General features: G+C 64.0%; 59 protein-coding genes and 1 pseudogene (2 of these 60 cut by a window edge). 15 read left to right on the top strand and 45 right to left on the bottom strand.

The features are described 5' to 3' along the window. The 4 genes from XI05_RS39250 to XI05_RS39235 form a co-directional block, all read left to right on the top strand. On the top strand, positions 1–50 hold the final stretch of the coding sequence (locus tag XI05_RS39250) for a hypothetical protein (protein ID WP_271511874.1). It extends 166 nt beyond the left edge of the window; only the last 50 of its 216 coding nucleotides appear in the window; its start codon lies off the left edge, out of view; the stop codon is at positions 48–50. A 101-nt stretch (positions 51–151) separates the two neighbouring features. Further along, entirely contained in the window at positions 152–799 is a 648-nt protein-coding gene (locus XI05_RS39245; protein ID WP_035999395.1) for a CoA transferase subunit A, read from the top strand. Between the two features lie 4 nt (positions 800–803). Continuing rightward, positions 804–1,454 carry a 3-oxoacid CoA-transferase subunit B gene (locus XI05_RS39240; protein WP_271511872.1) on the top strand — a complete coding sequence of 217 codons (651 nt, stop codon included), beginning with the start codon at positions 804–806 and terminating at the stop codon, positions 1,452–1,454. 12 nt (positions 1,455–1,466) lie between these two features. After that, positions 1,467–1,925: a MaoC family dehydratase gene (locus XI05_RS39235; protein ID WP_036028008.1), complete on the top strand. Its 459-nt coding sequence runs from the start codon at positions 1,467–1,469 to the stop codon at positions 1,923–1,925. Positions 1,926–2,101: 176 nt separating this feature from the next. On the opposite strand, the gene fabI is transcribed toward XI05_RS39235, so the two are convergent. Genes fabI through XI05_RS39215 form a run of 4 tightly spaced genes read right to left on the bottom strand, consistent with a single transcriptional unit; the run spans position 2,102 to position 7,321 of the window. Next, on the bottom strand, positions 2,102–2,890 hold the full coding sequence (fabI, locus tag XI05_RS39230; protein WP_271511870.1) for an enoyl-ACP reductase FabI: 789 nt from the start codon (positions 2,888–2,890) through the stop codon (positions 2,102–2,104). Then, a complete protein-coding gene (locus XI05_RS39225) occupies positions 2,887–4,101 on the bottom strand; it encodes an acetate/propionate family kinase (RefSeq protein ID WP_271511867.1) in 1,215 nt (404 codons plus the stop codon). Before XI05_RS39225 ends, fabI begins: the two co-directional genes overlap by 4 nt. A 5-nt stretch (positions 4,102–4,106) precedes the next feature. Next, positions 4,107–5,069: a phosphate acetyltransferase gene (locus tag XI05_RS39220; protein WP_271511866.1), complete on the bottom strand. Its 963-nt coding sequence runs from the start codon at positions 5,067–5,069 to the stop codon at positions 4,107–4,109. A 29-nt stretch (positions 5,070–5,098) separates the two neighbouring features. Then, positions 5,099–7,321 (bottom strand): DUF3141 domain-containing protein, encoded by a 2,223-nt coding sequence (locus XI05_RS39215; RefSeq protein ID WP_442869355.1) that lies wholly within the window; start codon positions 7,319–7,321, stop codon positions 5,099–5,101. A gap of 157 nt (positions 7,322–7,478) precedes the next feature. Between XI05_RS39215 and XI05_RS39210 the strand changes: the two genes are divergently transcribed. Then, the gene (locus XI05_RS39210) at positions 7,479–8,015 is read left to right on the top strand and encodes a GNAT family N-acetyltransferase (RefSeq protein ID WP_271511862.1); all 537 of its coding nucleotides are present in this window, start codon (positions 7,479–7,481) and stop codon (positions 8,013–8,015) included. Positions 8,016–8,019: 4 nt separating this feature from the next. On the opposite strand, the gene XI05_RS39205 is transcribed toward XI05_RS39210, so the two are convergent. From XI05_RS39205 to XI05_RS39180, 6 genes are all read right to left on the bottom strand, one after another. Then, the gene (locus XI05_RS39205) at positions 8,020–8,484 is read right to left on the bottom strand and encodes a hypothetical protein (RefSeq protein WP_271511860.1); all 465 of its coding nucleotides are present in this window, start codon (positions 8,482–8,484) and stop codon (positions 8,020–8,022) included. After that, positions 8,468–9,385, bottom strand: a complete 918-nt coding sequence (locus XI05_RS39200; RefSeq protein WP_271511858.1) for a DUF2950 domain-containing protein — start codon at positions 9,383–9,385, stop codon at positions 8,468–8,470. The genes XI05_RS39205 and XI05_RS39200 overlap by 17 nt, the downstream gene beginning before the upstream one ends. Further along, the gene (locus tag XI05_RS39195; protein WP_271511857.1) at positions 9,382–11,043 is read right to left on the bottom strand and encodes a DUF3300 domain-containing protein; all 1,662 of its coding nucleotides are present in this window, start codon (positions 11,041–11,043) and stop codon (positions 9,382–9,384) included. Before XI05_RS39195 ends, XI05_RS39200 begins: the two co-directional genes overlap by 4 nt. 171 nt (positions 11,044–11,214) lie before the next feature. After that, positions 11,215–13,095: a sensor histidine kinase gene (locus XI05_RS39190; RefSeq protein WP_271511855.1), complete on the bottom strand. Its 1,881-nt coding sequence runs from the start codon at positions 13,093–13,095 to the stop codon at positions 11,215–11,217. Between the two features lie 147 nt (positions 13,096–13,242). Further along, positions 13,243–14,478, bottom strand: a complete 1,236-nt coding sequence (locus XI05_RS39185) for an HlyD family secretion protein (protein ID WP_271511852.1) — start codon at positions 14,476–14,478, stop codon at positions 13,243–13,245. Beyond that, entirely contained in the window at positions 14,471–14,896 is a 426-nt protein-coding gene (locus XI05_RS39180) for a hypothetical protein (protein ID WP_271511987.1), read from the bottom strand. Before XI05_RS39180 ends, XI05_RS39185 begins: the two co-directional genes overlap by 8 nt. Positions 14,897–15,059: 163 nt before the next feature. On the opposite strand from XI05_RS39180, the gene XI05_RS39175 reads away from it, so the two are divergent. Continuing rightward, positions 15,060–15,512 (top strand): hypothetical protein, encoded by a 453-nt coding sequence (locus tag XI05_RS39175; RefSeq protein ID WP_172784567.1) that lies wholly within the window; start codon positions 15,060–15,062, stop codon positions 15,510–15,512. An 11-nt stretch (positions 15,513–15,523) separates the two neighbouring features. Continuing rightward, the gene (gene ppk2, locus XI05_RS39170; RefSeq protein ID WP_172784566.1) at positions 15,524–16,324 is read left to right on the top strand and encodes a polyphosphate kinase 2; all 801 of its coding nucleotides are present in this window, start codon (positions 15,524–15,526) and stop codon (positions 16,322–16,324) included. Positions 16,325–16,391: 67 nt separating this feature from the next. On the opposite strand, the gene XI05_RS39165 is transcribed toward ppk2, so the two are convergent. From XI05_RS39165 to XI05_RS39140, 6 genes and pseudogenes are all read right to left on the bottom strand, one after another. Next, on the bottom strand, positions 16,392–16,844 hold the full coding sequence (locus XI05_RS39165; RefSeq protein WP_271511850.1) for a hypothetical protein: 453 nt from the start codon (positions 16,842–16,844) through the stop codon (positions 16,392–16,394). 188 nt (positions 16,845–17,032) lie between these two features. Beyond that, a complete protein-coding gene (locus XI05_RS39160; protein ID WP_271511848.1) occupies positions 17,033–17,473 on the bottom strand; it encodes a hypothetical protein in 441 nt (146 codons plus the stop codon). Between the two features lie 14 nt (positions 17,474–17,487). Beyond that, positions 17,488–19,188: an aspartate:alanine exchanger family transporter gene (locus XI05_RS39155; protein ID WP_271511846.1), complete on the bottom strand. Its 1,701-nt coding sequence runs from the start codon at positions 19,186–19,188 to the stop codon at positions 17,488–17,490. A 17-nt stretch (positions 19,189–19,205) separates the two neighbouring features. Next, positions 19,206–21,959 (bottom strand): decarboxylase, encoded by a 2,754-nt coding sequence (locus tag XI05_RS39150; RefSeq protein WP_271511844.1) that lies wholly within the window; start codon positions 21,957–21,959, stop codon positions 19,206–19,208. Between the two features lie 96 nt (positions 21,960–22,055). After that, positions 22,056–22,197, bottom strand: a pseudogene (locus XI05_RS39145) (SulP family inorganic anion transporter); the annotation flags it as partial. 4 nt (positions 22,198–22,201) lie between these two features. Continuing rightward, entirely contained in the window at positions 22,202–22,882 is a 681-nt protein-coding gene (locus tag XI05_RS39140) for a YoaK family protein (protein WP_172784561.1), read from the bottom strand. Positions 22,883–23,015: 133 nt separating this feature from the next. Between XI05_RS39140 and XI05_RS39135 the strand changes: the two genes are divergently transcribed. The 3 genes from XI05_RS39135 (at position 23,016) to XI05_RS39125 (ending at position 26,208) form a co-directional block, all read left to right on the top strand. Next, positions 23,016–24,704 (top strand): aspartate:alanine exchanger family transporter, encoded by a 1,689-nt coding sequence (locus XI05_RS39135; protein WP_271511842.1) that lies wholly within the window; start codon positions 23,016–23,018, stop codon positions 24,702–24,704. Between the two features lie 68 nt (positions 24,705–24,772). Continuing rightward, complete coding sequence (locus tag XI05_RS39130; protein WP_271511985.1) at positions 24,773–25,600, top strand: alpha/beta hydrolase family protein; 828 nt, start codon at positions 24,773–24,775, stop codon at positions 25,598–25,600. 23 nt (positions 25,601–25,623) lie between these two features. Continuing rightward, positions 25,624–26,208, top strand: coding sequence for an invasion associated locus B family protein (locus XI05_RS39125; RefSeq protein ID WP_271511840.1), 585 nt, complete (start codon positions 25,624–25,626; stop codon positions 26,206–26,208). A 13-nt stretch (positions 26,209–26,221) separates the two neighbouring features. Here the strand turns inward: XI05_RS39125 and XI05_RS39120 are convergent, their stop codons facing one another. Then, complete coding sequence (locus XI05_RS39120) at positions 26,222–26,590, bottom strand: response regulator transcription factor (RefSeq protein ID WP_271511838.1); 369 nt, start codon at positions 26,588–26,590, stop codon at positions 26,222–26,224. Positions 26,591–26,762: 172 nt separating this feature from the next. Then, positions 26,763–27,386 carry a response regulator transcription factor gene (locus XI05_RS39115; protein WP_260383158.1) on the bottom strand — a complete coding sequence of 208 codons (624 nt, stop codon included), beginning with the start codon at positions 27,384–27,386 and terminating at the stop codon, positions 26,763–26,765. Between the two features lie 302 nt (positions 27,387–27,688). Between XI05_RS39115 and XI05_RS39110 the strand changes: the two genes are divergently transcribed. Continuing rightward, entirely contained in the window at positions 27,689–28,372 is a 684-nt protein-coding gene (locus XI05_RS39110) for a helix-turn-helix domain-containing protein (protein WP_172784554.1), read from the top strand. A 55-nt stretch (positions 28,373–28,427) separates the two neighbouring features. Here the strand turns inward: XI05_RS39110 and XI05_RS39105 are convergent, their stop codons facing one another. The 4 genes from XI05_RS39105 to XI05_RS39090 all read right to left on the bottom strand — a co-directional run bounded on the left by XI05_RS39105 (position 28,428) and on the right by XI05_RS39090 (position 32,163). Then, positions 28,428–28,883, bottom strand: a complete 456-nt coding sequence (locus tag XI05_RS39105) for a potassium channel family protein (RefSeq protein ID WP_271511836.1) — start codon at positions 28,881–28,883, stop codon at positions 28,428–28,430. A 23-nt stretch (positions 28,884–28,906) separates the two neighbouring features. Beyond that, entirely contained in the window at positions 28,907–30,031 is a 1,125-nt protein-coding gene (locus XI05_RS39100) for an AI-2E family transporter (protein ID WP_271511834.1), read from the bottom strand. A 152-nt stretch (positions 30,032–30,183) separates the two neighbouring features. Continuing rightward, a complete protein-coding gene (locus XI05_RS39095; protein ID WP_271511833.1) occupies positions 30,184–31,428 on the bottom strand; it encodes a glycosyltransferase in 1,245 nt (414 codons plus the stop codon). 51 nt (positions 31,429–31,479) lie between these two features. Continuing rightward, the gene (locus tag XI05_RS39090) at positions 31,480–32,163 is read right to left on the bottom strand and encodes a molybdopterin-dependent oxidoreductase (RefSeq protein ID WP_271511831.1); all 684 of its coding nucleotides are present in this window, start codon (positions 32,161–32,163) and stop codon (positions 31,480–31,482) included. A gap of 227 nt (positions 32,164–32,390) precedes the next feature. Between XI05_RS39090 and XI05_RS39085 the strand changes: the two genes are divergently transcribed. Beyond that, on the top strand, positions 32,391–33,029 hold the full coding sequence (locus XI05_RS39085; protein ID WP_271511828.1) for a TetR/AcrR family transcriptional regulator: 639 nt from the start codon (positions 32,391–32,393) through the stop codon (positions 33,027–33,029). A 323-nt stretch (positions 33,030–33,352) separates the two neighbouring features. On the opposite strand, the gene dhaK is transcribed toward XI05_RS39085, so the two are convergent. The 23 genes from dhaK to dapA form a co-directional block, all read right to left on the bottom strand. Further along, on the bottom strand, positions 33,353–34,336 hold the full coding sequence (gene dhaK / locus XI05_RS39080) for a dihydroxyacetone kinase subunit DhaK (RefSeq protein ID WP_271511826.1): 984 nt from the start codon (positions 34,334–34,336) through the stop codon (positions 33,353–33,355). A gap of 36 nt (positions 34,337–34,372) precedes the next feature. After that, the gene (locus tag XI05_RS39075) at positions 34,373–34,786 is read right to left on the bottom strand and encodes a hypothetical protein (protein WP_172784643.1); all 414 of its coding nucleotides are present in this window, start codon (positions 34,784–34,786) and stop codon (positions 34,373–34,375) included. A gap of 1 nt (position 34,787) precedes the next feature. Beyond that, positions 34,788–36,407: a phosphoenolpyruvate--protein phosphotransferase gene (gene ptsP / locus XI05_RS39070; RefSeq protein WP_271511825.1), complete on the bottom strand. Its 1,620-nt coding sequence runs from the start codon at positions 36,405–36,407 to the stop codon at positions 34,788–34,790. 1 nt (position 36,408) lies between these two features. Beyond that, positions 36,409–36,711, bottom strand: a complete 303-nt coding sequence (locus tag XI05_RS39065) for an HPr family phosphocarrier protein (RefSeq protein WP_271511823.1) — start codon at positions 36,709–36,711, stop codon at positions 36,409–36,411. 31 nt (positions 36,712–36,742) lie between these two features. Continuing rightward, complete coding sequence (dhaM, locus tag XI05_RS39060) at positions 36,743–37,135, bottom strand: dihydroxyacetone kinase phosphoryl donor subunit DhaM (protein WP_036041954.1); 393 nt, start codon at positions 37,133–37,135, stop codon at positions 36,743–36,745. Continuing rightward, positions 37,132–37,755: a dihydroxyacetone kinase subunit DhaL gene (gene dhaL / locus XI05_RS39055; protein ID WP_271511982.1), complete on the bottom strand. Its 624-nt coding sequence runs from the start codon at positions 37,753–37,755 to the stop codon at positions 37,132–37,134. The genes dhaM and dhaL overlap by 4 nt, the downstream gene beginning before the upstream one ends. 13 nt (positions 37,756–37,768) lie before the next feature. Further along, a complete protein-coding gene (locus XI05_RS39050; protein ID WP_271511821.1) occupies positions 37,769–38,791 on the bottom strand; it encodes an ABC transporter ATP-binding protein in 1,023 nt (340 codons plus the stop codon). Further along, positions 38,784–39,881: an ABC transporter ATP-binding protein gene (locus tag XI05_RS39045; RefSeq protein WP_271511819.1), complete on the bottom strand. Its 1,098-nt coding sequence runs from the start codon at positions 39,879–39,881 to the stop codon at positions 38,784–38,786. The genes XI05_RS39050 and XI05_RS39045 overlap by 8 nt, the downstream gene beginning before the upstream one ends. A 10-nt stretch (positions 39,882–39,891) precedes the next feature. Beyond that, entirely contained in the window at positions 39,892–40,020 is a 129-nt protein-coding gene (locus XI05_RS39845) for a hypothetical protein (protein WP_442869354.1), read from the bottom strand. Between the two features lie 71 nt (positions 40,021–40,091). Then, complete coding sequence (locus XI05_RS39035) at positions 40,092–41,054, bottom strand: carbohydrate ABC transporter permease (RefSeq protein ID WP_271511815.1); 963 nt, start codon at positions 41,052–41,054, stop codon at positions 40,092–40,094. Continuing rightward, complete coding sequence (locus XI05_RS39030) at positions 41,051–41,974, bottom strand: carbohydrate ABC transporter permease (RefSeq protein ID WP_271511981.1); 924 nt, start codon at positions 41,972–41,974, stop codon at positions 41,051–41,053. The genes XI05_RS39035 and XI05_RS39030 overlap by 4 nt, the downstream gene beginning before the upstream one ends. Positions 41,975–42,098: 124 nt before the next feature. Continuing rightward, complete coding sequence (locus XI05_RS39025) at positions 42,099–43,457, bottom strand: ABC transporter substrate-binding protein (protein ID WP_271511813.1); 1,359 nt, start codon at positions 43,455–43,457, stop codon at positions 42,099–42,101. Between the two features lie 497 nt (positions 43,458–43,954). Then, positions 43,955–44,884 carry a dihydrodipicolinate synthase family protein gene (locus XI05_RS39020; RefSeq protein WP_271511812.1) on the bottom strand — a complete coding sequence of 310 codons (930 nt, stop codon included), beginning with the start codon at positions 44,882–44,884 and terminating at the stop codon, positions 43,955–43,957. Positions 44,885–44,892: 8 nt separating this feature from the next. Beyond that, positions 44,893–45,684: an amino acid ABC transporter ATP-binding protein gene (locus tag XI05_RS39015; protein ID WP_442869353.1), complete on the bottom strand. Its 792-nt coding sequence runs from the start codon at positions 45,682–45,684 to the stop codon at positions 44,893–44,895. Next, positions 45,681–46,412: an amino acid ABC transporter permease gene (locus XI05_RS39010; RefSeq protein WP_172784534.1), complete on the bottom strand. Its 732-nt coding sequence runs from the start codon at positions 46,410–46,412 to the stop codon at positions 45,681–45,683. Before XI05_RS39010 ends, XI05_RS39015 begins: the two co-directional genes overlap by 4 nt. A 19-nt stretch (positions 46,413–46,431) precedes the next feature. Continuing rightward, positions 46,432–47,268: an ABC transporter substrate-binding protein gene (locus XI05_RS39005; RefSeq protein WP_271511810.1), complete on the bottom strand. Its 837-nt coding sequence runs from the start codon at positions 47,266–47,268 to the stop codon at positions 46,432–46,434. A 120-nt stretch (positions 47,269–47,388) separates the two neighbouring features. Next, the gene (locus tag XI05_RS39000) at positions 47,389–47,691 is read right to left on the bottom strand and encodes a DUF4286 family protein (protein ID WP_172784532.1); all 303 of its coding nucleotides are present in this window, start codon (positions 47,689–47,691) and stop codon (positions 47,389–47,391) included. Positions 47,692–47,707: 16 nt separating this feature from the next. After that, positions 47,708–48,658: a dihydrodipicolinate synthase family protein gene (locus tag XI05_RS38995; protein WP_271511807.1), complete on the bottom strand. Its 951-nt coding sequence runs from the start codon at positions 48,656–48,658 to the stop codon at positions 47,708–47,710. Then, complete coding sequence (locus XI05_RS38990) at positions 48,655–49,086, bottom strand: MaoC family dehydratase (RefSeq protein ID WP_011086090.1); 432 nt, start codon at positions 49,084–49,086, stop codon at positions 48,655–48,657. The genes XI05_RS38995 and XI05_RS38990 overlap by 4 nt, the downstream gene beginning before the upstream one ends. A gap of 3 nt (positions 49,087–49,089) precedes the next feature. Further along, positions 49,090–49,497 (bottom strand): MaoC/PaaZ C-terminal domain-containing protein, encoded by a 408-nt coding sequence (locus XI05_RS38985; RefSeq protein ID WP_271511805.1) that lies wholly within the window; start codon positions 49,495–49,497, stop codon positions 49,090–49,092. A gap of 11 nt (positions 49,498–49,508) precedes the next feature. After that, positions 49,509–50,672, bottom strand: a complete 1,164-nt coding sequence (locus XI05_RS38980; protein ID WP_271511804.1) for an acyl-CoA dehydrogenase family protein — start codon at positions 50,670–50,672, stop codon at positions 49,509–49,511. After that, positions 50,669–51,859, bottom strand: a complete 1,191-nt coding sequence (locus tag XI05_RS38975; protein ID WP_271511803.1) for a CaiB/BaiF CoA transferase family protein — start codon at positions 51,857–51,859, stop codon at positions 50,669–50,671. The genes XI05_RS38980 and XI05_RS38975 overlap by 4 nt, the downstream gene beginning before the upstream one ends. Positions 51,860–51,870: 11 nt before the next feature. Continuing rightward, positions 51,871–52,776, bottom strand: coding sequence for a 4-hydroxy-tetrahydrodipicolinate synthase (dapA, locus tag XI05_RS38970; protein WP_271511802.1), 906 nt, complete (start codon positions 52,774–52,776; stop codon positions 51,871–51,873). 187 nt (positions 52,777–52,963) lie between these two features. Between dapA and XI05_RS38965 the strand changes: the two genes are divergently transcribed. The 3 genes in view from XI05_RS38965 to XI05_RS38955 are tightly spaced (at most 13 nt apart) and all read left to right on the top strand, a layout consistent with a single transcriptional unit that may run on beyond the window. After that, the gene (locus XI05_RS38965) at positions 52,964–54,061 is read left to right on the top strand and encodes a LacI family DNA-binding transcriptional regulator (protein ID WP_271511801.1); all 1,098 of its coding nucleotides are present in this window, start codon (positions 52,964–52,966) and stop codon (positions 54,059–54,061) included. Positions 54,062–54,064: 3 nt separating this feature from the next. Beyond that, a complete protein-coding gene (locus XI05_RS38960; protein ID WP_172784524.1) occupies positions 54,065–54,433 on the top strand; it encodes a tautomerase family protein in 369 nt (122 codons plus the stop codon). A 13-nt stretch (positions 54,434–54,446) separates the two neighbouring features. After that, positions 54,447–55,010: the beginning of an acyl-CoA dehydrogenase family protein gene (locus XI05_RS38955; RefSeq protein ID WP_271511800.1), read on the top strand. The gene runs 579 nt beyond the window's last position; the window shows 564 of its 1,143 coding nt (coding positions 1–564); the start codon lies at positions 54,447–54,449; its stop codon lies off the right edge, out of view.

The raw sequence follows: 55,010 nt of genomic DNA, 5'->3' as shown, positions 1-55,010 counted from the left end.
GGCGCGAGATACTCGAAAGCATCGGCATCGACGCAGCCGGAGCGGAATGATCCGGAAGCCTTGACCCAGATCAAGGGAGCCCGCCCCCCGCCCGCCAACATCCGCACTTTACCGCCCTTCAGCCATCGTCGGCCGACCGGGAGTTTCGATCATGAAGGCCGTATCCGTCGAAGAAGCCGTTGCGATGATCCCGGCGGGCGCCAGCGTCATGGTTGGCGGATTCATGGGAGTCGGAACACCGGAGCGGCTGCTCGACGAGGTCGTGCGCCAGAGGAAGACAGGTCTGACCTTGATCTCGAATGACGCGGCCACGCCCGGCAAGGGCGTCGGCAAGCTGTTCGATCAGGCCCTGGTGTCGAAGCTGACGGCAACGCATATCGGCCTCAATCCCAAGGCGCAGCAGCAGATGCTGGCGAACCAGATCGCCGTCGATCTCGTGCCGCAAGGCACCTTCGTCGAGCGCATTCGCGCCGGCGGATGCGGTCTCGGGGGCGTGCTGACGCCGACCGGCGTCGGAACGCTGGTGGCCGAAGGCAAGCGTCAGATCGAAGTCGACGGCAAGCCGTTCCTGCTGGAAACGGCGCTGCGGGCACAATTCGCATTGGTGCACGCCTTCCTCGCCGACTACCTCGGCAACCTCGCCTACGCGCTCACGTCCCGCAATTTCAACCCGGTCATGGCGATGGCGGCCGACACCGTCATCGTGACGGCGGAGCATATCGTCCCGGTCGGCGTGATTGCACCCGATCACGTCGTCACCCCCGCGCCGCTCGTCGACTATCTCATCACCAATGGGTGACACCATGGATCCCCAGATCATCATCGCCCGGCGCGTCGCCAAGGAGCTGAGGAACGGCAACCTCGTCAATCTCGGTATCGGCATTCCGACGCTGGTCGCCAATTACGTGCCGTCGGACCTGAAGGTCTTCTTCCAGTCGGAGAATGGACTGATCGGCACCGGGCCGATCCCCGAGCAGGGTATGGCGCATCCGACCCTCACCGATGCCGGCGGACGTCCGATCAGCGCGCTGCCGGGCGCCTCCACCTTCGACAGCGCGATGTCGTTCGGACTGATCCGCGGCGGCCACGTCGATGTCACCGTGCTCGGCGGCCTCCAGGTCGATGCGCATGGCCATCTCGCCAACTGGATGATCCCGGGCAAGATGGTTCCCGGCATGGGCGGCGCAATGGACCTCGTCACCGGCGCCAAGCGCGTGATCGTCGCCATGCAGCACGCGGCCAAGGGCAAGTCGAAGATCGTGGCGAAATGCTCGCTGCCGCTGACCTCGGCACGCCCGGTCAACCTCGTCGTGACGGACATGGCCGTGATCGGTTTTCCCGACGGCAAGGCGACGTTGCTGGAAACAGCGCCTGGCCTGAGCGTCGGCGAGGTCCTGGCGCTGACGGAGGCCGAGCTCGCCATTCCCGACAATGTTCCGGAGATGAGGATCTAAACGGGTCAACTCATGCGAATATTCAGCGACTTCAACGAGATCAAATCCGCAATCGGCACCGAGATCGGCGCCAGCGACTGGATCGAGATCACGCAGGACCGCATCAACCAGTTCGCCGAGGCGACCTGCGACGAGCAATGGATCCATGTCGACCAGGAGCGCGCCAAGCAGGAGATGCCGGGCGGCAAGACCATCGCCCATGGCCTGCTCTCGCTTGCCCTTGCCCCGCTGTTCATCCGCTCGGTCATCGGCCTGAAGGGCCTGCGCAACACGCTGAACTACGGTGCTGACCGCATCCGATATCTCGCGCCGGTGCCGGCGGGCTCGAAGCTGCGCGGCCGGGTCACGATTGCGGAAGCAGAGGACGTGCCGCCGGACGGGCTGCGCGTCAACTACCACCTCGTGATCGAGATCGAGGGTGGCAAGAAGCCGGCCTGTGTCGCCGAATTGATCGCACTGCACTATCGGTGAATCAAAAAGTCGAAAAACAACCCCATGCACAGTAGACATGTGGCTGATTTGACTGAGGTTTCGTGTTCGCCCCGCTGTTCACCCAGAGCCGGGTTGCGTCGTCGGGCAAAACACCGGCAATATGTCACCATCGGCCCATGGGTCGCCGGACTGCTCAGCGCGGCGGCAACCCGCGCTCAATCGATGATGTGATAGCCGCCGTCGATGTACAGCACGCCACCGGTGATCAGCTTGGCGCCGTCGAGCGCCAGAAACGCGGTGGCATTGCCGACGTCATCGATGCTGACGAGGCTGCGCGACGGCGCCTTGGATTGCGCCTTGTCCATCAGCTCGTCGAACTCCGGAATGCCCGAGGCCGCGCGGGTCGCAAGCGGTCCGGGCGAGATCGCATGCACACGGATGCCCTTCGGACCGAGCTCCGCCGCGGCATAGCGAACCGCGGCCTCGAGCGCCGCCTTGGCGACGCCCATGATGTTGTAGTTCTCCACCACCATCTGGCTGCCGTAATAGGTCATGGTGAACATCGTGCCGCCGTTCTTCATCAGGGGTTCGGCAAGATGTGCCATCCGCAGGAACGACCAGCAGGAGACGTCCATGGTCGTCAGAAAGCCGTCGCGGCCGACATCGACCACGCGACCATGCAGTGCTTCCTTCGGCGAGAAGGCGATGGAATGAAGCAGGAAATCGAGTTGCCCCCACTCCGACTTGATCCGCTCGAAGACCGCTTCCGTCTGGCCTTCGACCATGACGTCGAGCGGCAGGAAGATCGGCGCTTCGAGCGCCTGCGCCAGCGGCTCGACGTGCTTCTTGGCGCGGTCGTTCAGATAGGTGACGGCGAGATCGGCGCCCAGTGCGCGAAACGCCCTGGCGCAGCCCCAGGCGATCGACTGGTCGTTGGCGATGCCGACGACGAGGCCCTTTTTCCCCTTCAGGGCGACCTTGCTGTCCGGAAATACTGGAATCATGACACCCTCTCTTGTCTGGAATCGGGCGAATGGCCGCTCATCAACAGCGTCAGCGTGTGCTGCGCGATCATGAGCTCCTCGTCCGTCGGGACGACGTAGACCGGAACGAGACTCGTCCTTGTCGATATCAGCCGCGAATGGCGCGTGTTCTCGGCAGGGTCGAGTGCCACGCCGAGCCAGCCGAGCTGCTCCGCCACACGCGCGCGGATGCCACTCGAGTTTTCGCCGATGCCGGCGGTGAAGACGAAGGCATCGATCCCCTGCAGAGCCGCGGCCAGCATGCCGGCATTGAGACCGATGCGATAGACGAAATAGTCCACCGCCAGCTTCGCTTTTGGATCAAGGCTCGTCTCCAGCTCGCGCATGTCGTTGCTGACCCCGGAAAGCCCCTTCAATCCGCAATCGCGATAGAGAAAATCCTGCACCTTCGATGCCGTCATTCCCTTCTCCGACAGCAGATACAGCACGACGCCCGGATCGAGCTGGCCCGGGCGCGTGCCCATCGGCAGCCCGTCGAGCGCGGTGAATCCCATCGTGCTCTCGACGCTCAGCCCATTTTTCATCGCGCACATCGACGCGCCACTGCCGAGATGGGCGACGATCACCCGGCGCTTTGCGATGTCTGGCGCGATCTGCGGCAGGGTCCTGGAGATGTACTCATAGGAGAGCCCGTGAAAGCCGTAGCGCCGCACACCTTCAGCGTGGAGCTGGTGGGGGATGGCGTAGTGATCGGCCAGCGGACCGTGCGTGCGGTGAAACGCGGTATCGAAGCAAGCGACCTGCGGGATCGCCGGGAAATTGGCCAGGATCGAGCGGATCGGCGCCAGATTGTGCGGCTGATGCAGCGGCGCCAGCGTGACGAAACGCTCCAGCCGCGCCACCACGCCGTGGTCGATCAGAACCGGCCGCTCATAATCAGGCCCGCCATGGACGACGCGATGCCCGACCGCCAACGGATGGATACGCGCTTCGTTCCGGAGCCATGTCCCCGCGATGTCCATCGCCGCCGGCACGTCCGGAATGGCCTCGATGGGATAGGCCCGATCCGCCATGGGATCGTTGCCTGGCCTACTTGCCCGCAAGCGCGGCCGGCTGCCGATGCCGTCCACCTGCCCCTTGATCAGGCGGCGCAGAATGCCCTCTCCCTCGATCGCAAAGACCTGGAACTTGACGCTGGATGAGCCGGCGTTGACGACGAGGATGCTGTCCATGGCGGTCACGCCGCGATAGTCGGCGCCTTCTGGCGCCGCGCGTGAGCATAAAGTGCAGCAACCGCGCAGGACGCCATCCGCGCTCTTGGGCTGTCCGCACGCGAGGTCAGGACCACGGGTACACGCGCGCCGAGCACGATGCCGGCGCCGTCGGCCTTGGCGAAATAGGCGAGGTTCTTGGCCAGCATGTTGCCCGCTTCGAGGTCGGGCACGACCAGGATCTGAGCGCGGCCGGCCACCTCGGACTTGATGCTCTTGATCCGCGCCGATTCGAGGTCGATCGCATTGTCGAAGGCCAGCGGCCCGTCGAGCACGCCGCCCGTGATCTGGCCGCGATCCGCCATCTTGCAGAGCGCCGCGGCCTCGATGGTGGAGGGAATTTTCGACGTGACGGTTTCGACCGCGGAAAGGATGGCCACCCGCGGCGACTTGCCGAAGCCCGCCTGATTGTAGAGGTCGATCGCGTTCTGAATGATGTCCCGCTTGGCGTCCAGATCGGGGAAGATGTTGATCGCGGCGTCAGTGACGAAGATCGTCTCGGCGTAGGCCGGCACATCCATGACGAAAACGTGGCTGATGCGCCGGTCGGTCCGCAATCCCCCGACCTTGGCCGTGACGGCCCGCATCAGCTCGTCGGTGTGGAGGCTGCCCTTCATGAGCAATTCGCCGCGCGCGGCATGGATCAATTCGACACCCTTCGCGGCGGCATCGTCGCTGTGTGCGGCATCCACGATCTCATAACCCGCGATGTCCAGACCGAACCTGGCAGCCGTATCCCTGATCTTGCGCTCCGACCCGACCAGGAGCGGCCGGATGATGCCGGCAGACGCGCTGTCGACGGCGCCCCGCAAGGATGTCTCGTCGCAGGGATGCACGACGACGGTCGGCGTCGGCGGGATCGCCTTGGCCGCGGCGATCAGGCGGTCATACTTGCTGGGAGACTGCGTGGCCGTCGCATCTGCTGACATGATGTCGCTCCCGATCCTCACAACCCGCGTTACGATGCCTTCGCCTTGGGATCGAAAGGGGCAACGTTCGACGCCCTTTCGGAACCGTCCGCGGTCTCGAGGCCAAACAGGCCAGCGATCTGCCGCAGCCGGTTTGCGCGCTCGCCCGTGACGTCCGCACTGGCCGACAGCACCCGCTCGATCGCTTCAAATGCTGCGCGACGAGCGTTGACGTCGTCAGGCAGCAATTTCGGTATTGCGGCGAGCGCCCATTCTCGATCGAGCAACAGCATGAAGAACTGCTCCCGTACCAGCATCTTGAACTCGGCAAGCGACATGCGTGCGCCGCCATGATCCCTGCGAACCTGGCGCAGAGCCTCGATGCTGCGTTCGTCCACCATCCCCCGTGCCGAGCCGACATAGAGCAAAGCGCGCAGCGCCGCTTCACGGAGGCCGCCCTCACCGATCCGCGACTTCAGATCGGCGATGCGCTTTTCGAGCATGGCGCGATGCTCGGCGGACATCTCACGCCGACGCGACGGTGTGGACGTCGGGTCGATCCCGACCGCCGCCTGGAGCGCCGGGGATCCGTAAACGCTGAGGAACATCGCTTCGCTGAGCGCCTCCTGTGAATCGCGCCAGCTGTCGAGGGCGTGAACGACCTGCTTCGAGATCTGCTCCTGGAACGCCAGGAACGGATTGTCCGCAGCGACCGGCTTGCGCTCCTCGGCGGCCTTCTCAGCCAATGATTTCACCGCCGCCATATAGGGATTCTGGCTGCTGAACAGCTCGTATTGCAGCCGCAGCGGATGCATGTTGTGAGCCCATTCCGCCATCCGTGGTGTCACCATGCGCTTGACCCACGGCTGGACGAATTTCTGATAGGCCGCCAGGTTGATTTCCGAAATCCGCTTGGCGGTGGCAAAGCGTCGCTCGTCCTCGGGCGAATTGCCGCCCATGGCGCGGATGTCGTCGAGCGTCCGTGCCTCGCATCGCATCACCCACTGGCCGACGACCAGATCCGAACTTGCGGTTTCCTCGTCCTTCGCCTCGAATGTTGCTTCATAGAGCCCGGGCGGCAGAACGTCGATGAGGTCGATGTTGCTGGAAAATTCCGCGTGCTCCTTCTTGGCAACGCCGCCGGAGACGAAGATGCCGAGATGGCCGATGCTCTGGTGCACGGTGTAGACGATGGTCTGGCCGTAGGCTCTGATCTCATCGACATCGGCATAGCAATCGAGGATCCAATGCAGCGCCTGCTGCGGCGGCGTGATGTTGTCGCCCTCCGAGCAGAACACCACGATCGGGGATCTGATGTTGCGAAGATCAACCTTCCGGCCATCGGACATTTCGATGTTGCCGGCGGCGAGGTTATTGCCGACGAACAGCTCATCGACGATGAACTGAATCTCCTCGGCGTTCAAATTGACGTGGCCGCCCCACCAACGCTCGAATTCGAGGTAACGATCCGCCTCGCTGTCGACCTTGGAATAGACGTTGTACTGCTTGGTCCAGAGCGTATTCGACGGGTTCTGGTTCTCGAAGTTCTGCACCAGCCATGCGCCGTCGAACTTGCCGGCGCCGAGATCAGACGTCAGGGCCGTCAACCAGCTTCCGCCAAGTAGCCCGCCCGAGTAGCGCATCGGATACTTTCCGTGCACGCCGGCCCAATAGGCCAGCGGCGCGCCGGCGATGATCAGCGGGCCGAACAGCTCGGGACGCAGCGAGGCCAGGATCATGACGGCCCATCCGGCCTGGCAATTGCCGATCACGCAGGGCTTGCCGTCGGCATCCGGGTGAAGGCTCATGACCTTTTCGATGAAGATGGCTTCGGCACGCGCGATGCGCTCGATGGTCTGACCGGGCATCGGGTCCGGCAGGAATCCGATGAAGTAGCAGGGATGGCCTGCCTTCATCGCCACCCCGATCTCGCTGTCGGCCTTGAAGCCGCCGATGCCGGGGCCGTGGCCCGCACGCGGGTCGACCACGACGAACGGCCGCCGGCTCATGTCGATCTCGACGTTGGCAGGCGGAACGATGCGTACCAGCGCGTAATTGACAGGTTCGGCGAGCTGGCGCCCGTCCATGATCAATTCGGCCGCATATTGCAGAACATGCGGGGCGGTTTGCGCGACATGCTGCCTGTACTGATCCCCGCGCCGGCGCATGATATCCAGGAACAGGACACTGCGCTGTCCCGCATCGACCAGGTATTCGACTGCCGAGGCGACCAGCCCCGACATGGGGCCGCCCGGAATTTGTACGCTGTCCATGGCCATGCTCTCGACCTCTCCGTCGCCCTCGCGCATTGACGGCCCTGGGCGAGGACGAACGTTGATCTAGGTCAAGATGATCTGCACGCTTGGGAGGCGTTATCCTGCATTATAAGGCATGAGACCCGGCTGGACGGTTTGGACGAGCAACATCGTCATGTCACAAGCTGCAACTTACAGCGTGCAAACCGTCCTGAAGGACGGCACTCCGATCCAGATCCGCGCGCTTCGCGCCAGCGACGAGGCGGATATGCTCGCTGCCATCGCGCGTACCGGCCCGCAGTCGCTGCAGAGCCGGTTCTTCGTTTTGAAACGGCACTTCTCGGAGAAGGAGCGCGCCTACTTCATGGACGTGGATTTCAGCAATCACGTTGCGCTGGCCGCTCTCGCCGAAGAACAGGGTCGATACGCCATCATCGGCGGGGGCCGGTACGTTGTCGTCGAGCCCGGTCAGGCCGAGATGGCCTTCGTCGTGGTGGATGCCTGGCAAGGCCGTGGCGTAGGCTCGCTGCTGCTGAGGCACCTGACGGACATCGCGCGCGCGCAAGGCGTACGAGAGCTCACGGCCGAGGTTCTGTCCGACAACACGCCCATGCGCAGCGTGTTCGCGAAGGCGGGATTCAGGCCTGGACGGAGTGAAGATCCGAGAACGGTGCGGCTGTGGCTCTCGCTTGGGTCCGCGCGGCCGGCCTGAGCTTTCACCTCAAAACGATCGTGATCTGACTGATATTGGCCGCCAGCTCGAGCCCGGCCTTCGGGCCTTGCAGCACCATCGTTACGCCCTTTTCGTTGCGGAGGTGCACACCGTTGGCACCGCCGACCAGCGCAAAGCCGCCGCCGACGGAACTGTAGGTGCCGGCGAAATCACCGACCTCCCGGATGCCGGATGCCCAGCCGTCGAGACGGCCGAGAGTTGCACCGACCGTGATGCCGAAACTCAGGCCGCTGACCTTGAAGGGATAGGTCTTGCCCCGGTACGTCAACACGCCGCTGCCGGCGCCACCGCCGACCAGGAGGCCTGCCTTGACGATCTTCACTCTGACCTGACCGGCCGCCTGCGCGAAGGACGGCGTCGCCGGCAGGCTCAGCCCGAGTGCAAGCAGAAGCAGCGCGATCAGGCGAAATGCGCGTCGGCGCGCTCGCCACTTAGGGTTTTGCTGCATCGACCTTCTTCCAGGTCTGGTCGGGATCGAACAGCGTGATGCGCTGCGCGATGAACTCGGTGCGCTGGCCGAGATCCTTCTGATAGACGACGCCGTCATGATTGACGAGGAAGGTCATGACGCCCGAATTGCCGTATTCCGCCGGCCAGGCGATCAGGCCGAAGCCGCCAATCATCTTGCCCTTGACGACGTAGTTGAGTGCGCCGCCGGGCGCGTCCCGCCCCTGGCCTTTGAGAATCCGGAAGTAATAGCCGTGATAAGGTTCAGGTCCGACGTCCCCGCCGCGATAGCCCTCCTTCGAGGCTTCGGCCGCGAGCGCACCGAGCGGGCTCGGGTCACTGTCGTCGCGCCAGAACAGACCATCCTTCTTGCCGGGCGAGGAGACGATGCGCTGCGCGTAGACGCCGACGCCCTCGCCGCGGTCCTTTTCGGCATATTCGTTTTGCGCGTCGACGAAGGCGAGCGCGGTCTGGATCGCGTCGAGCTCGTTGCGGCCGATGCGACGGCGCAGCACCTCGATGCGTCCCGCGTCGGTGTCGAACGCCCAGCCCGTCCTGCTGTTGACCAGCGGAATCGGGAACGGGAAATCGTCGGGCCCGAGGATCAAGGTAGCAGTCTTGTTGCCCTCCGCCTTGATGCCGTGCTTGGCGTCATACATGGAGGTGAAGCGCTGACGGATGTCGTTGTCGGCGACCTCGTCACCGGATGAGACGATGTCCTCCGCGTTCCTGCCGAGCACCTTCAGAATGTCCCTCGGGCCGCTCTTGACCGCGGCAGCAAGGGCAGAGGCGGCCTCTTCCGGTGTCTTGTAGGATTCCTGCGCGAGAGACGCCGATCCGAGCAGCGCGAGCGCGAGGACGCCGGGCACCAGCGCACGGTTAAACGATTTCAGACCAGTCATGGCATAATCTCCGCAGGAATCTTCGCGCCGCCGGCGAGCCAGTCGCGATAGGTGCGGAACGTCAGCCCGAGTTTCTCGTAATGGACGCGCAGATAGCCATCGCTGCCGCGCGTCACGGCATCGGGCATCACCTGCTCGACCTCCTGCGCCATCACGCCGACATAGGCCTTGCCGCTGCCGATATAGCTGAAGCGATAATAGCCAAGGCCGTTCGAGAGATGACCGAGCAGGACGATATCATGCTTCAGCGCGATGTCGGAACGCCGGCCACCGCCGCCACCGCCGCGGAAGCCGCCTCCGCCGCCGCCACGCATCGCCATTCCACCACCGCCGCCGCGTCCGGCAAAGCTCGGTCCGCCGCCACCGCGCGGCATACTCGCCATGCTGGCGCGGCCGCGCGCGGATGCCGCGGCAGCCGAGCGGCCGGAGGAAACGTTCATGGCGCCGCCGCGATTGCCGCCGCCGCCACGATTGGCCGCACCGCCGCCGGCGCGGTTCGCCGCCTTGGCGCGATCGCCGCCGCCTTTGCTCGCGCCCTTGGCACGATCACCCGCACCGGCACGATCGCCGCCGCCGGGCCGGTCGCGCGTACCTGCGCTGGGGCGATCGCCCGCGCCCGGACGGTCGCCACGATTGCCGGCGCGATCACCTGGACCGCCGCGATCACCCGCACGATCTCCCGCCCGGTCCCCGGCACCCTGGTTGGGGCGCAGCACCTGGTTGCCGTCGCGGCCACGGAAATCCATCCGGTCGGACACACCGGCCTTCAGATTGTTGTTGCCGAAGCGCTGCTGAACATTGCTGTTGTTGTAGCGGACACCACCGCGATGCGCCGGATTGTGCTGCCAGCCATTGCCGATGTTCGTGGTGCGATGGTTGACATAGACGTTGCGGTTGCCCCAGTTGCAGCCGCCGCCCCAGTAATTGCCCCAGCGTCCGATCGCCCAGGCCGTGCCGAAGGCGATGCCGGCCGCGACCATGCCGGCGCCGATATAGGATGGGTAGCCCCAATAATACGGCGGATATTCCGCATAGGGCCAGCTGCCGTAGACCGTCGACGGGTCGTAATACGGCACGTACATCGCCGCGGGATCGGCCTGCTGGATCACGACGACCTGCTTGCCTTCCTGAGATTGGACGCTGACCTTCTGCTGCTTGGTGGTGACGAGCTTCTTGTTGTCATAGGCCTTGTTGCGCAGACGCTGGATCGCGTCCATCACGTCGGGCTGCTGCGCGAGGAAGGCATCGCCCAGCTTCTTGGTCCAGTCGAGCTGCTCGCTCATCATCGCGAGGACATCGGCGGTGCTGGCCAGCGCCTTGACGCTGTCGTCCCAGCCCTGCTTATCCACTTCCGTCTTCAGCGCATCGCCCTTCAGGCTCTTGCGCTCCTTCAGCCAGCGGTCGGCCTGCACCACTTCCAGCGGATAGGTCGAGGCGGCCAGTACATTGGCAAGCAACTCGTCGGGATAAAGCGCGATCGGCGCGACGAGGGCCTCGAGCTGCTCGGGCTTCAAGAGCTCGGCCGTCGGCGCAGGCGTACTGGCAGGCTGCGCCTGCGGCGCCGGCGCTGCAGGTGTCGTTGTGGTCTGCGCCGTTGCAGCGACCGAAGTCGCCATCAAGAGCGCCAGTGCCATCAGGGTCGTGCCGCAACGAAACATCACATCCTCCGTCTGACTTCCAGTGCGGGAGGATCAAGCCGGGGCGCAGGCATTTGTTGATCGAGATCAACGAAACGAGGCCGTCGCGGCTGCTGCAGCGCAAGGACGCACGAGCATTCGACAAGGATTTTCGGTCGAGACAGCCCGACCCTGAACGACGCGCATCATCTCTCAGCGCGCGATCGGAAGCCGGATCGTGAACAGCGCGCCGCCCGCAGGCTGGTTCGCAGCAGCGATCGTGCCGTGATGGGCCTCGACGATGGTCCTGGCGATCGCCAGTCCCACGCCCATGCCATGCGGTTTCGTCGTAAAGAAAGGATCGAAGACGTTCGCGACGTCGGAGGCGGCCATTCCAGGCCCGGTATCGCTGATCCTGATTTCGGCCTGATTGCCGGCACGCAGGGTCGCGACGCTGACCTCCCGCTTTCCGGTGTCCGCATCGGAGATCGCATCCAACGCGTTGATGATCAGGTTGAGGAGGACCTGTTGAAGCTGGACCGGATCGCCCTTGACGTGAAGGTCGACCATGACCGGCAGATAGCTCAACGTGATCCGGCGCCCTTGGGCGAGCGCCTTCACGAGACCAATTGCTTCGCGCACCGTATCGTTGAGCTCGATGTCCTTGACCTCGAAGGGGGTCTTTTTCAGAACGCTGCGCAGCCTGCGGATCACCTCGCTCGCCCGTTGGTCGTCCCTTCTGATGTCGGCGAGGATCTGCTGGAGCTCGACCAGATCGGGCTGGGCAGCCCTCAGCATGAGCTCTGCCGTTTCGGCATTGGTCAGAATCGACCCGAGGGGCTGGTTCAGTTCATGCGCGATCGAGGTCGTCAGCTCGCCAACGGCCGAGTAGCGGTTGACGTGGGCGAGTTCCGTCAGCCGCTGACGCGATTCGACTTCGGCGACCCGCCGGCGGCGACGCTCGTGCAGGAGGCCGCTGATGAGTCCGGCCTGGACCAGGAATACGGCCGAGATCATCAACATCTGCCAGTGATAGCGCTGCCAGATATTCGGCTCGCGAAACAGGATGGTGCTTCCCGGCGGCAGGCGACTCTCGCTGATGCCCCAGCGCTGCAACTCCCGCCAATCGTATTTAGGAGCGGCATATGCGATCGGTTCAATTCTGACGTTTGCAGGCTCTTCCCCGCCCAGAATTCGCAGTGCCGCATCGGCGGTCTTTTGGCCGAGTTCAGGAATTGAATGCATCGGACCGCCGACAATGTCGCGTCCGAAAAACGACTCCTCAAAGCAGAAAATTGGGGCGTTCGCGACGGCCTGAAGGCGATGCAGGGCGAGATTTCCATCATGAACGACACCCGCCGCGTCGACCGACATCAACCCCCAGAACAGAACCGTGTGCGGGGGAAGCGTCGATGCCCGTTTCAGGATGTCCTCGAACGAGAGATCGCCGTACCAGACGAACGAAATTCGGCCTTCGAGTGGCTTGACGTCCCTCTTGACCTCTTCGAGCCAGAATTTCTCCAACGCAGACGCGCCAATGACGAGGGCTATCGTCTGAGTGTCCGGCAGCACCTGCAGAACGTTGCGGAAGGCCGTGACAAATTCGTTACGGACTGACACTACCGCGTCGTTCCGGGTCAGGCGTGAGCGGTCGATCAATCGTTCCTCGACTGTCGTGAGGACCATTGGCGCCTTCGGAAACAGCTTCTCGCGATGCCTTTGCACGAATCCGGCCGCTGGCCCGCCAATGCTCATCACGATGTCAGGTGGCCGCCCTTCGTACAGCGAGCCAAGATATTCGACGAAGGGCCCCTCAGGACCTGGCGCGATGAACCGGGCGGTAAGAAGTGTATGTTCCTGGATATCGAGCGGCCAAGGAGAGCGCTCCTCGAGATTGGTCTTGATGCTGCGTGCGTACTCGCTCCAGGGCAAGAAATCGCGCCCGAAGGAATGCAGCATCAGCACACGCTTGGGCTCGCTGCGCGGTGCCGGGGCCGGTTGCGCGCGCGCAGGACCGCATAGCGTGCACGCGGCGAGCAAGAGGCCGAGACAAAGCCACGCAGCCGCAACCGGCCTGACCGCATCCCTGGACATGCGCCCGCTCAGCTCCACTCCCCGCAGCTTTCGCCGGCTGCGATCTCCGGCAATTTTAGCGCGGATTGCAGCGCACGGACAGCCCCGAGGCGGGCCTCAGCAGCGCGTGACGACCCGCCCATAGTCTGGTCCGTCCGCTTCTCTCGTTCAATGGCCGCCGCTCAGCACGAGTGTCTGGATCGGCAGCAACAGCGCCTGAATGCGCAGCAGCAGCGCATGCACGAGGCCGACGCCATCCACGACGTGCAGCGCGATCCTCCGGCTGGTCGGAGTGTCCTTGGCCGAGATCTCCTCGTGGTTGCTGGTGTAGGCATTGACGACGCAGCTCGAGCCCGGCGTGACACCGTCGAGGCCGCCTTTGTAGAGCGGCTCCAGGAACACCAGGATCGTACCGGGGCGGACGGCGTTCTGCGGATCGATGAGCTGCTCGCCGGAGCGAAACTGTCCTGCCGCAATGTAGTCCTGCACGGCCGTGATCACCATCGGGATGATCACCCATGGCTTGGAGATGCAGGTCGCTTCCGCGACCATGCCCTCCTTCATGACCTGCGCCTCGATCTGGCCGAAACCGGCCTGGAGCGCCTTGCGGCCCGCGCCCTCCGGAACGAGAACGCCGGCCGGACGCATCAGCTGGTTGACAACGTCGCCGGGGCGAACCAGGAACTGCTCGACGCGGCCGTCGACGCCGGCGCGCACAGAGGTCTTGTCGAGATCGACTTGGGCTTGGTCGAGCGCGGCTTCGGCGGTGGCCTTTTGGGCCGGCAGCAAAACCGAGAGCTGCAAGGACGCCGACTGCCTCGCCGCGGTCGCAGCGTCGATGCCGGACTGGCGCTGATCGACCAGCACCTGGAGCTTGTCGATGTCACGCTGCGGAACGATGCCGGGGTTGCGGCGCTGGAGCTCGGTCTTGACCTCGAGCTCGTCCTTGGCCTGCTGATAGTTGGCCTTCGCCTCGCCGAGCTGCGCTTCGGCCTTGGCCACTTCGGCCTGCGCCGTCTGCATGGCGGCATCGACCTCCGCGACTTTGCGCTTGGCCGTCTCGAACGCAGCCTGCTGCTTCGAGCTGTCGAGCGTGAACAGCACGTCGCCCTTCTTGACCGGCGCGCTGAACCCGACTTTCACCTCGGCGACACGGCCCGAGCCTTCGGGCAAAATCGGCACGGTGCGGAAGTACAACGTCGCGGACGAGGTTGCGGGATGGAAGTAGAAGATCATCGTAATCAACGAGATCGTCAGCATCAGACAGGCGGTGATGCCCCAGCGCAACTCGTACCAGATCGAGAAGAAGGTGATCTCCTTGCCGAAGCGCTTGCCCTGGGCGTAGCGACGGTAGAGGTAGTCAGGCAGGATCGTCACCAGCGAGCAGATCAGCAGCTCAAGCATGGCTGTGCTCCTTCTCCTTGGCGGGTCCCTGCTTATCCTGCAGAAGCGGCGTCGCCGCGGCCTCCGCCTGGACTTCCCCCGTATCGGAGGCCGGCGTCGCGTCTGCGATCTTCTCGACAGACCCTGCAATGCTGCGTAACGGCGTGCCGAAATCCGGAAGATCGATCATCGCAAGGAGCAGGCCGGCGATCCAGAAGATGTGCATGTGCGTGAACAGCGAGATCAGACCGAGCACGGCGACGAACTCGAACTGCAATTTGTGCGTTTTGTGCGCCATCCGCTCGGGCAGGCTGTGCAGCTTCCAATAGAGCGTGCCGACCCAGAGCACGGTCGCGATCAGGAATATGCCCATCACCACCATCAGCGTGTCGGTCCCGCTCCCCGGTGCGAGATAGAACGGCAGATGGTGCGGTGCCATCGGATGAAGCTGCTCGCTCAAACGTCTCTCCCGGTCAAGACATGCATGTGCAGCACTGTGTGCGGATAGGTCCGCGTTTGCTTGATTTGAATCAAGGGAACGCTTTGCTCCGGACCTAACGTTTTCTGCGTGCTGATTGGATAACCATCAGGAGCCGCCCGCCATGCCCGGCCTAGACGATCTCATCCCCAACGCCGCCCAGATCCGAAAGGAAGCCGCTCTCAAAGAGGCTGAAAAGGCGGAGGAATATGTCCGCCTCGCCGCCGCCGCCGAGGCCGAGAAGCGTGCCTTGATCGAGCGCCTGAGCAAGCCGTCGGGCAAGACCGAGGAAGAGAAGATCAAGCTCGCCTCGACCATCATCCAGCGCGCGGTGCGAAACGGCCTGACGGAAGTGCTGGTCTATCGCTTCCCCAACTCGCTGTGCACGGACAAGGGCCGCGCCATCAATCAGATGGAGAAGGGCTGGGAGAACACCCTGACCGGAATCCCCAAGGAGATCTTCCAGCTCTGGACCGATTACCTGAAACCGCGCGGCTATCGCATCGCCTATCAGGTCATCGATTTTCCCGGCGGCGTGCCGGGCGACATCGGCGTGACCATATCCTGGGACGATTAGGACGGGTAGGCATGGCCAAGGATGCAGCTGCGGAGCGGATGAAGCGGAAGGATTACGAGAAAGAGCTCGAGAAGCTGCAGGTCGAGCTGTGCCACCTCCAGGACTATGTGCGGGAGAACAAGCTCCGGGTCATCATCCTGTTCGAGGGCCGGGATGCCGCCGGCAAGGGCGGCACGATCAAGGCGATCACCGAGAAGGTCAGCCCGCGCGTGTTCAGGGTCGTCGCGCTGCCCGCGCCATCCGACCGCGAGAAGACGCAATTGTTCTTCCAGCGCTACATGGAGCGGTTTCCGGCCGGCGGCGAGATCGTGATCTTCGACCGGAGCTGGTACAACCGCGCCGGCGTCGAATACGTCATGGGCTTCTGCACCCCCGCCGAGCACGAGCGCTTCCTCAACCTGTGCCCGCAGATGGAGAAATACGTCATCGACGGCGGCATCATCCTGATCAAGATCTGGCTCGAGGTCGGCATGGACGAGCAAGAGCGCCGCTTCAAGGCCCGCATCGACGACCCGGTCCGGCAGTGGAAGCTCAGTCCGATGGACCTGGAATCCTTCCGGCGGTGGTACGACTATTCGCGGGCGCGCGACCTGATGCTGAAGAAGACCAGCACGAAGGAAGCACCCTGGCACATCGTCCGCTCCGACGACAAGCGAAGGGCGCGGCTGAACTGCATCGCCCACCTTCTCGGCGCCATCCCCTACAAGCGCATCAAGAAGGACACGATCAAGCTGCCGAAGCGCTCCGACAAGGGACGCTACAACGACCAGACCAGCCTCAAGGGGATGAATTTCGTCGCGCAGCGCTATTGAGCAGCATCAGGCCGCGAAAGCGCGATGCGATGAGGATGAATCGTCATCGCGCTTTGCCGTCAATCGCTCAATAGCCATACCGGTTTTGCTGCGGGCAGACCCAATTGCCGTAGGTGTCCTGATAACAGCTATTGTTGTAGTAGCCGTAAGCGCCGTAAGCGCCCGCTGCTGCGGCCCCAACCGCGGCGGCGCCGGCCGCGCGGCCCCAGCCGTAGCCGTAGCCAGGACGATATCCCGGATAACCGGCGACCGGACGACCCGGGCGACCTGCGACTGGATAGCGACCGGGACGACCGGCTATCGGATGAGCAGGGCGCGGACCTCCGGCGACGCGGTGCCCGCCATGGATGCGGCCCGCGTGAACAGCGCCACCGCGGACACCTCCGCCATGAAAGCCACCTGCACGCGCTCCGCCGCCATGAAAGCCGCCACCACCGCGACGAGCGAAAGCATCGTCGGGAATGAGGCTGACGGTGAGCAGGACAAAGGCCGCAAGAGCAGCCAGAAGATAACGAAGCATGGCATCTCCTCCTATGATTGGGGTGCCATCACTCGCTGTTGGATGATGCCGCCGCACGACCGCGATAGGCACCCAACGATAAGGTCGGGTACCGATCCGATTCGAGCTTGATTTGAATCAACAAGACGAAGGCTTTGTGAGGTGGGCTCCTGCAGCGCGCACGTGAACGGGCGCGCTGCGCGGCCCGTTCAACTCGATTTCAGACGGATTGTGACGCCGCCGACGGCAGCCGATACTTCCGCGCCGACCTTGGGACCGCTGAGCTGGAGGATGACGCCATTGCTGTTCTGCAACTGAACCGCGCCAGCACCTGCGGCGATTGCCCCACCCGCTCCTCCCACGGCATAGGAGCCTTCGATGGATGCCGGCCCCTTCAGATTGAGGGCACGGCCGACGAACTTCGTCGTCGACGCCCCGATGGTGAGGCCCACGCTCATGCCAGACACCGTGAACGGATACTTCTTGCCCCGGTAGACCAAAACGCCCTCTCCGCCACCGGCGCCGACGATGAAGCCACCCTTGGTGAAGACGACCGCAACCTGGCCGGTATCGGCACGCGCCGATGTGCTGAAGCCGGCAACGGTTGCGAGCGAGGCGACCAGGACGGCGCCGAAGATCAGTTTTCTCATGACGTGTCTTCCCCTTATTGAGCCAGGATCATGGCGAAGTAGCCGAAGATGGTGAGAAGGATGCCCGAGACGGCATAGCCGACCGGGAATCCGATCCAGGGCACGGAGCTCTGGATCTCGACCGCGGCCTCACGGCACGGGCCGGAATGCGAGCGCGCGCCTGCAACGCCGCCCATCAACACCGCCGGATTGATCTTGAAGACGTGGAATCCGATCGCCCAGACGATGAATGGCGGGATCGTGCACGCGATGAAGCCGACGATGAAGATCTTGAGCGCGAGCGCGCCGGTGAGCTGAGCCAACAGGCCGGCGCCAGCATTGACGCCGACGATCGCGACGAACACGACGAGGCCGAGATCCTCGAGCACGTTTCGCGCCGCATTCGGCGTATTGCCGAAGAAGCGCAGACGCGACACGACCGAGGACACGATCACGCCGGACAGCAACAGGCCGCCGGCATTGCCGAGCCCGACCTTGGCGCCGAAGGCCGGGAATTCGATCATGCCGATCAGGAAGCCGATGATCATGCCGACCGACAGGGTCAGCAGGTCGGTCGAGGTGTTGGCGCGCGCGATGCGGCCCCACATCTCGCCGAGCTCGTTGACCGCCGACTTCAGGCCGACCACTGAGACGATGTCCATGCGTTCCAGCTTGGTCTTGAGACCGGCCGGGATCTGCACGCCGCCCCGCTCGACCTTGGTCACCTGCAGCTGGCCGGCGATGGCCGTGTCGCGGAAGGATTCGAAAGTACGCCCGACGACGTCCTTGTTGAAGACGACGATTTCAGCCTGGTCCATGGGTATACCGAGCGTCTTGGCGTCGGCGACCTCCGGACCGATCAGGCCCATCTTCTCGGTCAAATGCTCGGTCGAGCCGCCCAGCGCGACGATATCGCCCTTCTGCAGCACGAGCTCGGGATCTGCGCCCTGCGGCTCGCCATTACGCCCCACGTTGACGATCCGATATTCCGGATTGATCGCGCGGAATTTGGCGATGCTCATCCCGACCGTCGCGGGATTCTCCAGCCGGTAGGCGCGCAGACCGAACTGACGGTAGCCGGTCAGACCGCCGCCTTCGAGATCCTTGACGCCGAACTCCTGCTCATACTGCTTCGCGGCGGCCTTGGCATCGACGCCCCACCAGCGCGGCAGATATTTGCAGATCAGGATGATGCCGACGGTCCCCCAAATATAGGTGATGCCGTAGGACAAGGCGATCATGCCGGAAGCTTCCTCTGGCTTCATCCCGGCAGGCAGTTTCACGACACCCGACGTGACGGCCTGCTCGGCCGAACCAATCGCCGCCGACATGGTCTGCGAACCCGCCAGCATGCCGCCGGCCGCACCGGGCGGCAATGCGAAGAGCTTCGCCCCAAGCACGACCAGTGTCAGGCCGATCACGCTCGACACCACCGCGAGGAACAGGAACTTGATTCCGTCGCCCCTCAGGCTGTTGACGAAGGATGGACCGACGCGCAGGCCGACGCCGTACATGAAGAGATAGTAGAACAGGCTCTTGGCAAAGTTATTCAGCTCGAGCTTCACGCCATAGCTGGATGCCCAGACCGAGAGGCCCGCGCCGACCACGATGGCACCGGCGACCATGCCGAGGCCATAACCCTTGATGCTGGCCCGGCCGATATAGACGGCGAGACCGACCACGAAGAACAGCAGCAAATAAGGGTACTGCTGCAAGAATTCGAAAAATGCCTGCATGTTCGTCCCCTCCCGGCCTATGACGCGGCCTTGAGCTTTGGCTGCGCGCTGGGCTTTGGCCTGCCGAGCGTGGCCAAGGCTTCAGTCCGTACGAGTTTCAGCCCTTCCTTGGCGTCGTAACCATGGATCTCCTTCACATCGAGCTTGCGCATGAAGTCGATGGTCTCCTGGGTGATGACCTGGCCGGGCACCATGATCGGGAAGCCCGGCGGATAGGGAATGACGAAATTGGCCGAGACGAGCTCGGGACCGGCCTTCAGCCGCCGGTCGATCTCGGGATCGTTGAGGCGAATGTGCTCGCAGCCGGCAACGTCATAGGCCGCGTAGAAGCCGCTGCGGATGTCGCCTTCATTGGTCTTGGTGCCGGCATCGCCGCGGAAGCTCGGGTGGAAATGCGAGAAGTTCGGCAGGTCGGGCACGTCCTTCATGAGGCTCGTCACCCGTGCCTCGAAGACCTTCCGCGCATTGGCACCGCCCTGGGCAAGGCCGCGATCGATCTCGCCCGCGATCTCGGCGAGCACACGGACGAGATGCGCGACATCGCTGCGGGTGTTGTTGATGTTGGACTGGACCAGCACCGAGTTGCGCGAGGTCTTGTTGACCTGGATGTTGTACTCGTTGGCGAGAATGCCCTTGAACTGCGTGCCGTCATAGCCGGCCATGCCGCACACCAGCGTCATGCGGGTCGGGTCGAGACAGAACTCGTCCTCGTTCAGGCTCTTCAGCGTATTCGCCCAGTTGACGCCGGGGGCGAGGAAGTCGGTGAAGCCGCTCTGGCGATACTGCGCCGGCACCATGGCGTCGGCACCGAGGATGCGGAAGTATTTCGAGATCAGCGGATTGTTGTTGACTGCCTGGCGGATCGCGAACGCAATCTCGATTGCATTGGCGACGAGGCCATAGCCCTCCAGCTCCATCTGCCGCCGCGAGATGTCGAGGCTGGCGATCAGCTGCTGGTTCGGACTTGTCGAGGCGTGGGTGAACACCGCCTCCTTGAACTGCTGCTCGACGGTGTGGAATTCGACGTCCTTGACCGAGAGCATCGAGCCCTGGCGGATCGCCGACATCGACTTGTGGGTCGAGTTGGTTTGGTAGACGCGCAGCCGGATCTGTCTGGGATCCGGGATCAGGCGGGTCTTGAGCAGCGCCTCCTCGGACGGGTTCTTGCCGAGCTCGGCCTGCTGCTTCTCATAGGCCTCGACCGACTTGGGATGGCGCATCCATGCCTCGATCTCGTTGGCGGCGCCAAGTCCAGTGCGGCGGCGCAGGAACGGCGAGAACCGCGCGAAGCCGAACCAGGCTTCATCCCAGAGGAAGATCAGATCGGGCTTGATGGCGAGGCATTCCTCCATCACCCGCCTTGTGTTGTAGATATGGCCGTCGAAGGTGCAGTTGGTCAGGTCGACCATCTTGACGCGGTCGAGCCGGCCGTCGGCCTTGGCGCCCAGCAGCGCCTGCTTGATGGTCTTCAGCGGCACCGCGCCGTACATCGAATATTCCGTCATCGGGAAGGCTTCGACGTAGAGCGGCTGCGCGCCGGCCAGCACCATGCCGTAATGATGCGACTTGTGGCAATTGCGGTCGACGATCGCGATGTCGCCGGGCGCCAGCAGCGCCTGCACCGCCATCTTGTTCGACGTCGAGGTGCCGTTGGTGACGAAGAAGACGCGATCGGCACCGAGCGCCCTCGCCGCCTTCTCCTGCGCCTTCTTGATGTTGCCGGTCGGCTCCAGCATGCTGTCGAGACCGCCGGTGGTGGCGCTGCTCTCGGCCAGGAACAGGTTCGGGCCGTAGAACTCACCCATGTCGCGGATCCAGTCGGACTTGAAGATTGACTTGCCGCGCGCGATCGGCAGCGCATGGAAGGTGCCGATCGGACGCTGCGCGTATTTCTTGAGATTGTCGAAGAACGGCGTGTCGTAGCGATCCTGGATGCCTTCCAGGATCGACAGATGCAGTTCCAGCAGCTCTTCGACGGAATAGAAGATGCGGCGGACCACATCCGCCTCGGGATTGCCCGCCAATTCCTCCACGTCCCGGTTCGAGATCATGTAAAGGTCGAGCTCGGGCCTGACGCGCTTGATGATCTGGGCGAGCCGCAGCGCCGAGGCATCGGTTTCGTCGTTGAGACCGGCCGTGGCCATGATCGAGCGCAACACCGGCGCATCGTGGCGCGAACGCAGGCCGAAACCCTCGTTGATGATGACTGCTCCGATGTTCGGATTGAGCATCGTCGCACAGAAGGCGTCCTCCAGGCTGCCGACGATCACAGGTTCGTAGATGAACGCGTCGACCGGGCGCCGCAGCTTGCGCCATTCGGCGGCCAGCGCCGGCCACTGGCTGGATGATACGCCGGTGACGATCAGGGTCTCGAAATACGGCCTGCGCGCGCTGTGCGCGCCAAAGGCCGGCGGCACCAGTTCGGGTGCGTCACCATTGTCGTCGTCCTTGGCGTTCCAGTCCCCGGCATGCTGGCGGAAGGATCGGGTCGCCAGTGCCTGGGCAATTCTCGTCGCAAGGGCGAACGATGACGCGCCGTCGCCGGCGGCCGCAGCTTCCCGCAGCGCCGCCATGAGGTGCGGACCGGGATAGCCGTGAAATTCTTCGGTGATCGAAAGATCGGCCAGCGCTGCGTCATAGGCTGTGCGATTGCCGACGCGCGCCCAGGTCTTTGCTGCTTCCACAAGGTCGCGCCAGTCGTCTGCCCGTGCACCGGGGCCGGAAAAGAACTGGTCGATGCGCTTCTGTGCGGGCTTGGCCTCTTTGGACATCTCTCTCTCCCGATCCTTTTACCGAAGGTGATGCGGGATCGTGGGTGCGGCGCGGGTCGCTCCGTTGATCCAAGTCAACGGTCGCATGCATTATGCGACCGCCAGCGCCAGCGGCGTCCGTCCGCCGGCATTGTCATTCAGCGCCGATTGCGACAGGCCGCCCGCAACGGGATAGCCATGGCCGAAGGCGGCCGCGAGGTTCGGCGCCCAGTCCCAGAAACTCCTGACGGACATCGAGCGGTTCATCGCCCGTCCTCCGAACGGGACGCTTCGCAGCGCAGCAACACAATCAACAGCGCGACCACGGGCAGGCCCAACGCGAGATCGGGAATGTTCTTGGTGGCAAGAGCGCCGGCCGCGGCACCGAAGCCGAACACGGCACATAGTGCGAAGAAGATGCCCGAACGCCGCAGCGTTCCCAGTGGCGCGCCCCCTGCTGCGACTGCGAAGACGTTCTCGATAGCCTGACGCATATTGCCGGTGATCATCACCGTGCTGCACGCTGTGCCTTCGACCTTGAGGAACATCGCGGCCTGCATCGCCGCCACGGCGGAAATACCGAGCGTTCCGGCCAGATCGGGCAGCCGATTATGCAGAATACCGATCGCTATCAAGAGCAGGATCTCGATCAATGTGCTGATCGCGCTGGCCCGCTCGCCCGCGACGCGGCGCAGCCAGGCTGCAAGCACGATTCCGATCGCGAAAGCCAGTATTGGCGGAACGAAGTGCAAGGCCTTCGCCCAGTTGCCGGCCGTCGCATAGACCCAGAGGAAAACCAGATTGGCGGTCTGGGCGTTCGCCATCACACCGTGGATGATCCAGGTATAAGCGTCGATATAGCCGCCGGCAAAGGCGAGCAGCAGGACGATCTCGACTGTCTCATCGCGGCGGATCGCGCCGGCAGCGACGTCAAAGGTACTCATGTCGGCAATACGGGCTGTCGCGCACATTCCATCGCGTCATAGGCGACGCCACGTTGCCGCGAAGGCTTGATCTGGATCAAGCAACACCCCCGCCGCCATCAATCAAATCACGCCAAAGCGCCGGGGGAATGCCATGGAAACCGTCAGGTGGATCATTGCCACCGCACCGGAAATTTTCCTGCTGCTCGCGATCGCGATCGGCACCATCCTCGGCCGCATCAGGATCCGCGGCTTCTCGATCGGAACCACCGCCTGCATCCTGATTGTCGCCGTGCTGATCGGACAACTCGGGAGTTTCACGTTCCCGCCGATCCTCAGGGCGATCCTGTTCAGCCTGTTCGTGTTCACCATCGGCTACCGTTCTGGACCGGAATTTTTCGCTTCGCTGAGCCTGCGGACCCTGGCGCAGGTCGTGCTGGCGCTGGTGATCGGCGCCACCGGGCTCGTCCTGGTGCTCATCTTCGCTCGTGTCTTCACGTTGGAGACAGGGACAGCGGCGGGACTGACGGCCGGGGCGCTGACGCAATCCTCGGTGATCGGCACCGCATCTGGCGCCCTGGCGCAGCTCGGCCTGCCGAGCGACGTGCTGAAGCAGCAGGAAGCCAACATCGCGGCGGGCTACGCAGTGACCTACGTGCTCGGCTACATCCTGACGCTCCTTTTCGTGCCATTCATCGCGCCACGGCTGATGCGGATCGATCTGAAGGCAGAGGCGAAAAAACTCGAGGCGGAGCTCGCCGGCGGCGCGCCGCCAAAGACGGAAAACCTGTCCTATCGCAAATTCCAGGCCCGCGCCTATCGCGTGTCGGCCGGCGCTGGTCGTGCCATCGGTGCCATCGAGGCGGAGATCGGCGGCCGCACGGTCGTGGAGCGGATCGTTCGCAGCGGGGCCGACATCAAGCCGCAGCAGGACACCGTGCTCGAGGCCGGCGACGACATCGTCATGGCCGGTCCGACCGCGGCGATCGTCGCAGCCAAGCCGATTCTCGGGGCCGAGATCGACGCGGGGGAACTGCTGCGCAACCTGCCCGGCAACGTGATCGAGGTGCTCGTCGAAAACCGCCAGCTGCACGGCCGCTCGCTGCGCGAGATCGTTGACCGGCTCGGTGACAATACACGCGGCGTATTCCTGCGTGCGCTGACGCGCATGGGCCGCGAAGTGCCTCTCGGTCCCGACACGCGGGTCTACCTCGGCGACGTCATGACGCTGGTCGGCAGCACCAGCAATATCGCGCGGGCAACGGCGCACGTGGGACACGCCCTGAATACGAGCGACCGCACGGACATCGCCTTTCTCGCCGCAGGCATCGCAGTGGGTCTTCTGGCCGGCCTTGCCAGCTTCAAAGTCGGCACTGTCGCATTGACGCTGGGTGGCGGCGGCGGCGCGCTGATCGCAGGGCTCGTCTGCGGCTGGCTGCGGACGCGCCGGCCCGGCATCGGCGCAATGCCGCCGGCGGCGCAGCAGACCCTGAGCGACATCGGCCTCGGCGGCTTCATCGCGGCGATCGGACTCGGCAACGGCCTCGCTGCCTGGTCGGCGATCCAGGCCCACGGCCTGTTGCTGGTCGGCATGGGCATCGTCGTCACGCTGGTTCCGATGGTGGTCGGAACGCTCGTTGCCTATTATTTGCTGCGCATGAACCCCGTCGTGACCTGCGGTGCGCTCGCCGGCGCGATGACGGTCGATGCCGCCGTCACCGGCGCCTGCGACGTTGCCGAGAGCCAGACACCGGTGCTCGGCGTCGCCGTCCCCTACGCGGTCGGCAATGTCGTGCTCACGGTACTCGGCCCGATCGTCGTGGCCGCAACCTACGCAGGTTGAGGGAGGCGGGGATGCGACGCGGACCTGCCTTGCTCCATTCTCTCGCGATCACCTTCCTCGCCCTCTTCATGGCCGTATCGCCCACGCGCGCCGGGGACGAGGTCCGCATCCAGGAGGAAATCTGGGCGCTGCCCCTGCCGCTGCCGATGTTCGCCTATCTGGTGCGCCCGGTCGGCGACGGACCGTTTCCGCTGGTGATCATGAACCATGGTGTCTCGCTCAACCCGACCAATCGCAGCTTTTTTCCGCTGGTGGAATTTCGCGACGCCGCCAAATGGTTCGCAAGGCGAGGCTATCTCGTCGTGGCGCCGGTCGGCAGCGGGTATGGCGCAGCAGCGATCGATATCCCCGAGCGGGCGCTCTATGGGCCGTTCTTCTCGAAGGTCGGCAAATGCACCAATCCGAACTTCCATGACGCCGGCCTTGCGATCGCCCAGGTCGATCTCTGGATCATCGACTATATGGCCGCCGAGAAGCGCATCATTCCCAAAGACGTGATCGTGGTCGGGCAGTCCGCCGGCGGCTGGGCTGCGATCGCCCTGTCGAGCATGAACCCGCCGCAGGTGAAGGCCATCATTGTCTTTGCCGGGGGCCGCGGTGGACGCGTCGATGGCAAGCCGAACAACAATTGCGCGCCCGACCGCCTGGTCGAGGCTACCGCCGATTTCGGCCGCACATCGCGCGTGCCGATGCTGTGGATCTACATCGGGAACGACACGTTTTTCGGTCCCGAGCTGTCAAAGCGCATGCACGCTGCCTTCATCGCCGCCGGCGGCCGGGCCGAATATCACCTGATGCCGCCGTTCGGCAACGAGGGACATTTCTTCATCGGTTCGTCGGATGCGGTTCCGCTCTGGTCGCCATTGGTCGCCAAGTTTCTCGATGCGCAGAACTGAGTCTCGATCTCGGAGTTGCAGCGATGGCCCGTGCTCTTGATTGTCTCTCTGGCCTTCTGGTTGTTGCAGCAGTCGGGGCCGCCACGATCGCTGCTGTCGCTTCGCCCAAGGCGGCGCAATCCGAAAAGCCCCCCGAGGTCGCGACGCGCGGCCAGCGCGAAGCCAACGACATCAGCTATGGCAGCTGGCAAAAATTGTGCTTCAAGGCCGGCGGCGCACCCACCCTCTGCCGGACCTCGATCACCGGCCGGTTCCCGACCGGGCAGACGGCCGTGCGCGTCGATCTGATCAAGCGGGAGGACGCGCCCACGGCCCGCCTGCAACTTTTCGTACCCGTCGGGATGTACCTGCAGCAATCACCGAAACTAGCCATCGACCACGGTGCCGCGTTCCGCATTCCTTATACCTGGTGTCTCACCAATCTATGCATCGCGGCCGACGTCGTGGCGCCAACAATCATCGCGGAGATGGAAAAGGGTCAGACGCTTCTGCTCGAACTCGTCGATTCCAATCTTCTTGCCCTGACGACCTCGATTCCCTTGGCGCAATTTGCCTCCGCTCACAAGGGGGCGCCGTCCAGGACACTCGAGCAATATGTCGACGAATGACGGCCGCGCGGAGCTATAAGACGAGGGCGCGCTCCACGGACTCGATCAAGGACTGCGCCGCAAAGGGCTTGATGAGATAGGCGATGCAGCCTGAGGCAATCGCCGCGGCGCGGTTTGCCGGGCTGTCATTGCCGGTGACATAGATCACCGGCGCCGCGATGCCTTTCTCAGCTAGGCTTCGCCGCACCTCGATGCCGGACTTTGCACCCAGATTGACGTCGAGGATGATGCAGATCGCGGTGTGGAACCTGCCGTGATCGAGCAAGGCGCTACCCGTGTCGAACAGGGTGGTAGCGAAGCCGTATCCTCGCAGGAGCCTGTCCATGCTGGTACGCATGGACAGATCGTCGTCTACGACAAAGACGGACTCGCGCAGGGGCAAGGCGACTTGCCTTTCTGGAAGACCACGGTGGGATATTGGATACGATCGCTCCGCGTTCTTTGCGCGGGTGTATGTGCATTATAGCACACAGCTCGCCGCGCACTGTCAACACGTCTTGGCATTGTCCTTTGAGACAGGCAGATTGAGGGAACTTCACGCCGTCCCGAAGCCGTCAGCCTTCGTCCGGATCGAGCATTCCGAGACGCTCTGCGATCGAAACGAGCTCCGCCAGCGAGCGAACCTGCATCTTCTCCATCACTTGATGGCGGTGCGCCTTCACCGTGCGCTCTGTGGTCCCCAGCTCATGCGCGATCTGCTTGTTGATCCGGCCGCGCACGATCAGATCAAACACCTGCCGCTCGCGCTGCGTCAGCGCGGCGAGATGACGACGAAGCAAATCGAGCCTGCTGGCTTGGGCGCGCGCCGTCCGCTGACTGGCCAGCGCCCGCTCGATGGCATCGAGCAGTTGCTCGGACGACACCGGTTTGGTCAGGAAGTCTTCCGCACCGGCCTTGATCGCACGTACCGTCGTTGGCGTGTCGGCATGACCGGTCAGGAAGATGATGGGCAACATCGAACCGGACGCGACCAGCCGGGCCTGCAGGTCCGGACCGCTCAGGCCAGGGATCCGGACGTCGAGCAGGATACACCCGACCTGCTCCTCATCCGATAGCGAATCCAGCAGCTCCAGTGCGGAAGCATAGGTAGCTACCTCGTATCCCGCGAGCTTCAGCCGGCGCTCGATCGCGGTCCGAAAGGACGCGTCGTCGTCAACAACGTGAACAAGGCCTGGCAACTCTACCTCTCGCCAAAAATCAATTGGGACGCCCGACGTCCTTCTCATTTTTCAAATCGATCTTCACGTTTGAAGGTCGAAATATCTGCTTCGCAATATGTCGCATCGCCCTGTGGCCGGGCTTATCATCCAGCGCAGCAATCGCCAGTGCTGTCCTTTGGTACAATGAACCTCGGGACAATGGATAAGAATACTTCCTTGGCCGAAAATCAACTTCGGCGGGAGTGGGATTGCGCGGCGCATTCTCGGCAAAGTATTTCGTTTGACAGACCAATTCGGCGGAAAAGCTGAGGAGTTGGCCTATGTTCGTTCGCATCACGACGGATTCCACGCTGCGTCCCAATACTCTCCGCGACCTCGGCATGGCAAGTCATTCAAATGCGCTGGTCAATTTAAGCGAATTTTCCTACCGAAAAGGCTCCGAGATCTACGGCGAGAAGGAGCCGGCCGAGTATGTCTACCAGGTCAAGTCCGGTGCGGTGCGAAGCTACAAGCTGCTGTCGGACGGCCGCAGGCAGATCGGCGCATTTCACCTCGTCGGCGACATTTTCGGGCTCGAGAACGGCAGCGAGCATCGGTTCACGACGGAAGCCATCGTCGACACCACGGTGCGGCTGATCAAACGCCAAAGCCTGGAAACCGTGGCCGAGGGCGATGCCATGGTGGCCAGAAACCTGCTCAGCATGACCACGAGCAACCTCCAGCACGCGGAAGACCATATGCTGCTTCTCGGCCGCAAGACCTCCCTGGAGCGCGTCGCCGCGTTCCTGCTCGAAATGGACAAGCGCCTGACGGCCGCCGGCGTCATGGCGCTTCCGATGTCGCGACGCGATATCGCCGACTATCTCGGCCTGACGCTGGAGACCGTCTCGCGGGCTCTGTCGCGGCTGCATGAGCTCGGCGTTCTCGGCTTCATCGGCAACACCCAACGCCAGATCGTTCTGCTCGACCGGCATCAGCTCGCAAGCCTCGATCTGCAGTCCTGAGCCGGCGAAATGCCGTTCACGATCCGCAAGGTCGCGATTAACCGAGGCGACAGTATCAGGTGCGCGGCAGGTCCGCACCGGGTTTTTCCGTGAGCCCGAGACGGTCGAGCGTCTTGAGCAAGACTTCGAACAGAATGGCGGCGGACCAGCCGAACAGAAGAACACCGTTCATGGCAGTCAGCGGGCCGATCAGCCGCCATTCGCGTACCGGCGTGATGTCGCCATAGCCGAGCGTGGTGTAGTTGACGAACGCAAAGTAGAGCATATCCGCGTCGGCGGCGGCGGCCCGGACGACATGATAGGTCACCGCCCATGTCAGAATTTCGAGCATGTGGGCGGCCTTCAACACGACGGCGACCGCGATCATGGCGCTCATCAGGTGCAATCGCGGCCGCCTGGTATGGCGCGGGACGGCACTGCGGGCGATGGTGACGGCGACCACCGTCACGAGCGCGTGGATTCCGATATTGATCACGCTGACGAGTGTGCCGACAAGGAATTGGAGCATCATCGGGTTGAAGCCAGCCTTTCAATCTAGGTCAATCGTGCCTCGACGGCATCCTTCGCGACAACGGTCGGCTGATCGACGCGCGCTGGCGCAACGCGGCCGATCCCCATCCACGCGGTCGCAAGCTCCCAGGCCACCGACAGGATGATCGGCCCAATGAACAGGCCGATGATCCCGTGCGCGAGCGTACCGCCAATGACCCCGATCAGGATGACGAGCGTCGGCGTCGTCAGGCCCCGCCCCATGAGGAGCGGCTTCAGCACGTTGTCGAGCAGGCCGACCACGACGAGATAGACCGTCAACAGCAGGGCGACCGTCACGTCCTTGTCCATCCAGATCCAGACCAGCACGGGGAGAAGGACGGGGGCGGCGCCGATCTGGACGATCGACAGCAGGAGCACGACGACCGCGAGCAGTCCCGCGCTCGGGATCTCTGCGAGCTTGAAGCCGATGCCCGCCAGCAGGGCCTGAAGGATGGCGACACCGATGACGCCCTGCGCGACGGCGCGTATGGTGGCACCGGCGAGCTCGAGGAAGTGCTCGCTCTGGCCGGGTACGATGCGCAACAGGAAGCCGCGGAGCGCGGCGACGAGCTGCGCGCCGTGCGGAAGCAGAAAACCAGCGACGATCACCGACAGCAGGAATTGGAGCATTCCAATTCCGGTGTCACCGGCAAACGACAGCATCATTCCGGCGAGCGGTTTCAAGTACGGCGTCACCTCGCGCAACGCCGCACGGATGTTCGTGTAGGCCTCGTTCCAGATCGCGTAGAGCTGAGGACCGATCAACGGCCAGCTCTTGATCTGCTCCGGCGCGGCCTGGAGCGCGAGATCGCCACTGCTGATCTGGCCCGCGAGGTCCCGGATCCCTTCGACTGCACTGAGGCCGAGCCAGGCGGCGGGACCGATGACGGTGCCCAGCGTGACCAGGGTGAGAACGGCTGAAGCTGTCCGGGGCCGGCCACCGAGGCGTTGGGCGAGCCAGGCGAAGACGGGATGAAACGCCACGGCCAGCACGGCGCTCCAGCTCAGGATCGGCACGAACGGCCGGATCACGAGGAAGGTCCAGAAGATCAGCAGCCCGAGCAGGCCCAGCCGGATCACGAGCTGGACAACGTCCTCCGCAGACAGAAGCTGGCGAAGCGTCTTCAAGGCTCATTGCCTCCGGGCCGGCAGACGGCTTCTGAGCAGCTAGCGGGGCGGCCCGCCACGGAGCTTGATCCAGATCAAGCCAGGCGTTCGGTCGCCTAGCGCGATCGGCGACAGGTGCGCAGTCATAAAGGGTTAGCGATACAAATCGAGTTTCACTGAAGGCCGCGGCGTCCCCAGACGTCGCGCCGCGCCAGAGTTACGATCGCCGTGGCGGCCGCCTTCAACCCATCCTCCCGCGCGATGGACACGGCGAGCGCCATGGCGCTGGCGCGTGGAGCGTCCCTGTTCGCCTCGTCGATCGCGCGCGCAAGCCGACCCGTACTCAGGCTTTTGGCAGGCACAGGCGACGGGGCTGCGCCAGCTTTGTGCAGGCGATCGGCCCAGAAAGGCTGGTCGCCCGCGAATGGGACTACCACCGAGGGCACGCCGGCACGGGCCGCGGCGTGGGTAGTGCCGGCACCGCCATGATGGATCGCCAACGCCACGCGGGGAAATAGCCAGCCATGTGGTGCGTCCGCCAACAGATGGACGTTAGCGGGCAAGTCGGCCGCCACGGCGCCCCAGCCGGGGTAGAACAGCGCGCGCCGACCGCGCAGTGCCGCCAGCGCCTCGCTTATCAACTGCGCGCCGCAGAGACCCCCCATGCTGCCAAAACCGAAATAGATCGGCGGCTCGCCTGCGGCGAGAAACTCGCCCAACGCCGCTGGGGGCGACCAGTCCGTCACGGGCGCCAGCCACTGGCCGCAGATCCGCGCGGTTGGTGGCCAGTCGGCTGGCTGCGGCACGAGGCTTGGGGATATGCCGTAGAGCATCGGATGGTCGGTCCAAACACTGCGGCGTGGCGGCAGCCCGCACACGGCATCGCGGGCCGCGTTGACCGATGTTTTGAAGATGCGCCAGAGCAACGCATTGACCAGCCTGTGGCTCGTCCGGTTCAGCCAGCGCGGCACAATACCCGGGCGCACGAATGGTGAGGCGAATTCACCCGTCGGCGTGATCGGGATGAGCCCGGTGCCGATGGCCGGAATGCCGAAGGCCTCGGCAGCAGAAAGGCCCACGAAGCCGGCCAGACCGCCGAGAACCACGGCGTCGCAGTCTTCTGCGGCGGCGGCCGTGGTGCGGAGCCACGCTTCGGATTTAGCGGTAGCGATGCGGGCAAATGCGCTCGCCGTGTCGGCGAAACCGCCGCCGCTTTTAGCAAGCGTGTCCTGCCGGAGCGCGGAGCGAATGTCGCCGGCGAGGCCGGTTGCCGGCACACCGAGGGCCGCGGCGTAGCCGAGCGTGGCGACGTCGGCCAGCAGGTGGGCGCGGTGGCCGGCATCCATCAGCGCCCGGCAAAGCAGCGCCATGGGGCGCGTATCGCCCTCGGTGCCATAGGTGACGGCGACGAACTTCACGTGGCCACCGGGTATTAGGTCTTGTACGCGTTCATGTCGGGCCGTTATCAGTCATTGACCGCCTGACCTCAACTTCGACGCAGGTTCGAGCGCTTCCGCGCAACGCATTATGGTCGGGACGATCAAAGGCCGATATGCGCGCCGCAGGAGCCACCCTGGAAACCCGACGCCGCGCTCCTCCATCGCGACACGAGCCCGCGGATGGAATATGAAGCCAGGCCCTGCCGGGCGATAGCGACGCGGATGGACGCCGAACTCTATTCGCTCGATATGTTTGACGTTCTTGTAGCCGTAGTGGGCCGGTGCCACCAACCGGAGGGGCGCTCCATGAGCCACAGGGAGCGGCGCGCCGTCCAAACGATCGGCGAGCAGCACGTCCGGCTGCAACAGATCGACCAGCGGCAAAGCGGCGTGGTAGCCATCGCTTCCGCGGAACACAACCAGTTGGTCTTCGCACGCTCGAGTTAAAGCGAACGCGGTGCAGAAGTCCCGAAAGCCAACGCCTTCCCAGCGGTGGCCGAGACTGCTCCAGGTTGTGACGCAATGGAAGTCGCTGAGCTGGGCCGTTCGCGGCAATGCTCCCCAACGATCCGGCCCTACTTCGCCGACGACACGACCGTCACTGCTCAATTCAAATCGCACCGTGTCTGGTTTCCTGGGAAAGCGCTTCGCGAAGCGCGGTAAACCGAAACGCGGAAAGGAAGCGATCGCGCGCTGGCCAGTTGGTAAGGTCATCGCCCGTGACCTCGAAGGCTTGCGTGAGACGCCCTGTGCTCCGACGCATTCGGCTGACTGCGCGAGTTAGCGTTAGGGCCGATCGACCAGGGAAACCTGTCGTGTCTGACCTGATCTGCCAATGAGTCAGTGACGGCGACAATCATCGGCAGCCTCCTGTTTTGCACGGCAACTTCGCGGTCGCGAGACTACTTGTTTTCAATAATAGAGTCTAGTATCTAATTCGGATGCCCAGACCATCGAAGTTCACCGAACATCAGATTCTTGATAGCGCAGCGCGTATCATCGCGAACTCTGGCGTAGCCGCCGCCACGATGTCCGCGATCGCCCATGCGCTTGGGGCGCCGTCCGGATCGATCTATCACCGGTTTCAATCACGCGACGAACTGCTGGGCCGCCTGTGGCTCGGCAAGATTGCGGCATTTCACCGGGGTTTTTCAGCGGCGCTCCGACACGACGATCCTAACGAGGCCGCCATCGCCGCCAGTCTGTTCGTTCCTCAGTGGGTCAGGTCGGATCGAACAGGTGCTCGGATCGCGATCATGCATCGGAGGGAGGAGTTTGTAGGAGGTGGCTGGCCGCCAGATATGGAGCGTGAAGCACGGCGCCTGGGAAAGGAGTTTGACGTTGTCCTGGACAACATAACCCGACGGCTATTTGGCGAGGTTTCGCCCACGTTGAGACGCGCGGCTCGATTCGCGATCATTGACATCCCCTATGCCGGAGTGCGCCCGCACATCTCGCGCGGTGAAGCGCCGCCACCCGAGATCGACAATCTCGTGCGCGCGGCAGCAATAGCGAGCATTCGCGCAACGCGCGAAACCTACACTGAACTAACCGGAGCACGCCGACCAACCGCCACGTGATCGAAGCGCAGCGAACGTAAGTGACAAGCACCCCATCGTGCGGGCAATTCAGGAAAAGCCTCAACGAAGCGTGAGGGACATGATGAAGTTGGATCACACCCGGCCAATCCGACGGCGCCACATAATGGGCTCGCCGGACCCCGCGCTTGGGAGGGCCAGAGAAATAGCTGTCTACCGCCCCAAAAAGAAGCCGTGTCCGAAGGACACGGCAAGTTTCAGGGAGGGTGAACCGGGAAAATTCCCGATGCATGCGTGAGGCGTGGCCCCGGCCAATCATCCGCCGGAGCACGATCGAAATCATCAGCAGCCGTTCGCAGCCGCCGTCACCACTTCAATGCGGCCGTGCGCACGGGATGGTCCCAAAGCGCACGGGTCTCGGTATCGAGCAGAGTCACGGTGAGCGAGCACCCCGCCATGTCCAGCGAGGTGACATAGCTGCCGACCAGCGAGCGGGCGATGCGCAAGCCGCGCTTTTCGAGCATCCGCCGCGCCGCATTGTACATCAGATAGAGTTCGATCGCGGGCGTTCCGCCAAATCCATTGACGAGAAGCAGGGCTTCGTTGCCCTCGCGGGCGTCGAGATCCCCGGCAATGGCAGTGGTCATCTCAAGAGCGATCGCATCGGCGCGCTCCAGCTTGACGCGGCGGCGTCCCGGTTCGCCATGGATACCGACACCCACTTCCATCTCATCGTCGGCGAGCACAAAGGTCGGCGTGCCTGCAGCCGGAACCGTGCAACTCGTTAGTGCCACCCCCATCGAGCGCGTCCGGGCGTTGACGCGCTCGCCGAGTGCAACGCAAGCTTGGAGGTCGGCCCCCTTCTCGGCCGCCGCGCCGACGATCTTCTCGACGATCAGAGTCCCGGCCACACCCCGGCGGCCGATGCTGTGGGTGGAATTCTCGACCGCGACGTCATCGTCGGTCACGATGGTCGCCGTGAGCCCCTCGGAAATCTCGGCCGCCATCTCGAAATTCATGCGGTCACCCGCGTAGTTCTTCACGATGAAGAGCACGCCGGCGTCGCCCGAAACGGCCTGCGCCGCCTCGACGATCTGGTCCGGTGTCGGCGAGGTAAAGACCTGTCCCGGACAGGCCGCATCGAGCATGCCATAGCCGACGAAGCCCGCATGCAGCGGCTCGTGCCCGCTCCCGCCGCCCGATACGAGCGCGACCTTCCGCGAATTGAGCTCGCGGCGCCGCACGAACTTCCGCTCGGGCCCGAGCGTCACGAGATCGGCATGCGCCGCAGCCAACCCGTCGAGGCTCTCCGCGAGCACGCCATCAACCGAATTGATGAACTTTTTCATGTTCTCCTCCCCGCTTCGTCTCCCTGAGCTTGGCGCTCATTTTTCCCGTATGATCGCACTCAAGCGCCGCGCGAATTCCTGCAGCAGCGCATCGAGCTCCGCATTGCGCTTCGAGCTACCGAGGTCCGGCAGGTGCAGCGTCAGCGTCCGTTCATGCGCCCCCTCCGTCAGGCGGCCGATCCGGCGCGGGTGCGCACGGGTGTAGGCACGAAGGAACGCCGCCTTCGCCTGCGGCGGGAAATGGCAGACGTCGAAGATCGTGTTCAGGTGCTGCACGGGAATCGGCACCGGATAGGCCGGGTTGCTGATCTGGCTGACAAAGCTGCGGTTCTTGCCCATGGCATGGGCCAGCCGCAACCGCATGCCTGACGGGCGGCTCTCGAGCACCTCCTTGAAGATGCGCTTGTAGACCGCAACGGCGCCGGCCTCCGCAGGTTCATCGATCGCCATGTCAGCCAAGCCCGCCTCCGCTGCTCAAGCGGTCGATGGTCTGCTTGATCTGCGCGAGCGCCGACGCATTCACCGACAACTCGCGCAGGCCGCAATTCAGGAGCGCGGGCAGACAGCGCGGATCGCCCGCCATGTCGCCGCACAGGCTGACGCTGGTGCCAGTGCGACGTCCGTGCTCCGCGGTTCGCGCGATCAGTTCGAGCAGGGCCGGATGCAAGGGATCCATCAAGGGGGCGAGAGCTCCATTGGAACGGTCGCACGCAAGGACATATTGCGCGAGATCGTTCGAGCCGATCGAGAAGAAGGAGGCCTTGAAGGTCGCGATCGCCAGGGCCGCCGCCGGGACCTCGACCATGATTCCCAGCTCCGGAAGCATCGCGGCAATGCCCTCGGCCTGCAAGCGCTGCACGATTTCGGCGAACAGCTTCCGTCCGGACTCGAACTCGTCCGGCGCCGTGACCATCGGAAACATGACCCTGAGATTTCCATGCACGGCCGCACGCGCCAGCGCGCGGAGCTGCACGCTGAAAATCTCGGGGCGGGCGAGGCAAAGCCGCAGGCCACGCACGCCCAGAAAGGGATTGGCCTCACCGTCGATGGTGAATCCAGGTACCGGCTTGTCGCCGCCGGCATCGAAGGTGCGAATGGTAACCGGGCGTCGATCGGCCCAGCGCAGAACGGCATCGTAGGCGCGATACTGCGTCTCCTCGTCCGGCAGGCCGCCGCGCTCGGCGAGCAGAAACTCGGTGCGCATCAATCCAATGCCGTCGGCATATTGTGCGTCGGCATGATCGAGATCCTCGACGCGCTGGATGTTGATGAGCAGCTTGATCCGCTCCCCGCGCCATGATGCGGTCGGCCGTCGCAGGATCGCCCGCGCGGACGCCCGGCTCTTGCGATGAATTTCGCGCCGCTTCTCGAATAGCCGGAGCTGCTCGACGCTGGGATCGAGCTCGAGAGTAGCGCCCTCGCCATCGAGCAGCGCCGTCGCGCCGATCTCCGGAACGGCGCCGAGCTGCACGACCATGGGGATGCCTCGCGCGCGCGCCAGCATCGCGACATGACTGGTGGGGCTACCGCGCAGGAGCGCAAGACCACCGCCGGCCGACCAGTCGATCTCCAGGAAACGCGAGGGCGGCAGATCGTCGGCGCAAACGACGGCACCGCTCGGTATCTTGGGGGCCTCGCCCCCGCCTCCGCGCAAGATGCTGATGATGCGGTCGCGCAGATCCGCAAGATCGGAGCAGCGCGCCCTCAGATACTCGTCCTCGGCCGAATTATAGTCCGCAATCTGCTCGTCGAGCGCGGAACGCCACGCGACGTCGGCGGCGTCCCCTTCGCTTATTGCCGTGAAGATCGCTTCGATGAAATCCTCATCCTCCAACAGCGCGACCTGGAACTCGAGAATCTGCGCGGCCTCACCTCCCGCGATCGCGGCGAGCTCGGCGATCTGCCCACTCGCCGCGTCGATCGCCTTGCGAAGATCGAGCGCCTCCTCGACCAGCGAGCCTGCGATCCGCTCGCCATTCATGCCCGCATCGACACGGACGAGCGGGCCGTGGGCAAAGCCGATCGAGGCGGTCCTGCCGTGATAAGCCAGTCCGGCAGCGCTTCCCCGCATGCTACGACGCCTCGTCCGGAAAGTCTGTTGCGATCAGGTTGACCAGGGCGGCGACGGCAGTCTCCGCGTCGCTGCCCGACGCCTTGATCTCGATCGTGCTGCCGTGAGCCGCGCGCATGGCCATGATCTTGGCCACGCTCTTGGCATTGATCCACTCGGCCGCGCCCGCCACCCGGACGGAAATCTGGGCCTGGAACTTCTTGGCCAGCTTGGTCAACTTGACCGCCGGGCGTGCATGCATGCCCACCGCGTGCACCAGCCGCACATTCTTGGTGATAATCTGGCCGTCCGCTTTATCCAGCATCGTCTCATTCCATCATCGTTTCGCCGACGCGTCAGTCGGCAGAGAGTTCCTCGGCCACGGCCTTGACCTGGGCCAGCGAGCTGCCGCCCGCCGCCTCGGTCGCCGCCATCACGGCGCCCTCGACGATCGGCGCGTTGCATACGACAACGAGATCGCGGCGTGCCGGCTCCAGCATTTCGACCGCCATCTCGCTGTTTGTTTCGGCGCCGCCGAGATCGACGAGGATCGCGACGCCTTTCGCCGACCAGGCATCGTTGATGGCATCGACGATCAGCGACACGCTGGTGCCGAGCCCGCCATCGGGATTGCCGCCGCAGAAGGCCACCTTGACCTCGCTACCGACCATCTGCCGCACCATGTCGGCGGTGCCTTTGGCGATGTCCTTCGAATGCGAGACGATCACGATTCCCACGGCATCAGTCATTGCTTTCCCTCCAGGCTCGCGCATACCGCCTGCACGAGAACACAGCTCGAGCGCGCGCCGGGGTCGATGTGACCGACGCTGCGCGGCCCGAGAAACGACGCCCGCCCCTTGGTGGCCTGCATCGGCGCGGTCCGCTCGACCGCCTCCGCGGCCGTTGTGCTGACTCGCGCGATCAGGTCCGATTGGCCGGCCGCATTCTTCAGCGTCTCCAGCACCGGAACGAGCACGTCGAGCATGGTCTTTTCGCCGACGTGCGAACGGCCGCGGGCGCTGACGGCGTTCACGCCGCTGCCGAAGACATCGGCGATGTCCTCAGGCAGGTGCTTGTCGTGCGAGAGGGCCTCGCCCGCGGCGAGGAAGAAGCTGCCGTAAAGCGGGCCGGAAGCACCGCCGACCGTCATCACGAGCGTCTTTCCGATCGTCTTCAAAGCCTCGTCGAACGGCTGTTCGGAGATCGCATCGAGCTTGCCGAGCACGGCTTCGAACCCGCGCTTCATATTGTATCCGTGGTCGCCGTCACCGATCGCCTGGTCCAGGCTCGTGAGCTCGGGCGCGCTGGCAATGACCCGCTCTGCGGCCACCCTGACCAGCGATTTGAACGTCTCGGGTTGCAACGACATCGCGTTTGATCCTCTAATGAACCGCCGGGAGGCGCTGCCCGGCGCCATCGAAGCAGAGCGGTTGCACCAGATCCAGCTCGACCTCCTGACCGGCATGCAGCGGTTGATGCGGATCCGCAAGCGTGACCAGCATCTCTCCCTTATAGTCCAGGTGAACGTGATTCTGCTCGCCGAGGTGCTCGACCCGGTGCACCCGGCCGACCATCGGCCCGCCATTGCGCGCCGCGAGGCGGAGGTGCTCGGTGCGGATGCCGACAGTCTCCGTTCCCGGCGCCAGCGGCACGTCCGACAACAGCCGCGCGGGGAGGAAATTGATCTGGGGCGTGCCGAGGCGCGAGGCGACATAGCTCGACGACGGACTCTCGTAGATCTCCCGGGGCTTGCCGAGCTGGAGCAGCTCGCCGTCCTTGATCACCCCGATCCGGGACGCCATCGTCATGGCCTCGACCTGATCGTGGGTGACGTAGAGGATGGTCGCACCAAGCTCGAGCTGGATCCGCTTCAGCTCCAGCCGAAGCTCGGCACGGAGCTTGGCGTCCAGCGACGACAGCGGCTCGTCCATCAGATAGATCGAGGGATCGCGGACCAGCGCACGACCGATTGCCACCCGCTGCATCTCGCCGCCTGAAAGTCGGGTTGCGCGATTGTTCAGCTTGCTTGCGATATGCAGCAACTCCGCCGTCTGCTCGACCCGCTTCTTGATGATCGGCTCCGATATCCGTCGCGCGGGCGAGCGCAACGGGAACGCAAGGTTGTCATAGACGGTGAGATGCGGATAGAGCGAATATTGCTGGAAGACGAAGGCAATATCGCGCGCTCCCGGAGGAGCCAGCGTGACGTCGCGTCCGTCGATCATGACCGAACCGGAATCGGGAGTCTCGAGCCCGGTGATCAGCCGCAAGGTCGTGGTCTTGCCGGCACCGCTCGGTCCGAGCAGCACCAAGAATTCTCCGTCGTTCACCGAGAGCGAGAGCTCGCGCACCGCCGCCACCGTGCCGAACCGCTTGCTGATGTTGCGTAAGGCGACGTCAGCCATGGTTTGCGCTCCCCTCGTTGGCCGTTCGTATCGCAAGGCCGCTGGCGACGTCGAACAACGCGAGTCGTTCCGAACGGAATTCAAGGCCGACCCGCTCGCCGATGCGCACGGGCGCGCTGGAAGGCAATCGCGCCGCAATGCGCCCATGCGCGGTGTCGACGGTGACGATCTGCGTGGTCCCAAGATACTCGGCGCCAAACACCTCGCCGCGGACGGGCGCCGCGTCGGCAAAGCGGATATGCTCCGGACGAACGCCGAGTGCGATACGGGCGCTGGCACGATCCTCCCGGATCTCCGGCACCGCGATGCTCGTGTCATGGAAGCTGATCGTTCGATCGCCAGAGCGCAGACCTGCATCGAAGCGCAGAAAATTCATCGGCGGTGAGCCGATGAAATCGGCCACGAACATGCTCGCGGGCCGATCATAGATCTCCTGCGGCAGGCCGATCTGCTCGACGCGCCCCTGGTTCATGACCGCGATCCGATCCGCCATCGACATCGCCTCGAGCTGGTCATGCGTCACGTAGACCGTGGTCGCCCCGATGCGATCGTGCAGGTCGCGGAGCTCGCTGCACATCAGATGACGAAACTCGGCATCGAGCGCGCCCAGCGGCTCGTCCATCAGAAAGGCCTTTGGCCGCCGCACCATGGCACGGCCCAGCGCAACCCGCTGCCGATCGCCGCCAGACAGCTTCGACGTCTTGCTCGACAGCAGATGCTCGATCCGCAGCAGTTTGGCTGTCTCCTGCACCCGCTGGTAAATATCGCGCCGGGCCATGCCCTGGCACTTGAGCGGAAAGCCGATATTCTCGGCGACGTTCATGTGCGGATACAGTGCGAAAAGCTGAAATACGAAGGCGATATCGCGCGCGGATGCGCGCTGGAAGGTGACGTCCTCATTGTCGAGCAGGATCTTGCCTTCAGTCGGCAGCTCCAGGCCCGCAATCATGCGCAAGGTGGTGGTCTTGCCGCAACCGGAGGGGCCGAGCATCGCAAAGAAGGTGCCATCCTCGATCGTGAAGTTGGAGCCTTGTACGGCGGTAAACTGATCGAACGACTTGCGCAGGTTTTCGACGCGGATTTGTGCCATGTCTGCCGCCTTATTCCGGAAAATGGCTCACCACGACGTAGCCGAGCGTGCCGGCCAGGATCGTCACGAAGGAATAGCCGTAGAGATCGATCGACCAGGGTTGCACCAACATGACGATGCCTCCGCCGATCAGCGTCATCGCAGCCGTCTCCCAGGGACCGCGTCGGAACCAACGAGAGACCACGCCTTTGGCGACTGCAGCAGAACCGCTCATTTGCGCACAGCTCCGAAGGTGATGCCGCGCAGCAGGTGCTTGCGCAACAATACGGTGAACAGGACGATCGGCACGACGAACAGGGTGGTGGCCGCGGCAACCGCCGGCCAATCCTGGCCGCCCTCCCCGATGATGAAGGGGATGAAGGGCGGCATGGTCTGCGCCTCGCCGCTGGTCAGGAGAACCGCGAAGGCATATTCGTTCCAGGAGAAGATCAGGCAGAAGATCGCCGTGGCTGCGATGCCCGTGACGGCTTGCGGCAACACCACCTTGCGCAGCGCCTGCAGCCGCGTGTAGCCGTCGACAAGAGCTGCCTCTTCGTATTCGCGCGGGATCTCGTCGATGAAGCCCTTGAGCAGCCAGACCGCGAGCGAGACGTTCACGGCAGTGTAGAGCAGGATCATTCCGAGCCTGGTGTCGGTCAGATTGAGCTGCCGGTACATCAGATAGATGGGGATTGCGACAGCAACGGGCGGCATCATGCGCGTCGAGAGAATGAAGAACAGAAGGTCGTCAGCCAGGGGAATGCGAAAGCGCGAGAAAGCGTAGGCCGCGAGCGTGCCGAGAAAGACGGCCAGGAAGGTCGAGCCGAACCCAATGATCAGCGAGTTGACGAAGCGCGGCACGACCTTCGACGGTCCGGCAATGACCATGTCGCGCTGGCGCACGAGCTTGTCGTACCACGTCTCCGGCGGCGGCAGCTTGGCGATGAAGTCTGGCGTTTGCCGGGTGCGCACGGTGAACAGGTTCACATAGCCTTCGAGGGTCGGCTCGAAGATGACCTTGGGCGGATATGCGATCGCATCGCTCTGAGATTTGAAGGCGGTGGCGACGATCCAGACCAGCGGCAGGATCGTGATCACGGCGTAGAGGATGACGAGGCTACCTGCCACCATCTTTGCGCGCGGCGACGCTTCGACAATGGAGTGCGCGGTGGACTTGGTGAGGGCGGCGGTCATCGTTGCTTCACCTTGTTAAGCGCTTTCACGTATATGTTCGCCGCACCGAACACGGTGACGAACAAGATGATGGCGAGCGCACTGGAATAGCCGGTGCGCCACTTCTCGAACGCCGCGCGCTTCAGCGTGATCGACACGAGCTCGGTGGTCGAGCCCGGGCCTCCGGACGTCAACAAATTGACCATGTCGAACATTTTGAAATTCTCGATCGCGCGGAACAGCACGGCGAGCATCAGGAATGGAACCGTCATCGGCAGCGTGATCGACCAGAACTGCCGCCAGGCCGAGGCGCGATCGACTTCGGCCGCCTCATAGATGTAGTCGGGAATGGAGCGAAGCCCGGCGAGGCAGATCAGCATGACGTAGGGCGCCCACATCCAGGTGTCGACCAGCACGATGGTCCAGGGTGCGAGCGAAACCTGCCCGGTCATGCTGAACGAGCTCGGCGGCACGCCGGTGAACAGACTGATCAGATAGTTGAATGGCCCGATCTGCGGCTGCAGCAGCAGCGTCCAGAAATTGCCGACCACAGCCGGCGACAGCATCATCGGCAGCAGGATGATCGTGGTCCAGAAGCTGTGGCCGCGAAACTGGCGGTTGATCAGGAGCGCGAGGCCAAAGCCAATGACGACCTGAAACGCGACGGACCAGATCACGAACTGCGCCGTGGTCTGGAGCCGGAACCAGACGTCCTCGTCGGTGAGGATGTCGGTGAAATTGTCGAGACCGACGAACCGCAGCGGCAGATAGGACATGCTGAGATTGAGGCTGGTGAAGGACAGCCGGATCATCCACACCAGTGGAAAGATGTTGATCGCCAGCAACAGCGCGATCGTCGGCGCGACGAACAGCCAGGCGATGGTCCGGTCCGACAGTCCGCGGACAGGTCGCGCAGTGCGAGATTTGACGGGCTCGCTCATGCCGGGAAATGTAGCATCGTCGGGTTGAAGGATCGTGGTCATCTTGTCCATCGGCTGGCTGGCTCGGGTTCCCCGAGGCGCATACGCCCCGGGGTACCTTTTCGGTCGAGGCGAGGCCCAAGACCTATTGCGAGGCGACCTGCTTGCCTTGCTCCTTGAAGACCTTGGTCCAGTCCTTGACCAGGAGATCGAGCGCCTGCTGCGCCGTGCCTTTGTCGGCGACGACGTAGTCATGCACCCGCTTCTGCATGTCGAGCAGCAGTTGCGCGTAGGACGGCTCGGCCCAGAAGTCCTTGACAATGCCCATCGATTCCAGGAATTGCGGCGCGAATGCCGCGCTCTTCGGGAAGTCGGGCGCGTCGACCACCGCCTTCAGCGCCGAGTAGCCACCGAGCTGCCACCACTTCTGCTGCACCGCGGGCTGCGCGAACCACTTGATGTAAGCCAGCGCGTCGTTCTTGCGATCGGAGGTCGCTACGACCGAGATGCCCTGTCCGCCGAGCTGGGTGAAGTGTCCGTTCGGGCCGGCCGGATTGACGAAGAAGCCGATCTTGTCGCCGCCGACATTAGGATCCTTGTAGAGGCCGGGGAAGAAGGCGAACCAGTTCATCTGCATCGCCACCTGTCCGGACTTGAAGGCGTCGAGCCCCTCCTGCATGTACGCGTTGGTCATGCCCGGCGCCGTGCAGCACTTGTAGAGCTCCTTGTAGAACTCGAGCCCCTTGGTCGCGTCGGGCGAATTGACGATGCCCTGCATCTGGTACGGCTTCTTGGGATTGTCGTAAGCGAAGCCGAAATTGTAGAGCACGTTGGTCACGCCCATGGTGATGCCTTCGGAGCCGCGCTCGGTGAAGATGTAGGCGCCATAGACCTTCTTGCCGTCGATCTCGCGGCCCTGGAAGAACTCGGCGACCTGCTTCAGCTCGTCATAGGTCTTCGGCGGCGCCAGGTCGCGGCCGTACTTGGCCTTGAACGCGGATTGAATTTCGGGCCGCGAGAACCAGTCCTTGCGATAAGTCCAGCCGACCGCATCCGCCATGGCTGGCAGCGCCCAATAGTTCGGCGAGTTCTTCGGCCACTGCGAATAGCCGACGACGGTCGCCGGGACGAAGTCGTCCATCGAAATCTTCTCCTTGTCGAAGAAATCGTTGAGCTTCACGTACCACTTGTTCTCGGCGGCGCCGCCGATCCACTGACTGTCGCCGATAATCAGGTCGCAGAGCTTGCCATGGGAGTTGAGCTCATTGAGGAAGCGATCGGCATAGCTCGTCCACGGGACGAACTCGTATTTCATCTCGATGCCGGACTGCTTCGTGAAGTCCTTGCCGAGCTCGACCAGCGCGTTGGCCGGATCCCATGCCGCCCAGCACAGCGTGAGCTGCTTACCTTGGGCCGCAGCTTCGCCTCCGCCAAATCCCCCCAGCAGCGCCACCCCAAGAACCGTGGTGGCCGCCGAGCCTCTCAACCAATTGAATGTCCGCATATCCGTTTCCTCTCTCGTTGAAGCATCTAACCCGCTCGGCGCGTCCTGCCGGAACGACGCCAAGACCCTGAAACCGAGTTTGAGGAGCGATGAATGAAGGACGAGACGGACCGCTTCCGGAGACGGCTCCGGAATGGCTTGGGCTCCTCCCACACATCGGCCCGATGCGTGATGTTTAGTTTTTTGTAACACTAAACGTATTACTAAATTTCGGAGATCGTCAAGCCCCGTTTGTCGCGAGTCCGGCGAAAGGCCTGCGGCGCTCGCGCGCAAGCGGGACGTTCGCAGTCGCAGCGAAAACGTCGGAAAATTTGCCGAATGCGACCGCCGCTGTCGCTTGGCAGGAGCAAACCAGCCCATCCGAACAGCAGGAGAGTCGGAAGGTCGGCCCTGGCCGCGTGTTTAGCAAACTACTTTACTGAATGTTCAATGATGCAACTTCGGCGGCGCGAGTAGCTCCCTCGTCGTCCGAAATCCGACGATGGCCGCTTCGCGGCTTAGAGCACGCCGGCGACGCGCAATGCCTGCTCGAGCGCCTGCAACTCACCGCGTGTCGCCGCCGGCTGCGGCGGCCGCGCCGCGTCGCACGACAATCGTCCGAGCAGCTTCAGGCAGGCCTTGAGGCGCACGGTCGCGCGTCCTCCGGGCGGGTCGCGATAGATCGCAACGGCAAGCGGATACAGCTTGTCGTGCGCGGCGCGCGCCCGCGTCCAATCACCGGCTTCCGCAGCACTCCAAAGGCCCACCACGAGCTCCGGGACGACGCAGGCAAGGCTCACCTGGCTACCGGCCGAGCCGACAATGTAGCTTGTCAGCAGATGCTCGTCGCCCGAGCCGAGCACGACGAAGTCCGGTCGCAGCTTGCGGATCAGCCTGAAATTCTGTTCGTAGGCCGCAACCTCCCAGCTGCCCTCTTTCACCCCGACGAAGCGGGCATCGGCGACCAGCCGCGTCAGCAGCGGCGGCGCGTAGGCCATGGCTCCCGCGCCGACCGGCGCGGCGTAGAGCATCAAGGGCACCGTCGTGGCATCGCGGATGCGGCGGTGATGCTCGATCACGCAATCATCGGCATGGCCAAGCGCCCAGCTGTTGGGAGGAAACACCAGCAGCCCGTCCGCGCCGGCCTGTTCCAGCGCAGCCGCCTCGCGCGCGGCCTCCAGGCTCGATTCATGGTTGACCCCGGAGACGATCAGGCAGTCCTTCGGCGCGTGCTGACGCGCCAGCTCCACCACGCGCCGCTTCTCGGCCAGGGACAGCACAAAATTCTCGCCGGCGTGGCCGTTGACGAGAAGCCCGTTGATGCCGGGCGTGGACGCCACCGAGGTGAGATGGCTTGCGAGCTGCGCCTCGTCGACCTCGAAACCGGGAGTCATCGGCACGATGGTGGCGGCGTGAATGCCGCGCAGGCGGTCGCTGAATGTCGGCATCTGGTCGATCAGTGAATGATCTGGTCGAGGAACGTCCGCGCCCGTTCCGACTTCGGATGCTTGAAGAACTGCTCCGGCGCAGCCTGCTCGACCACCTTGCCCTCGTTCATGAACACGATGCGGTCGGCGACCTCGCGGGCAAAGCCCATCTCATGGGTGACGCACAGCATGGTCATGCCCTCCTCCGCAAGCTTCTTCATGGTCTCCAGCACCTCCTTGACCATCTCGGGGTCGAGCGCGGAGGTCGGCTCATCGAACAGCATGATCTTGGGACGCATGCACAATGCGCGTGCGATGGCGACGCGCTGCTGCTGACCGCCGGAGAGTTGCCCGGGAAATTTCTCCGCCTGGTCCGGAATCCGCACCTTGGTCAGGAAATGCATGGCGAGATCCTTGGCCTCGACCGCACTCATCCCGTTCGCGGTCATCGGTGCCAGAGTGCAGTTCTCCAGCACCGTCATGTGCGGGAACAGATTGAAGCTCTGGAACACCATGCCGGTGTCCCGCCTGACCGCATCGATGTTCTTGCGCTGATGATCGAGCTCGACGCCGTTGACGTAGATCAGACCCTCGTCGTGCTTCTCGATGTGGTTGATGCAGCGGATGAGCGTCGATTTGCCCGAGCCTGAAGGACCGCAGACCACGATCTTCTCGCCCTTGGCGACCTTGAGATCGACCTCGTTCAACGCGGTGAAGTCGCCATAGTGCTTGTAGACCGCCTCCATGCGGACCGCAGGCACCTCGCGGAGCTGCGGCTGCATTGTTGCACTTTGGGCCCTCGCCATCGATGTCTCGCTCATGCCCGGGCCTCCACACTCGCCTGCGCAACCGGCGCGCTCGCTGCGACCCGCCTGGTTTTTGCGGCACTCGATCGACCGAAATGCTTTTCGAGCCGGCGCTGAACCGCATCCCAGACCGAGGTGAGGATCAGGTAATACGCTGTTGCAGCGGCATAGACTTCGAGGATCTGGAAATGCTCCTGCATCAGCATGTCGCTGCGGCGCATCAGCTCCTCGACCGAGATCACGGAGGCAAGCGAGGTCGCCTTCAACAGCGAGTTGATGGAGTTGCCGAGCGGCGGGATCATCAGCCGGAACGCCTGCGGAAGGGTCACGCGGCGGAACGTGACCCAGGGCGACAGGCTGAGCGCCCAGGCCGCCTCGCGTTGTCCCGCCGACACCGCCATGAAGCCGCTGCGCACGATCTCGGCGAGATAGGCGGCCTCGTTGAGGATCAGGCCAACGAGCGCGCAGGTGATCACGCTGAACTTGATGCCGAGCTGCGGCAAGCCGCTGTAGATCACCACGAGCTGGATCAGGAGCGGCGTGCCGCGGAAGAACCAGATGTAGAAGCGCGCGGCACCCGCGAGCACCGGATTGGACGACATGCGCAGCAACGCGATGCCCATGCCGAGGATCAATCCGCCGACGACCGCCGCCACCGTCAAGCCGATGGTGACGAGCACTCCCTTCATCAGGAAGTAGTTGAAGAAGTAGCTGACGGCGGCCGTCGGACTGAAAAGGCTCATCGGCTCGTCTCCGTAGGTTTCAGGCCGGACCGGGGCCGGCGATCGCGAGCGGCTGGTCGGCCGGCATGGCGGTCAGGCCGAACTTGTCGAACAGCGCCTGATAGAAGCCGTCGGCGCGCATCGCGTTGAGCGTCTTAACGACGGTATCGGCGACCGTCTTGTTGCGGAAACCAAGCGTGGTCCTGGCCGTGCCGAGCCCACTCAGGACTTCCTTCACGCGACCACGGCCGACGAGATCGCGTGCCACGCTGTCGACCAGCAGCGCATTGTCGACCTGGCCCGCAAGTAGCGCGCTAATGACGTTGGTCGCAGTCGGGAACGTCCGCATCTCGACGGCCGCTCCGCCTTTCGCCACGCTGGCATCGCTGAGCTTCTTGAGCCAGTTCATCTGGTAGCTGCTGACCTCGACGGCGGATGATTTTCCGATCAGATCGTTTTCGGTAGCAATTTTTGTGCCGCTGTCGGGGGCGACCACGACCGAGATCGCCTGAATGGCATACGGCACCATGTACATCAGCTTCGAGCGTTCCTCGGTCCAGAACATGCCGGTATTGACGCCGTCGATGCGCGCTGCGCCCAGGGCGGGAATCATCGCCGGAAAATCCATCCGGACGAGTTCGACGGGAAGACACAACCGCTTGCCGAGCTCGGCGGCGAGCTCGACGTTGAGGCCTTGCAGCTGACCGTCCTTGTCGACGAATTGCTGCGGCGGGTTGGTCGGGTTGATGGAGAGCTGCAATTTGCCCGGCGCGATCAGATTGTCGTCGGTGATCGCGGGCGTGCAGGCGGCATGCACCGCCGTGGATGCGAGAACGAGTGCGGCAGCCGCACCCAAGCGAAACAATGTCGAGACCATGGATACCTCCAGTAGACGCCAATGACCGATACAGTTCCTCGCCCGGGATTCCCCTCGACGCTTATTGGATGCGGCCGGCCGGATCTCGCGACACGGCAGGCAGCATCGGCTTCGACCTGCTCAAGCCGGTCCCGACATCGGCCTGAGCTGGATGCGCATGAAATTCTTCACCAGGGCTTCGAACGGACCAAAGCCCTTCACCTTCAGGAATTCCGGCGTCTCGAACGCCCACCTGCCCGCGACCTCGTACATGGCGGCGTATTTCGGCCCGTCGCCCACCGAGACGAAGCGCTTGGCCGAGAGCCAGCCGGGACAAGCGAGCAGATCGGGAAAATGCTTCTGCTCGTACCAGGCGTTGAACGCAGCCTCGTGCTCGGGATCGATGTCGACCCGCACGATGTGGATGAAGGCTTCGTCCGGCATCGGCTCGTTCCTCACGCTAAGTGCGGATGTCGCCGGCCGCGCGCGCCGCGCCGACCGCCGCTGCAATGGCATCGCAGAGCGCCGGCAGAACCGGCAGCAGCGGCGGCCGCGGATCGGCGCTGCGGATCAGGCCAAGGGCCTTCAGCCCGACCTTCATGCGGGTGTGCATGTCCATGATCGGCGCAGGCCCGTAGATGGCGCGGACGATCGGATAAAGCCGCTCGTTGACGGCGCGCATGGCCTTGAGGTCGTCCGCGAGCGAGGCCTGCCACAGCGCGACGAACAAATCCGGCGCAAGGCTGACGAGGCCGGAGAGAATGCCATCGCCGCCGACGGCGAGCTGCGGCAGGAACCAGTTGAAGTTCGACGGCAGGATAGCGACGGAGGGATCGGCCTGCTTCACCGCCCGCCGGTTCTCGTCATAGGCCAGCATGGTATCGCTGCCTTCCTTGACGGCGATGACGCTGTCGAGCGCGGCGATCTTGGCGAGAGTTTCCGGCGAATAGCCGAAGCCGGATGCCAGCGGGTACTGGAAGATCGAAACTGGAATTCCGATCGCGGAGCTGACCGCCTGCACGAAAGCCAGCGGCGCGCGTGAGGTCGCCGAGGCGCCGCCGCCGAGCGGCGCCGGCGGGAACAGCACAGCGCAATCGGCGCCGGCCGCTTCCGCGAGTTGGGCCTGGTGGATCGCTTCCGCGGTCGAATGCGCGATGATGCCGGCCAGCAAGGGCTTGGCGCCGATCTGCTTGCGCGTCCGCTCGATCACGGCCTGACGCTCGTCATCCGAGAGCGAACCGCCCTCACCCGCGTGGCCATTGACGAACACCGCCGCGATTCCGTCCGGGCACGCGCAATAGTCGAGCACACGGGCGTAGCCGTCCCAGTCGATCGAGCTGTCGTCCCTGAAGGGCAGCACGGTCGCGACCGTGACGCCGCGCAGATCCGGTATCTTCCTCGCCCTGCTCATGACGGTTTCCGCCGCGGAAATTTCAGGCTCGCGCGCGCCTTCAGCACTTCGAGGCCGCCCTCGTTGCGGGCGCTCGCTTCCCAGATGATGGTGCGAGTCTCGTCGTGCTGCTCGGCGATCCAGACATCGAAGGTGAGCGTGTCGCCGTAGAACACGGGACCTGTGAACCAGAACCGGTCCTCCACCGACACGCCGATGGTGCCGACCAGCTCAGAGGTGAGGATGCTGGTGCAGAGGCCCGCAACCATGATCCCCGGCGCCAGCCTGCGGCCAAAGCGCGTCGCGCCGGCATAGACCTCGTCGACATGGACGGGGCCGAAATCGCCGGTCGCGGCGATGTAGAGCGCGCCATCGGCCTCGGTGATGGTCTTGCTCAGGCTGACCCTGTCATTGACCTTGAGATCGTCGAAGGATTTTGGCTCGTACATGGCTCAGCCCTTCGCGAAGGGAACCAGCGTCGCGGTGCCGTCCACCACGGTGGTGCCGGAGGGCGACAGCGTGCAGGTGACGCGGCAGACCGCGTCATCGCCGTCGACCGAGACGATCTCGGCTTTGGCCTCGACGGAGTCGCCGACAATCACCGGCGCCGCAAAAGTCAGCGCGATGCTGCCGATCCGCCGCGTGGGCCCGCCGAGCTGGCTGAGGCAGGTGGTGGCGAGACCGCCGACCGCGAGCTCGAAGGCGACCATGTTCGACGCGCCGGCCTTCTTGGCGCGGACGGCATCGACATAGAGACCGCCGAGATTGCCGCTGATGCCGGTGAACATCGCCTGCTCGGCGACCGTCATGGTCTTGCGGAAGGCAAAGGCTGTGCCGGGCTTGAGAGGTACGTGAGACATCGATCGCTTCCCTAAAGCAGCAGGCCGTTCTTGATGGTGCTGCGCGCAATCAGCATGCGATGGATTTCGGAGGTGCCGTCGTAGATGCGGGTGACGCGGGCGTCGCGATACATCCGCTCCAGCGGCAGGTCCTTGCTGAAGCCCATGCCGCCGAACACCTGGATGGCGCGGTCGACGACGCGGCCCTGCATTTCCGACGCCGCGACCTTGATCATCGAGACCTTATCGCGCGCGTCCTTGCCCTGATCGATGTCCCAGGCGGCGTTCATCACCATCATCTTCACGCCAAAAATCTCGGTGGCGGAATCGGCGATCAGCTTCTGCACCATCTGGAAATCGCCGATCAGCTGGCCGAACTGGCGCCGCTCGCCGGCGTGCCTGCGCATCATCTCGAGCGCACGCTGCGCCATGCCGACCGCGCGTGCGCCGATATGAGCAAGCCGGATCTGGAGCACGCTCTGCATGATCAGCTTGAAGCCGCCGCCGACCTCGCCGAGCACGGCCGCCTTCGGGACGCGGCAATCCTCGAAGCTCAGCTCGGCATGGCCATAGCCACGATGGCCCATCATCGGCTGGGTGCGTGCGACCTTGAAGCCGGCCGTAGCTCGGTCGACCAGGAACAGGGTGATGCCACCGCGGGCGCGCTTGTCCTTGTCGGTCAGCGCCATCAGGATGATGTAATCGGCGATATCGCCGTCGCTGATGAAATGCTTGGTGCCGTTGAGCACCCATTCTTCGCCGTCGAGATGCGCCGTGGTGCTGATCGACGCGGCGTCGGATCCTGCGCCGGGCTCGGTGATCGCCATGGCGCAGATCTTGTCGCCCTTCACCGTCGGCAAGAGGTAGCGCTCGACCTGATCGCCCTTGCAGGCCATCAGCATCGGATAGACCTGGCCGAACACGCGGCGGATCAACGCATCTGACGTCTTGCCGAATTCTTCTTCGACCAGGCAATGCTCGACGCAAGTTAGCCCGCCGCCGCCGACATCCGCCGGCATGTTCATGGCGTAGAGGCCGAGCTTCTGTGCCTTGGCCTTGGTGACCGCAAGCGCCTCGGCCGGCACCGTAGCCGTCTGCTCCACGACGTCTTCGAGCGGCTGCACCTCCGTCTCGACGAAGCGGCGGACGGTATCGACCAGAAGGCGCGTCTCCTCGGGGATTGAAAAATCGATCATCGCGCCACTCCGACGGCCTTGCCGGCGATCATCGCATCAATGTCGGCAGTGCCGTAACCGATCTCGCCGAGCACCTCGCGCGTCTGCGCACCCAGCCGCTGCGGCACCAGCCGTACCTCCGGCGTCTGCCCGTCATAGCGCGCGGGATGCGCGACCATCCGGATCGGCGCGCCGCCGGCACTCTCCGCGCTCTTGAACACGCCGAGATGGTTGAGCTGGGGATCGGACTCGAGGTCGCGATAATCCTGCACCGGCGCGTGCCAGATTCGCGCTGCTTCCAGCCCGGGCAACCATTCCGCCGTCGATTTCTGTTTCAGGCGCGCCGCAACAATCCGCGTGATCTCCTCACGCTTCGAGAAACTGTCGGCCTCTCCGAACTGCTTCAGCTCCTCGCTCGCGAGCGCGACCGCCAGCGCCTTGGGCGACGCCATGGAGATCGCAAGATGGCCGTCGGCCGTGGCGTGAATGCCATAGGGACCGGGGCTGAACCAGGCCGCAATGCCGGCCGGCCCGCGCGAGGTCGGCGACGGCGCGCCGTTCAGCCAGGCGGTCAGCGGCTCGACCTGGAGATCGAGGGCGGCCTGATAGAGGTTGACCTCGACGAGTTGGCCTTTGCCGGTCTTCGTCCTCGCGAACAACGCGGCAAGAATGCTCATGGCATAGAGCGAGGCGGCGTGCTGATCGACGATGACAGCGCCGACCGCTGTCGGCTCGCCATCGGCGCGTCCGGTCCGCATCGCGAGACCCGACATCGCCTGGAGCAACAGATCCTGGCCGGGGCGATCCTTATAGGGCCCTTCCGACCCAAAGCCTGTCGCCACCGCATAGATCAGACCGGGATTGATCGCCTTCAGCGTGTCGTAACCGAGACCGAGCTTGGCCATCGTACCCGGGCGAAAATTCTCCATCACGACGTCTGATGTCGCGACCAGCTTTTTCACGGCGGCGATTCCGTCGGGATGCTTGAGATCAACGGCGAGACTGCGCTTGTTGCGCCCCGTGGCCAGATGATTGACGCTGTCGCCCGCGACGAAATGATTGGCGACCGCCCAGTTGCGCTGAAACGCGCCCTCGATCGGTTCGACCGCGATGACGTCCGCGCCGAGATCGGCCAGCGTCTGCGCGGCCAGGGGCCCCGCGAGATAGTGGTTGAAGCTGAGGATCTTGACGCCGTCGAGCAGATTCATCCGTTCACACCTCAAGCAGCCGCAACCGGCGCGCCGCGCCACACCAGATCGAATGTCTTGACCAGGGCACGCGCGGCCGCATCCTGCGCAGCCGGCAGCGGCAGGCGCGGCGGACGCGGAAGGCCGGCTGCAAAGCCCATATGACCGAGTAGCCCCTTGCTGCCGGCGACATAGGCCTGGCCGCCGACGAATTCGATTACCGGCAGGTATTTCAGATAAAGCTCGCGCGCTTCCTTGATCGCGCCGTGGTCGGCGACGAGGCTGAAGATCCGCGCCATCTCCGCCGGGACGACGTTGGAGGCCACGGCTACCCAGCCCTGCGCGCCCTCGACGAAGGACTCGAAGCCGAGGATGCCGCCGAACACGGTCATCCGGTCGCCGCAGAGACGGATGATGTCGCGCACCCGCGTCACCTCCAGCGTCGACTCCTTGATATAGAGACAATTGTCGATCTCGGCGATCCGCGCCACCAGCTGCGGCTTGAGATCGACATTGGCGGTTGCCGGATTGTTGTAGACCATGATCGGCAGCGAGATCGCATCGGCCACCGTCTTGTAGTGATGCACCAGTTCGTCGTCGGTCGGCGTGGAATAGAACGGCGGAATGATCATGACGCCGTCGGCGCCCAGTTTTTCGGCACGGCGGCTGAGACGCACGACCTCGCGCGTGTCCTCCGCGCCGGTACCGATCAGCACCGGCACGCGGCCCGCGGCCTGGCGAATGACGACCTCCGCAACGAGCGCCTTCTCGTCATCGTCCATGGACAGGAACTCGCCGGTCGAGCCGAGCGGGATCAGCCCGTGGATCCCCTGCGCGATCTGCCACTCGACGAAGGCGCGCAAGGCCGCGACATCGACCTCGCCCGCCGCCGTGAACGGGGTAATCATGACGGTGTAGGTGCCGCGGAACGCCTTCATCGCGGCGCTGCCGGGCGCTCGGGTGGATTCAGACGACGGCGGCCGACTGCGGAATATCCGTAGCGCTTATGCAATCGTTTGCATAAATGGCTCTGCATTGGGCAACACCATCCATTTTTTGAGCTTGATCCGTGTAGAATAAGCTCATAGCGTTTCTGCAATCGTTTGCAGTCTATCGGCAGGTTGGATGAGCGTCACGCTCAAAGATGTGGCACAGGCGGCCCGCGTTTCAGTCAGCACGGCTTCCCGGGCGCTGACGGGAACCGGCCTGACCAGCGAACGTACGCAGCAGCGCCTGTTGCGCATCGCGCGCGAGCTCGGCTATCGGCCGAACCCGATTGCGCGTGGATTGAAGACCGGACAGTCGCGGCTCGTTGCTCTTCTCGTGCACAATCTCACCAACGCCTCGTTCCAGGTGATGGCCGAAGTGGTGCAGGCCCGCCTGAAGGCGCTGGGCTATCAGATGCTTCTGTGCATCGGCGGCGACGATCCGCAAGCCGAGAGCGACACCCTCACCACGCTGGTCGATCATCGCATCGACGGCTTGATCGTAGTGCCTACAGGCAAGAACGGCGCGCAGCTCGAGACGCTCTCCAAGGACGTGCCCATCGTCTGCCTGGTGCGGCGGGACGACGCGACCGATCTCGAGACCGTGCTCGCCGACGATCCGCAAGGCGCTTATCTGGGCACGCGTCATTTGATCGAGCTCGGGCACAAGCGCATCGGTCTGATCGTCGGCCGTCAGGACACGACCTCAGGCCGCGAACGCCTGTCCGGCTATGTCCGCGCGCTGCGCGAGGCCGGTATCGCCAGGGACGACACGTTGATTCATGCCGGCCACTACGTGCCCGAAACCGGCGCGACCTGCGCGCGCAAGCTGCTCGACCTCCCCCGCCCGCCCAGCGCAATCTTCGTTGCCAATCACGAGGCGACGCTCGGCGTGTTGCGCGTCACCGCAGAACGGAACATCGCCGTTCCCGATGATCTGTCGCTGCTCTGCTACGAGGACATGCCGTGGTTCGAATGGCATCGCCCGGCGATCAGCATCGTCGACAACGGCGCGCGCGATCTCGCCAACCTCGCCGTCGACCGGTTGCTGCACCGCATGGACGCCAAGGGAAATAGCAAGGGCAATGGCAGTGATGGCGTCCGCGAATATCGCGTCGGCGCGCGGCTGATCCAGCGCGACTCCTGCCGCCAGATCGACGCACCAGCTCCTGCGAAATCCGGCAAGTCCAAATCGTCTTCATCCAAATCGTCTGCAGCCAAGTCCGCGAAGGTCTGATCGATGCCCTATGTCGAAGTGCTCGCCCCGCCAGTCCCATCCGAGCGCAAGGCCGCGCTGGCGCGGTCGGTGACCGACGGCCTGATGTCGGCGTTCGGCGTCACCGCCGATACGGTCACACTCTATTTCCTGAACATTGCGCCCGACGACTACGCCCACGCCGGCAGGTTCGGCGCGGAGGCCACCGGTCAGCGCATCCTGCTCAAGGTCCACGCCTTCCGCCGCAGCGAGGCCGAGCGGCGCGCTGCCGCCATCGCGCTGACCCGCGCCGTATGCAGCGCTTATGGCGTGCCGGGCGACGACGTCGCGGTCTACTTCTGCGATCGCGACCGCAGCGAAGTCTCCCACGATTCCAAGCTCGCCAGCGACTGACGGGTAGCACGCCATGGACCGCTTCTACAGCCAAGACCAGAAAGCCCTGCGCGAGACCGCCCGTCGCTTCGCAGAAGCGGAGATCCTGCCGCGCGCTGCGGCGATCGATCGCGAAGACCGCTTCGACCGCGTGCTCTACAAGGGCATGGCCGATCTCGGCCTGTTCGGTATCTGCCTGCGCGAGGGCGCCGGCGGCGCCGGTCTCGATGCGGTGGCGGCCTGCATCGCGATGGAGGAGCTGGCGCGCTGCTCCGGCGCGGTCGCCAACGCCTTCGCGATCCCGGTCGAGGCCGTGCTGTTCTTCGATCATCACGGCACCGAGGCACACAAGGCGCTGATCCCAAAAATTCTGAGCGGCGACATCATTCCCGCGACCGCCGTCTCCGAGCCCGATCACGGCTCCGACGTCGCTGGCATCCGCACCAACGCGGTACGCGAGGGCAATGGCTGGCGGCTCAACGGCACCAAGGCCTGGGTGACGCTCGGCGGCGTCGCCGACCGCATCATGGTGTTCGCGCGCACCGGCGCAGACGCGGGCCACCGCGCCATCTCCTGTCTTCTCGTCGACGGCGCCCTG

The organism is Bradyrhizobium sp. CCBAU 11357 (assembly GCF_028128865.1).
Taxonomy (GTDB): Bacteria; Pseudomonadota; Alphaproteobacteria; order Rhizobiales; family Xanthobacteraceae; genus Bradyrhizobium.
This window is presented reverse-complemented; position numbering and strand designations above follow the sequence as displayed.

Bases quoted from the DNA above. Each gene is read 5' to 3' on its own strand.
- XI05_RS39190 (WP_271511855.1), bottom strand. From the start codon at position 13,095: ATGTCCAGGGATGCGGTCAGGCCGGTTGCGGCTGCGTGGCTTTGTCTC.
- XI05_RS39160 (WP_271511848.1), bottom strand. From the start codon at position 17,473: ATGAGAAAACTGATCTTCGGCGCCGTCCTGGTCGCCTCGCTCGCAACC.
- XI05_RS39165 (WP_271511850.1), bottom strand. From the start codon at position 16,844: ATGCTTCGTTATCTTCTGGCTGCTCTTGCGGCCTTTGTCCTGCTCACC.
- XI05_RS39105 (WP_271511836.1), bottom strand. From the start codon at position 28,883: ATGATGCTCCAATTCCTTGTCGGCACACTCGTCAGCGTGATCAATATC.
- XI05_RS39140 (WP_172784561.1), bottom strand. From the start codon at position 22,882: ATGAGTACCTTTGACGTCGCTGCCGGCGCGATCCGCCGCGATGAGACA.
- XI05_RS39225 (WP_271511867.1), bottom strand. From the start codon at position 4,101: ATGGACAGCATCCTCGTCGTCAACGCCGGCTCATCCAGCGTCAAGTTC.
- XI05_RS39205 (WP_271511860.1), bottom strand. From the start codon at position 8,484: ATGCAGCAAAACCCTAAGTGGCGAGCGCGCCGACGCGCATTTCGCCTG.
- XI05_RS39235 (WP_036028008.1), top strand. From the start codon at position 1,467: ATGCGAATATTCAGCGACTTCAACGAGATCAAATCCGCAATCGGCACC.
- XI05_RS39085 (WP_271511828.1), top strand. From the start codon at position 32,391: ATGCCCAGACCATCGAAGTTCACCGAACATCAGATTCTTGATAGCGCA.
- XI05_RS39035 (WP_271511815.1), bottom strand. From the start codon at position 41,054: ATGACCGCCGCCCTCACCAAGTCCACCGCGCACTCCATTGTCGAAGCG.
- fabI (WP_271511870.1), bottom strand. From the start codon at position 2,890: ATGATTCCAGTATTTCCGGACAGCAAGGTCGCCCTGAAGGGGAAAAAG.
- XI05_RS39240 (WP_271511872.1), top strand. From the start codon at position 804: ATGGATCCCCAGATCATCATCGCCCGGCGCGTCGCCAAGGAGCTGAGG.
- XI05_RS39135 (WP_271511842.1), top strand. From the start codon at position 23,016: ATGGAAACCGTCAGGTGGATCATTGCCACCGCACCGGAAATTTTCCTG.
- XI05_RS39090 (WP_271511831.1), bottom strand. From the start codon at position 32,163: ATGACCTTACCAACTGGCCAGCGCGCGATCGCTTCCTTTCCGCGTTTC.
- XI05_RS39180 (WP_271511987.1), bottom strand. From the start codon at position 14,896: ATGGCACCGCACCATCTGCCGTTCTATCTCGCACCGGGGAGCGGGACC.
- dhaK (WP_271511826.1), bottom strand. From the start codon at position 34,336: ATGAAAAAGTTCATCAATTCGGTTGATGGCGTGCTCGCGGAGAGCCTC.
- XI05_RS38960 (WP_172784524.1), top strand. From the start codon at position 54,065: ATGCCCTATGTCGAAGTGCTCGCCCCGCCAGTCCCATCCGAGCGCAAG.
- XI05_RS39045 (WP_271511819.1), bottom strand. From the start codon at position 39,881: ATGGCACAAATCCGCGTCGAAAACCTGCGCAAGTCGTTCGATCAGTTT.
- dapA (WP_271511802.1), bottom strand. From the start codon at position 52,776: ATGAAGGCGTTCCGCGGCACCTACACCGTCATGATTACCCCGTTCACG.
- XI05_RS38985 (WP_271511805.1), bottom strand. From the start codon at position 49,497: ATGTCTCACGTACCTCTCAAGCCCGGCACAGCCTTTGCCTTCCGCAAG.
- XI05_RS39050 (WP_271511821.1), bottom strand. From the start codon at position 38,791: ATGGCTGACGTCGCCTTACGCAACATCAGCAAGCGGTTCGGCACGGTG.
- ppk2 (WP_172784566.1), top strand. From the start codon at position 15,524: ATGGCCAAGGATGCAGCTGCGGAGCGGATGAAGCGGAAGGATTACGAG.
- XI05_RS39130 (WP_271511985.1), top strand. From the start codon at position 24,773: ATGGCCGTATCGCCCACGCGCGCCGGGGACGAGGTCCGCATCCAGGAG.
- XI05_RS39065 (WP_271511823.1), bottom strand. From the start codon at position 36,711: ATGCTGGATAAAGCGGACGGCCAGATTATCACCAAGAATGTGCGGCTG.
- XI05_RS39195 (WP_271511857.1), bottom strand. From the start codon at position 11,043: ATGTTTCGTTGCGGCACGACCCTGATGGCACTGGCGCTCTTGATGGCG.
- XI05_RS39005 (WP_271511810.1), bottom strand. From the start codon at position 47,268: ATGGTCTCGACATTGTTTCGCTTGGGTGCGGCTGCCGCACTCGTTCTC.
- XI05_RS39110 (WP_172784554.1), top strand. From the start codon at position 27,689: ATGTTCGTTCGCATCACGACGGATTCCACGCTGCGTCCCAATACTCTC.
- XI05_RS39185 (WP_271511852.1), bottom strand. From the start codon at position 14,478: ATGCTTGAGCTGCTGATCTGCTCGCTGGTGACGATCCTGCCTGACTAC.
- XI05_RS39075 (WP_172784643.1), bottom strand. From the start codon at position 34,786: ATGGCGATCGATGAACCTGCGGAGGCCGGCGCCGTTGCGGTCTACAAG.
- XI05_RS39210 (WP_271511862.1), top strand. From the start codon at position 7,479: ATGTCACAAGCTGCAACTTACAGCGTGCAAACCGTCCTGAAGGACGGC.
- XI05_RS39125 (WP_271511840.1), top strand. From the start codon at position 25,624: ATGGCCCGTGCTCTTGATTGTCTCTCTGGCCTTCTGGTTGTTGCAGCA.
- XI05_RS39020 (WP_271511812.1), bottom strand. From the start codon at position 44,884: ATGCCGACATTCAGCGACCGCCTGCGCGGCATTCACGCCGCCACCATC.
- dhaL (WP_271511982.1), bottom strand. From the start codon at position 37,755: ATGTCGTTGCAACCCGAGACGTTCAAATCGCTGGTCAGGGTGGCCGCA.
- XI05_RS39015 (WP_442869353.1), bottom strand. From the start codon at position 45,684: ATGAGCGAGACATCGATGGCGAGGGCCCAAAGTGCAACAATGCAGCCG.
- XI05_RS39150 (WP_271511844.1), bottom strand. From the start codon at position 21,959: ATGTCCAAAGAGGCCAAGCCCGCACAGAAGCGCATCGACCAGTTCTTT.
- dhaM (WP_036041954.1), bottom strand. From the start codon at position 37,135: ATGACTGATGCCGTGGGAATCGTGATCGTCTCGCATTCGAAGGACATC.
- XI05_RS38965 (WP_271511801.1), top strand. From the start codon at position 52,964: ATGAGCGTCACGCTCAAAGATGTGGCACAGGCGGCCCGCGTTTCAGTC.
- XI05_RS38995 (WP_271511807.1), bottom strand. From the start codon at position 48,658: ATGAGCAGGGCGAGGAAGATACCGGATCTGCGCGGCGTCACGGTCGCG.
- XI05_RS39000 (WP_172784532.1), bottom strand. From the start codon at position 47,691: ATGCCGGACGAAGCCTTCATCCACATCGTGCGGGTCGACATCGATCCC.
- XI05_RS39030 (WP_271511981.1), bottom strand. From the start codon at position 41,974: ATGAGCGAGCCCGTCAAATCTCGCACTGCGCGACCTGTCCGCGGACTG.
- XI05_RS39175 (WP_172784567.1), top strand. From the start codon at position 15,060: ATGCCCGGCCTAGACGATCTCATCCCCAACGCCGCCCAGATCCGAAAG.
- XI05_RS38975 (WP_271511803.1), bottom strand. From the start codon at position 51,859: ATGAATCTGCTCGACGGCGTCAAGATCCTCAGCTTCAACCACTATCTC.
- XI05_RS39220 (WP_271511866.1), bottom strand. From the start codon at position 5,069: ATGTCAGCAGATGCGACGGCCACGCAGTCTCCCAGCAAGTATGACCGC.
- XI05_RS39025 (WP_271511813.1), bottom strand. From the start codon at position 43,457: ATGCGGACATTCAATTGGTTGAGAGGCTCGGCGGCCACCACGGTTCTT.
- XI05_RS38990 (WP_011086090.1), bottom strand. From the start codon at position 49,086: ATGTACGAGCCAAAATCCTTCGACGATCTCAAGGTCAATGACAGGGTC.
- XI05_RS39155 (WP_271511846.1), bottom strand. From the start codon at position 19,188: ATGCAGGCATTTTTCGAATTCTTGCAGCAGTACCCTTATTTGCTGCTG.
- XI05_RS39010 (WP_172784534.1), bottom strand. From the start codon at position 46,412: ATGAGCCTTTTCAGTCCGACGGCCGCCGTCAGCTACTTCTTCAACTAC.
- XI05_RS39200 (WP_271511858.1), bottom strand. From the start codon at position 9,385: ATGACTGGTCTGAAATCGTTTAACCGTGCGCTGGTGCCCGGCGTCCTC.
- XI05_RS39215 (WP_442869355.1), bottom strand. From the start codon at position 7,321: ATGGACAGCGTACAAATTCCGGGCGGCCCCATGTCGGGGCTGGTCGCC.
- ptsP (WP_271511825.1), bottom strand. From the start codon at position 36,407: ATGCGGGGAAGCGCTGCCGGACTGGCTTATCACGGCAGGACCGCCTCG.
- XI05_RS39245 (WP_035999395.1), top strand. From the start codon at position 152: ATGAAGGCCGTATCCGTCGAAGAAGCCGTTGCGATGATCCCGGCGGGC.
- XI05_RS39845 (WP_442869354.1), bottom strand. From the start codon at position 40,020: ATGACGCTGATCGGCGGAGGCATCGTCATGTTGGTGCAACCCTGGTCG.
- XI05_RS38980 (WP_271511804.1), bottom strand. From the start codon at position 50,672: ATGATCGATTTTTCAATCCCCGAGGAGACGCGCCTTCTGGTCGATACC.